At 65.9% G+C, this 57,423-nt stretch carries 52 protein-coding genes (1 of these 52 cut by a window edge); 26 read left to right on the forward strand and 26 right to left on the reverse strand.

Features of this window, described 5'->3' with window-relative positions:
• Nucleotides 1–34 precede the first annotated feature (34 nt).
• The 5 genes from hpf to mtrA all read right to left on the reverse strand — a co-directional run bounded on the left by hpf (nt 35) and on the right by mtrA (nt 5,647).
• A complete protein-coding gene (hpf, locus tag ACNPNP_RS04785; RefSeq protein ID WP_448964922.1) occupies nt 35–691 on the reverse strand; it encodes a ribosome hibernation-promoting factor, HPF/YfiA family in 657 nt (218 codons plus the stop codon).
• Between the two features lie 98 nt (nt 692–789).
• Nucleotides 790–1,455 (reverse strand): ComF family protein, encoded by a 666-nt coding sequence (locus tag ACNPNP_RS04790; RefSeq protein ID WP_448964923.1) that lies wholly within the window; start codon nt 1,453–1,455, stop codon nt 790–792.
• An 89-nt stretch (nt 1,456–1,544) separates the two neighbouring features.
• A complete protein-coding gene (locus ACNPNP_RS04795) occupies nt 1,545–3,257 on the reverse strand; it encodes an LpqB family beta-propeller domain-containing protein (RefSeq protein ID WP_448964924.1) in 1,713 nt (570 codons plus the stop codon).
• Nucleotides 3,254–4,957 (reverse strand): MtrAB system histidine kinase MtrB, encoded by a 1,704-nt coding sequence (gene mtrB, locus ACNPNP_RS04800; RefSeq protein ID WP_448964925.1) that lies wholly within the window; start codon nt 4,955–4,957, stop codon nt 3,254–3,256. Before mtrB ends, ACNPNP_RS04795 begins: the two co-directional genes overlap by 4 nt.
• A gap of 9 nt (nt 4,958–4,966) precedes the next feature.
• Nucleotides 4,967–5,647: an MtrAB system response regulator MtrA gene (gene mtrA, locus ACNPNP_RS04805; protein ID WP_448964926.1), complete on the reverse strand. Its 681-nt coding sequence runs from the start codon at nt 5,645–5,647 to the stop codon at nt 4,967–4,969.
• Between the two features lie 174 nt (nt 5,648–5,821).
• Here mtrA and ACNPNP_RS04810 point away from each other — a divergent pair, with 174 nt between their 5' ends.
• From ACNPNP_RS04810 to aqpZ, 8 genes are all read left to right on the forward strand, one after another.
• Nucleotides 5,822–7,207, forward strand: a complete 1,386-nt coding sequence (locus ACNPNP_RS04810; RefSeq protein WP_448964927.1) for a glycerophosphoryl diester phosphodiesterase membrane domain-containing protein — start codon at nt 5,822–5,824, stop codon at nt 7,205–7,207.
• Nucleotides 7,204–7,854: a DUF4129 domain-containing protein gene (locus ACNPNP_RS04815; RefSeq protein ID WP_448964928.1), complete on the forward strand. Its 651-nt coding sequence runs from the start codon at nt 7,204–7,206 to the stop codon at nt 7,852–7,854. Before ACNPNP_RS04810 ends, ACNPNP_RS04815 begins: the two co-directional genes overlap by 4 nt.
• On the forward strand, nt 7,851–9,056 hold the full coding sequence (locus ACNPNP_RS04820) for a DUF4350 domain-containing protein (RefSeq protein WP_448964929.1): 1,206 nt from the start codon (nt 7,851–7,853) through the stop codon (nt 9,054–9,056). The genes ACNPNP_RS04815 and ACNPNP_RS04820 overlap by 4 nt, the downstream gene beginning before the upstream one ends.
• 59 nt (nt 9,057–9,115) lie before the next feature.
• Entirely contained in the window at nt 9,116–10,039 is a 924-nt protein-coding gene (locus tag ACNPNP_RS04825; RefSeq protein WP_259062196.1) for an AAA family ATPase, read from the forward strand.
• Between the two features lies 1 nt (nt 10,040).
• Nucleotides 10,041–11,348 (forward strand): DUF58 domain-containing protein, encoded by a 1,308-nt coding sequence (locus ACNPNP_RS04830; protein WP_448964930.1) that lies wholly within the window; start codon nt 10,041–10,043, stop codon nt 11,346–11,348.
• A gap of 57 nt (nt 11,349–11,405) precedes the next feature.
• Complete coding sequence (locus tag ACNPNP_RS04835) at nt 11,406–11,846, forward strand: Fur family transcriptional regulator (protein ID WP_448964931.1); 441 nt, start codon at nt 11,406–11,408, stop codon at nt 11,844–11,846.
• The gene (locus tag ACNPNP_RS04840; protein WP_448964932.1) at nt 11,847–13,346 is read left to right on the forward strand and encodes a catalase; all 1,500 of its coding nucleotides are present in this window, start codon (nt 11,847–11,849) and stop codon (nt 13,344–13,346) included.
• Between the two features lie 183 nt (nt 13,347–13,529).
• Nucleotides 13,530–14,294 (forward strand): aquaporin Z, encoded by a 765-nt coding sequence (gene aqpZ, locus ACNPNP_RS04845; RefSeq protein WP_448964933.1) that lies wholly within the window; start codon nt 13,530–13,532, stop codon nt 14,292–14,294.
• 66 nt (nt 14,295–14,360) lie between these two features.
• Here aqpZ and ACNPNP_RS04850 read toward each other — a convergent pair whose 3' ends face one another.
• Nucleotides 14,361–15,353: a stage II sporulation protein M gene (locus ACNPNP_RS04850; RefSeq protein ID WP_448965243.1), complete on the reverse strand. Its 993-nt coding sequence runs from the start codon at nt 15,351–15,353 to the stop codon at nt 14,361–14,363.
• Between the two features lie 16 nt (nt 15,354–15,369).
• On the opposite strand from ACNPNP_RS04850, the gene ACNPNP_RS04855 reads away from it, so the two are divergent.
• Nucleotides 15,370–16,182, forward strand: a complete 813-nt coding sequence (locus ACNPNP_RS04855; RefSeq protein WP_448964934.1) for an RDD family protein — start codon at nt 15,370–15,372, stop codon at nt 16,180–16,182.
• Nucleotides 16,183–16,221: 39 nt separating this feature from the next.
• Here ACNPNP_RS04855 and ACNPNP_RS04860 read toward each other — a convergent pair whose 3' ends face one another.
• On the reverse strand, nt 16,222–16,428 hold the full coding sequence (locus ACNPNP_RS04860) for a DUF3499 family protein (RefSeq protein WP_448964935.1): 207 nt from the start codon (nt 16,426–16,428) through the stop codon (nt 16,222–16,224).
• Nucleotides 16,429–16,495: 67 nt separating this feature from the next.
• Here ACNPNP_RS04860 and ACNPNP_RS04865 point away from each other — a divergent pair, with 67 nt between their 5' ends.
• Nucleotides 16,496–16,927, forward strand: a complete 432-nt coding sequence (locus tag ACNPNP_RS04865; RefSeq protein ID WP_448964936.1) for a hypothetical protein — start codon at nt 16,496–16,498, stop codon at nt 16,925–16,927.
• Here ACNPNP_RS04865 and ACNPNP_RS04870 read toward each other — a convergent pair.
• From ACNPNP_RS04870 to manA, 4 genes are all read right to left on the reverse strand, one after another.
• Nucleotides 16,918–18,309 (reverse strand): DUF5719 family protein, encoded by a 1,392-nt coding sequence (locus ACNPNP_RS04870; RefSeq protein WP_448964937.1) that lies wholly within the window; start codon nt 18,307–18,309, stop codon nt 16,918–16,920. The genes ACNPNP_RS04865 and ACNPNP_RS04870 overlap by 10 nt on opposite strands.
• Entirely contained in the window at nt 18,306–21,449 is a 3,144-nt protein-coding gene (locus ACNPNP_RS04875) for a glycosyltransferase (protein WP_448964938.1), read from the reverse strand. Before ACNPNP_RS04875 ends, ACNPNP_RS04870 begins: the two co-directional genes overlap by 4 nt.
• Nucleotides 21,450–21,523: 74 nt before the next feature.
• Entirely contained in the window at nt 21,524–21,841 is a 318-nt protein-coding gene (locus ACNPNP_RS04880) for a WhiB family transcriptional regulator (protein WP_448964939.1), read from the reverse strand.
• A gap of 239 nt (nt 21,842–22,080) precedes the next feature.
• Nucleotides 22,081–23,202 (reverse strand): mannose-6-phosphate isomerase, class I, encoded by a 1,122-nt coding sequence (manA, locus tag ACNPNP_RS04885; RefSeq protein WP_448964940.1) that lies wholly within the window; start codon nt 23,200–23,202, stop codon nt 22,081–22,083.
• A gap of 67 nt (nt 23,203–23,269) precedes the next feature.
• On the opposite strand from manA, the gene ACNPNP_RS04890 reads away from it, so the two are divergent.
• Both ACNPNP_RS04890 and ACNPNP_RS04895 read left to right on the forward strand, forming a co-directional pair.
• Entirely contained in the window at nt 23,270–24,691 is a 1,422-nt protein-coding gene (locus tag ACNPNP_RS04890; RefSeq protein WP_448964941.1) for an O-antigen ligase family protein, read from the forward strand.
• The gene (locus ACNPNP_RS04895) at nt 24,688–25,989 is read left to right on the forward strand and encodes an O-antigen ligase family protein (RefSeq protein ID WP_448964942.1); all 1,302 of its coding nucleotides are present in this window, start codon (nt 24,688–24,690) and stop codon (nt 25,987–25,989) included. The genes ACNPNP_RS04890 and ACNPNP_RS04895 overlap by 4 nt, the downstream gene beginning before the upstream one ends.
• A 17-nt stretch (nt 25,990–26,006) precedes the next feature.
• Here the strand turns inward: ACNPNP_RS04895 and galE are convergent, their stop codons facing one another.
• Entirely contained in the window at nt 26,007–26,996 is a 990-nt protein-coding gene (gene galE / locus ACNPNP_RS04900; RefSeq protein ID WP_448964943.1) for a UDP-glucose 4-epimerase GalE, read from the reverse strand.
• Between the two features lie 146 nt (nt 26,997–27,142).
• Here galE and ACNPNP_RS04905 point away from each other — a divergent pair, with 146 nt between their 5' ends.
• From ACNPNP_RS04905 to ACNPNP_RS04915, 3 genes are read left to right on the forward strand one after another with little or no spacing between them, the layout of a single operon-like run.
• Nucleotides 27,143–29,053, forward strand: coding sequence for a glycosyltransferase (locus ACNPNP_RS04905; RefSeq protein ID WP_448964944.1), 1,911 nt, complete (start codon nt 27,143–27,145; stop codon nt 29,051–29,053).
• Nucleotides 29,050–30,012 (forward strand): glycosyltransferase family 2 protein, encoded by a 963-nt coding sequence (locus tag ACNPNP_RS04910; RefSeq protein ID WP_448964945.1) that lies wholly within the window; start codon nt 29,050–29,052, stop codon nt 30,010–30,012. Before ACNPNP_RS04905 ends, ACNPNP_RS04910 begins: the two co-directional genes overlap by 4 nt.
• The gene (locus ACNPNP_RS04915; protein WP_448964946.1) at nt 30,012–30,629 is read left to right on the forward strand and encodes a hypothetical protein; all 618 of its coding nucleotides are present in this window, start codon (nt 30,012–30,014) and stop codon (nt 30,627–30,629) included. The genes ACNPNP_RS04910 and ACNPNP_RS04915 overlap by 1 nt, the downstream gene beginning before the upstream one ends.
• A gap of 42 nt (nt 30,630–30,671) precedes the next feature.
• On the opposite strand, the gene ACNPNP_RS04920 is transcribed toward ACNPNP_RS04915, so the two are convergent.
• The 8 genes from ACNPNP_RS04920 to ACNPNP_RS04955 form a co-directional block, all read right to left on the reverse strand.
• Nucleotides 30,672–31,412, reverse strand: coding sequence for an ABC transporter ATP-binding protein (locus tag ACNPNP_RS04920; RefSeq protein ID WP_448964947.1), 741 nt, complete (start codon nt 31,410–31,412; stop codon nt 30,672–30,674).
• Nucleotides 31,412–32,206 carry an ABC transporter permease gene (locus ACNPNP_RS04925; protein ID WP_448964948.1) on the reverse strand — a complete coding sequence of 265 codons (795 nt, stop codon included), beginning with the start codon at nt 32,204–32,206 and terminating at the stop codon, nt 31,412–31,414. The genes ACNPNP_RS04920 and ACNPNP_RS04925 overlap by 1 nt, the downstream gene beginning before the upstream one ends.
• A 10-nt stretch (nt 32,207–32,216) precedes the next feature.
• Entirely contained in the window at nt 32,217–33,353 is a 1,137-nt protein-coding gene (gene glf, locus ACNPNP_RS04930; RefSeq protein ID WP_448964949.1) for a UDP-galactopyranose mutase, read from the reverse strand.
• 65 nt (nt 33,354–33,418) lie between these two features.
• A complete protein-coding gene (locus ACNPNP_RS04935) occupies nt 33,419–34,714 on the reverse strand; it encodes a nucleotide sugar dehydrogenase (RefSeq protein WP_448964950.1) in 1,296 nt (431 codons plus the stop codon).
• 72 nt (nt 34,715–34,786) lie between these two features.
• Nucleotides 34,787–35,866, reverse strand: coding sequence for an acyltransferase family protein (locus tag ACNPNP_RS04940; RefSeq protein WP_448964951.1), 1,080 nt, complete (start codon nt 35,864–35,866; stop codon nt 34,787–34,789).
• Nucleotides 35,867–35,870: 4 nt separating this feature from the next.
• Nucleotides 35,871–36,935, reverse strand: a complete 1,065-nt coding sequence (gene wecB, locus ACNPNP_RS04945) for a non-hydrolyzing UDP-N-acetylglucosamine 2-epimerase (RefSeq protein ID WP_448964952.1) — start codon at nt 36,933–36,935, stop codon at nt 35,871–35,873.
• Nucleotides 36,936–36,969: 34 nt separating this feature from the next.
• Nucleotides 36,970–38,142 (reverse strand): glycosyltransferase family protein, encoded by a 1,173-nt coding sequence (locus tag ACNPNP_RS04950; protein WP_448964953.1) that lies wholly within the window; start codon nt 38,140–38,142, stop codon nt 36,970–36,972.
• On the reverse strand, nt 38,139–38,612 hold the full coding sequence (locus ACNPNP_RS04955; protein ID WP_448964954.1) for an acyltransferase: 474 nt from the start codon (nt 38,610–38,612) through the stop codon (nt 38,139–38,141). The genes ACNPNP_RS04950 and ACNPNP_RS04955 overlap by 4 nt, the downstream gene beginning before the upstream one ends.
• Nucleotides 38,613–38,692: 80 nt before the next feature.
• Here ACNPNP_RS04955 and ACNPNP_RS04960 point away from each other — a divergent pair, with 80 nt between their 5' ends.
• From ACNPNP_RS04960 to ACNPNP_RS05000, 9 genes are all read left to right on the forward strand, one after another.
• A complete protein-coding gene (locus ACNPNP_RS04960; protein ID WP_448964955.1) occupies nt 38,693–39,658 on the forward strand; it encodes a dTDP-glucose 4,6-dehydratase in 966 nt (321 codons plus the stop codon).
• Entirely contained in the window at nt 39,655–40,767 is a 1,113-nt protein-coding gene (locus tag ACNPNP_RS04965; RefSeq protein ID WP_448964956.1) for a DegT/DnrJ/EryC1/StrS family aminotransferase, read from the forward strand. The genes ACNPNP_RS04960 and ACNPNP_RS04965 overlap by 4 nt, the downstream gene beginning before the upstream one ends.
• 16 nt (nt 40,768–40,783) lie before the next feature.
• Entirely contained in the window at nt 40,784–41,953 is a 1,170-nt protein-coding gene (locus tag ACNPNP_RS04970; RefSeq protein WP_448964957.1) for a glycosyltransferase, read from the forward strand.
• A 52-nt stretch (nt 41,954–42,005) separates the two neighbouring features.
• Entirely contained in the window at nt 42,006–43,247 is a 1,242-nt protein-coding gene (locus ACNPNP_RS04975) for a glycosyltransferase family protein (RefSeq protein WP_448964958.1), read from the forward strand.
• On the forward strand, nt 43,231–44,409 hold the full coding sequence (locus ACNPNP_RS04980; protein ID WP_448964959.1) for a glycosyltransferase family protein: 1,179 nt from the start codon (nt 43,231–43,233) through the stop codon (nt 44,407–44,409). Before ACNPNP_RS04975 ends, ACNPNP_RS04980 begins: the two co-directional genes overlap by 17 nt.
• Nucleotides 44,406–45,590, forward strand: a complete 1,185-nt coding sequence (locus ACNPNP_RS04985) for a glycosyltransferase family 4 protein (RefSeq protein WP_448964960.1) — start codon at nt 44,406–44,408, stop codon at nt 45,588–45,590. The genes ACNPNP_RS04980 and ACNPNP_RS04985 overlap by 4 nt, the downstream gene beginning before the upstream one ends.
• A gap of 74 nt (nt 45,591–45,664) precedes the next feature.
• Nucleotides 45,665–46,831 carry a glycosyltransferase gene (locus ACNPNP_RS04990; protein ID WP_448964961.1) on the forward strand — a complete coding sequence of 389 codons (1,167 nt, stop codon included), beginning with the start codon at nt 45,665–45,667 and terminating at the stop codon, nt 46,829–46,831.
• Between the two features lie 65 nt (nt 46,832–46,896).
• Complete coding sequence (locus ACNPNP_RS04995; RefSeq protein ID WP_448964962.1) at nt 46,897–47,958, forward strand: glycosyltransferase; 1,062 nt, start codon at nt 46,897–46,899, stop codon at nt 47,956–47,958.
• Nucleotides 47,959–47,967: 9 nt separating this feature from the next.
• A complete protein-coding gene (locus tag ACNPNP_RS05000) occupies nt 47,968–49,065 on the forward strand; it encodes a glycosyltransferase (RefSeq protein WP_448964963.1) in 1,098 nt (365 codons plus the stop codon).
• An 85-nt stretch (nt 49,066–49,150) separates the two neighbouring features.
• Here ACNPNP_RS05000 and ACNPNP_RS05005 read toward each other — a convergent pair whose 3' ends face one another.
• The 4 genes from ACNPNP_RS05005 to ACNPNP_RS05020 are packed head-to-tail and all read right to left on the reverse strand — an operon-like array spanning nt 49,151 to nt 53,650.
• Entirely contained in the window at nt 49,151–50,947 is a 1,797-nt protein-coding gene (locus ACNPNP_RS05005; protein WP_448964964.1) for an ABC transporter ATP-binding protein, read from the reverse strand.
• Nucleotides 50,944–51,945: a Gfo/Idh/MocA family oxidoreductase gene (locus ACNPNP_RS05010; protein ID WP_448964965.1), complete on the reverse strand. Its 1,002-nt coding sequence runs from the start codon at nt 51,943–51,945 to the stop codon at nt 50,944–50,946. Before ACNPNP_RS05010 ends, ACNPNP_RS05005 begins: the two co-directional genes overlap by 4 nt.
• Nucleotides 51,945–53,042 carry a DegT/DnrJ/EryC1/StrS family aminotransferase gene (locus ACNPNP_RS05015; RefSeq protein ID WP_448964966.1) on the reverse strand — a complete coding sequence of 366 codons (1,098 nt, stop codon included), beginning with the start codon at nt 53,040–53,042 and terminating at the stop codon, nt 51,945–51,947. Before ACNPNP_RS05015 ends, ACNPNP_RS05010 begins: the two co-directional genes overlap by 1 nt.
• On the reverse strand, nt 53,039–53,650 hold the full coding sequence (locus ACNPNP_RS05020) for a DapH/DapD/GlmU-related protein (RefSeq protein WP_448964967.1): 612 nt from the start codon (nt 53,648–53,650) through the stop codon (nt 53,039–53,041). The genes ACNPNP_RS05015 and ACNPNP_RS05020 overlap by 4 nt, the downstream gene beginning before the upstream one ends.
• An 81-nt stretch (nt 53,651–53,731) precedes the next feature.
• Here ACNPNP_RS05020 and ACNPNP_RS05025 point away from each other — a divergent pair, with 81 nt between their 5' ends.
• Both ACNPNP_RS05025 and ACNPNP_RS05030 read left to right on the forward strand, forming a co-directional pair.
• Nucleotides 53,732–54,418: a glycosyltransferase family 2 protein gene (locus ACNPNP_RS05025; RefSeq protein WP_448964968.1), complete on the forward strand. Its 687-nt coding sequence runs from the start codon at nt 53,732–53,734 to the stop codon at nt 54,416–54,418.
• Between the two features lie 5 nt (nt 54,419–54,423).
• Nucleotides 54,424–54,798 carry a DUF2304 domain-containing protein gene (locus tag ACNPNP_RS05030; RefSeq protein WP_448964969.1) on the forward strand — a complete coding sequence of 125 codons (375 nt, stop codon included), beginning with the start codon at nt 54,424–54,426 and terminating at the stop codon, nt 54,796–54,798.
• Here ACNPNP_RS05030 and ACNPNP_RS05035 read toward each other — a convergent pair.
• Complete coding sequence (locus ACNPNP_RS05035; protein WP_448964970.1) at nt 54,795–56,759, reverse strand: DUF6541 family protein; 1,965 nt, start codon at nt 56,757–56,759, stop codon at nt 54,795–54,797. The two genes, ACNPNP_RS05030 and ACNPNP_RS05035, sit on opposite strands and share 4 nt — an antisense overlap.
• Nucleotides 56,756–57,423 carry the 3' portion of an ABC transporter ATP-binding protein gene (locus ACNPNP_RS05040; protein WP_448965244.1) on the reverse strand. The gene runs 70 nt beyond the window's last position, so the window shows 668 of its 738 coding nt (coding positions 71–738); its start codon lies beyond the right edge, outside the window — the gene reads right to left on this strand; the stop codon is at nt 56,756–56,758. Before ACNPNP_RS05040 ends, ACNPNP_RS05035 begins: the two co-directional genes overlap by 4 nt.

Raw genomic sequence — 57,423 nt, forward strand, 5'->3', positions numbered from 1 at the left:
CCGGGCCCCCTTCTCATGCCGCAAGACCTCTGGCTCAGGACGCGAGCGCCTCTGCGGGAGGGGCCTGCGCCGTGAGCGAGATGACACCGTAGTCCCAGCCCTTGCGCCGGTAGACCACACTCGGGTGATCGGTGCGCACGTCGACGAACAGGAAGAAGTCGTGTCCGACGAGCTCCATCCGGTCCACGGCCTCCTCGACCGTCATCCACTCCGCATCGAAGTTCTTCGTGCGGATGACGACGGGAGAGTACGCCTCTTCCTCTTCGTTCTGCACGGGCACCGTTCCGGTCGCGACAGCGTGCAGGATGTCCGCGGATGCGGGTTCGACATCGATCCCCTCCAGCGAGCCACTGCCCTTCTCGAAATGCGCTCCGCGAGGGTGCTGACGCCCATCGACGCGCTTCTCCTTCGCACGGCGCAGCTGCTGCGACATCTTGTCGATGGCGAGATCCAGAGCCACGAACTTGTCGCCGTCGACGGCCTCCGCTCGCACCACGGGGCCCTTCCCGACGAGCGTGAGTTCCACGGTCTCGTCCGGAACACGCCCGCCACGATAGGCGCGATGCGTGACTTTCACGTCCAGGCGCTGCGCCTTGGCGGCGAGCGGCTGCACGCGGGCGATCTTCTCCTCGACAACGGTTCGGAAGCGATCGGTGATTCCCACTCCGACGCCAACGATGCTTGTTTCCATTGCTGTCTCCTTGTCCCGGTCCTCCCGGCCAAGGGCGGACCGTGGTCGCCTTGTGACCCCCTACCGTAGTCTCCGTTCCGATGGATGTCACGGTTCATTCACGATGCGTTTCCCGGGAATCGGCTATGGCGCGGTGTGGCGGCGAGAGCCACGGCGCCATGCACCCGGAATCCCGCGCTTGTGAGGGCGCGGGCCGCTTCGTCGAGAGTGGCTCCGGTGGTCACGACGTCGTCGATCAGCAGCACGTCGCCCGCATCCCGGGCGTGTCGCGCGCGCATGCTCCCCACCACGTTCCTTTCGCGCTCGGCGATCCCGAGTCCGCGCTGATCGGCCGTGACCCGCACGTTCTTCAAGACTCTCGACACCGGAAGCCCCGCACGACGGATCAGCAGTTCCGGCACGCGATAGCCTCGGCGTCGGAATGCTGCCCTCCCCGTCGGCACCGGAACGAAGGACAGATTCGATATGCTCCCCCGCGCGTGATCCACGGCCACCGAGAGTGCCGAGCCGAGCGGCCTTGCCAGAACCGTCTCGCCGTCTTCCTTGAGGCTGCGGATGCATCGTGCCGCGACCCCTTCGTAGGCGAGTGCCGCCACCACGCCGAGCCCGCCCGGCGTCGCCCGACGCGTCGGAGTCGCGAGCAGAGCTCGTTCGCATTCATCGCACAGCAGTGTTCCGAGGACATCGCAGCCCGCACAGCATCCTGACATCACGAAGGCGGCGAGTTCGTCGACGAGCGCGTTCCGCCGTTGTGAGCCAGGCATGATCTCGAGCCTGCACCCGGTCCTCGCCGCCGTGACGCCCCTGGATCACGATCCGTGCAGAACCGGATCAGTCACGGTCTCGTGCAGTGCTACTGCCCCGCGTGCGTGCCGAGCACCAGCACACCGGAGAGCCCCATCTGCCACGTCGTGCCGCGCTGCGCGAAGAGCACGCCTTCTGCGTCGAGTATGCGCACCGCGGACGCCGCGCTGCCACCGGATATCGAGACCGACGCCCCCGGCGCCGCGGAGAACGCCCCCGTGCCGCCGACGTCCTGCGTCAGCACGACCCGGCTTCCGCCCGAGTCCACGAGAACGCTGAGGTCGTCCTCCGCGACCCAGCTCAATCCGAGCGCCGTGCCATCCAATTGGGCCACCGTGTGCACGGGGCCCAACTCGACCGGCACCTGATCGTCGTCCCGGATGATCGCCGCCACGACGAGCCACTGCTGCCCGCCGATCGAGGCGACAGCGGCGACGCGGACGCCATCGGGTCCCACGCGCAGGTGCGAGATCGACGCGGCATCGGGGAAGGCGTTCCCGATCTCGACCGGCGTCACATCGGATCGCCAGGCGGTGAGGGCCTTCGGACTCGCCCCCGGTACCGACCACGTGTAGCCGTAGAGATCCATCGACGGTTCGACGAGTCCTGCCCTGGTATCGAGCTGGTCGACGCGCCCGTTCGCGACCGTGTACACCCCGCCGTCGTCCAGCTTGACCGCCGCGCGCGTGTCGTCGCCCGAGACGTCGACCGACACCACGGAGTCGGCGAGCTCGACCAGATCCTCCGAGATTCCGGGGTACGGCGAGATCTCATCGCCGAGGTAGAGACCGAATTCCGACTCGGTGAGCACGACCGTCCCCGTCTCCGTTCGCGGGGACTCGATCGTCGCGCGTCCGGCGTTCAGGTCGCGCCCGTTGACCATCAGCCGAACCTCGGTCACGCCGGCAGGACGCAGGGTCTGCTCCAGTTGCGTGCGCATGCGGGCCAGCGCGGTGGCATCCAGAGCGAGAGCGCTCGCCGTCAGCTCGACCGTGGCCACCTTGTCCGTGTCGACGGGGACCGAATCTCGGGCGAGCGACACGTCGCTGGGGAAGGCGCTGCGCACGGCAGGGGCGAGCCACGGACTCGGCGCGCCCGACAGCAGCGCCTGGGTCAGCGTCGTCGCGATCTGCCCACGCCGCGGATACCACCGGGTGTCGGGAACCAGATGCGTCCAGCTCTGGTCGTAGTAGTGCAGCGCATAGCTGCGGAACACCTGCGGGAACGCCTCGGCGTCGAGGATGATGCCATCTGCCGCGACCGTGATGCGCCATTCCCCGTCGTCATTCTTGGCGACCTCGAACGATACGACGGACGTGTCTCCCGACAACTCCGAATAGGCGCCGAACTCATTGACGCTGGCGGTCTGGTCGAGCAGGACGCGGACATCGCCCTCCTGCGCCAGGTCGCCGGCGCCGGAGACGTCCGCCGTGAACTCCCTCGCGGCGGCGCCCGAGTCGATCGTGACCCCCGTGCCGGGGCGCCACGTCTCCGCGAGATCCGGGCTCAGGAACTCGCGAGCGGTCTTCCATCCTTCCGCAGGGGTGAGCGCGGCATCGAGGAAGCCCTCGACGATCTCCGCCGGACTCGCCCCCTCCAACGGTCCCGCTGCGATCTGGCTGATGTCCGGCGGCAGATCGACCTCGTCCAGGATGAGGCCGGACTTCACTTCGCCCGACGTCGGCAACGCGGCGCAGGCCGACAGCAGCACGGCGAACACGGTGAGCGCACCGACGAGGAGACCTCGACGTCCACGGGTCATGAGCGGTCCTCCTCTCCGGTCGGGATGGAATCCGTGAAATAGAGTTCGCGCAGCTCAGTGAGCTGAATCGGCTCCGTCGCAGGGCTGACGTCGGGCAGCGCCTCCTCCGGTTCGAGCGAGACCGGCGAGGGCCCGCCGATGTCTCCCGGCTGACGCGGCAGTGTGAGAACGAAGTTGGTCCCGACGGCGAGTTCGGACCACACCGCGAGCGTGCCGCCGTGCAGGCGTGCGTCTCCCAGGGCGATCGAGAGCCCGAGCCCGGTTCCGCCGATGGTGCGCTGGCGAGAGGGGTCGGCACGCCAGAACCTGTCGAACACGCGCTGAGCGTCGTCCGGATCCATACCGAGGCCGAAGTCGCGCACGCCCACGGCGACGGCGTGCTGATTGCTGTCCACCGTGACGACGATCGGTCGGCCCTCGCCATGCTCGATCGCGTTGCCGACGAGATTGCGCAGCACCCTGCGCACACGACGCGGATCCATGTCGACGGGCGTGTAACCACCGGGAGCGACCAGACGCAGCTCGGAGCCGCGGCCTTCGGCGAGCGGTTCCATCTGCTCGATCACATCCTCCGCGAGGGTGGCGAGGCTCGTCGCCTCGAGCTCCAGCTGCACGGACCCTGCGTCGTAGCGGCTGATCTCGAGGAGATCGGCGAGAAGCGTCTCGAAGCGCTGCACCTGCGTGTGCAGCAGTTCGGCCGTGCGATTCGTGGTCGGATCGAACTGATCGCGCTGGTCGTTGAGCATGTCGGCGGCGAGCCTGATCGTCGTGAGCGGCGTGCGCAGCTCGTGCGACACGTCGGAGACGAAGCGCTGCTGCACGAGGGACAGCTCGCCGAGTTCCTTGATCTGCGACTCGATGCTGTCGGCCATCGCGTTGAACGAACGGGCCAAGGTCGCCAGTTCGTCTTCGCCGTGCACCGGCAGTCGCACCTCCAGATCGCCCGAGGCCAGCCTCTCGCTGGTCTCGGCCGCCTCGATGATGGGCTTGGACACGGTGCGCAGCACGACCCACGAGATGCCGGCGATGATGGCGATGAGGATGAGACCGGCCGCCCACAGCGTGCTCTGCACGAACTGCAGGGTCTGCTGCGAGTCGGCGAGGTCATAGGCGATGTACACCTCGAACGCGCCGGCCTCCGGCACGATCAGCTGCTGTCCGACGATGATGCCCGGGGCCGTCGATCCGTCGGCCATGGGGAGAGCGACCGACTGCCATGCCTGGCGGTCCGGCAACGACACGACGCGTTCACGCAGACCGGAACTCAGCAGGTCAGCGCTCAGGCCGCCGATCGTGAAGCCCCGCACACCGGTGCCGACCGGCGGCACGTCGATCGCGTAGACGGCGATCAGCGACGACGAGGACACCCGCGGAATGGACTCCTGCACGTCCTGCCACAGTGCCCGCAGAGCGGAGGGATCATCCGCGACCTCTGCGGAATCCAGCGTCCGCTGCGCAGCGCCCACCGCACTTCGGGCATCGCTGAGGACCTCGTCCCGACGGGATTCGAAGAGGTTGTTCTGAATGACCAGCGCCATGATCAGGCTCGTCACGAAGATCGAGAAGGAGGTCAGCAGGAGCGTGATGGAGATGATGCGGAAGCGCAACGAACGACGCCACAGGGTGCCGATCGTCTCCGGCCATCCCCGCCAGTCGCGCCACAGCGCGACGGTCGTGGGCGTCGCGCTCGTCGCGGCCAACGCAGTCCCCTAGCCGACGCTCCCGGCCCGGTAGCCGACGCCCCGGACCGTCATCACGATCTTCGGCAGATCGGGGTCGAGTTCGACCTTCGCCCTGAGCCGCTGCACGTGCACGTTCACCAGCCGCGTGTCGGCCTTGTAGTGGTAGCCCCAGACCTGTTCGAGCAGCATCTCCCGCGAGAAGACCTGCTGAGGCTTCGATGCGAGGGCCACCAGCAGCTGGAACTCGAGCGGCGTGAGCGGGATCGGGGTCGTTCCGCGGCGCACCTCGTGCGCGTCGACGTCGACGACGAGATCGCCGATGCGCAGCACTTCACTCGTCGTCGAGGTCACCGGCCGCAGGCGGGTGCGGATTCGGGCGACGAGCTCCTTCGGGTTGAAGGGCTTGACCATGTAGTCGTCGGCGCCGACCTCGAGGCCGCGAACGACGTCTGCCGTGTCGCTGCGCGCGGTCAGCATGATGATGGGGATGCCGGATTCGGCACGGATCTGCGTGCAGATCTCGATCCCGTCCATCCCCGGCAGCATGAGGTCGAGCAGCACGAGGTCCGGACGCTGCGTGCGCCACTCCTCCACCGCCTTCGCGCCGTCAGCGCAGAACACCGGCTCGAAGCCTTCGGTGCGCAGCACGATTCCGATCATCTCGGCGAGTGCGGTGTCATCGTCGACCACGAGGATCCGTGAGGTCATCTGATCCCAGCCTCATCTTTCTCAGCATGTGCGCGGCGCCTGCGGGTCGCGGTGGAGCGCAGCACTTCCCAGCGTACTTCATGACAACGTTTCGATCACGGTAGCGCCCCCGTGGCCACTTCGACAGGAGCCCGGGGTGTGACACGATGGTTTCGCACCGTAGGAGGGAGCGCTGTGAGCGCACAGGGTCAGACGTACGCGCAGAACTGGACGCCCGCCCTCAAGCGCGGGCTCATCCCCCTGCATCCGCTCACCTTCGGCGTGCTGCTCGGCAAGCCCTTCGCCACGCTCCGGCACAACCCGAAGGTGCTGTTCGGGTTCGCGATCGTGATCCAGCTCGTCGTGGCGGTCATCACGGCGCTGGTCGTCGGCGCCGTCCTGGTCGCCACCTTCCTGCGGCTGGAGTCCCTCTCCCCCAGTTCGCCCGATTTCCTGCCTGTGATGTGGGGCGCTGTCGCGATCAATGCACTGGTCGTGCTCGCGATGGGCTTCGTGAGTCTCGCGTTCACCGCCATCATGCAGGGCGTCGTCGCCGCAGACGTCGGCCACGCCGCTCTGGGCGAGAAGCCGGCGCTCGGCAGACTCTGGCGATTGATGCGCCCGGCGTTCTGGCCCCTCGTCGGCTGGAGCGTGATGCAGGCGCTGGCCGCGCTCGTGCTGCTCGCCGTGATCGGCGGCATCATCGCCCTCGGCGTCATGGCGGGGGTCGGCGGATCCGCAGAGGGTGTCGGCCTCACCGTGGTGATCGGCATCCTGCTTGTGCTCGGCATGATCCCGCTGTGGGTGTGGCTGAGTACCAAGCTGCTGCTCGTACCGTCGATCCTCGTGCTCGAACGCGCCGGCATCCGCGCGGCGATCGTGCGCTCCTGGCGTCTGACGCGCGGCCGGTTCTGGACGGCGTTCGGGGTCATATTCCTCGTGAACCTGATAATGGGCACCGCGGTGAGCGTGGTGAGCATGCCGCTGTCGCTGCTGGGGTCGCTGTTCGGCACCGTGATCGCGCCGACCGGCCCCAACGACGCATCAGGGATCGCCCTCTACCTGATCACCGCGCTCGCTCCTCAACTGCTGATCTACGTCCTGCAGGCCGTCACCGTGGTCGTGCAGTGCGCCGCCGGCGTCTTCATCTACCTCGACTGCCGGATGCGCTACGAGGGGCTCGATCACAGTCTCATCAGCTATCTGGAGCGCCGAGACCTCGGAGCGGGTGAGGACGAGCTCGGAGACCCGTTCGCCGTCGACCCGGCGCGTGCCGTGTCGAGCGCACCGCCTCCCAAGCCGGTCCCGTCGTACCAGTCGGCGCCGGTCGGGTGGGGTCAGTACCCGCCGCAGCAGTACCCAGCGCAGCCGCAACCGCCGTACCCCGTGCAGCAGCCGTATCCGACGCAGGCGTATCCGCAGCAGCCGGCTTCGCAGCCCTACCCTCCGCAGCAACCTCCGTACGGCACGCAACCGCCGTCGCCTGCACCCCGGTCTCCGCAGAGTCCGCCGCCGGCCGCTCAGCCGATCCCTCCGGCGAGTGAGAGCCCCTGGGCTCCTCCCGGATCTGGAAGTGCATGATCCGGCTGGACATCGATCCTTACGCGCCCGACGGCGACGAGGCGCAGCGGTGGGCGGAGCAGGAGCTCCAGGATCCGCGTTACGCCGACGCCAAGCCGACGTGGTTCGACTACCTCGCCGAGGACGTCGCCGAGTTCATCGGCAGCCTGTTCTCTCAGGACACCGGCGAGCAGGTCGGGAATGTGGCACTGATCATCGTGACCGTGGTCATCGTGGCGGCCCTCATCACCGTGCTGATCCTCTGGGGGCGACCACGCGTGTCGCGACGGGTCAGGCAGCGCGAGAGCGACCTGCTCGGCGCGCGCGATCGACGCACCGCTGCGCAGCTCAGGGCGGATGCCGCGCGCAGCGCACGCGACGGCGACTGGGACACCGCCACCGTGCTGCGCTTCCGCGCGCTGGCGCGGTCGTTGCTCGAACGCGACATCATCGACCCGGCTCCCGGTGCGACCGCGCAGGCGATCGCGCGCGAAGCGGCTGCGGCCTTCCCCGCGCAGCATGAGGCGCTGACCGCGGCCGCCGGCGCTTTCGACGACGTGCGCTATCTGCGCCGTCCGGCGACCGAACGGAGCTACCGCGCGCTCGCCGAGATCGACGACCGCCTGGCATCGCTTCACCCGGCCGTTCTTGAGGCGGCATCCGTATGACGACGACACTCGAGCCTGAAGCCGCAGTCGGCGTCGCCCCGAGCACGGCCGTGCGCGAGAAGGGGCGCCTGCGCTCCGCGCTGGGGTGGGTGCTCATCGCCGTGCTCGTGATCGTTTTCGCCCTCTTCGTGGGCAGCATCACCACCCGCACCCCCGATTCGCGCGGTGCGCTCGACCCCGAGAGCGCCGATGAATCGGGCGCCCTGGCCCTCGCCGAGCTGCTCCGCGATCAAGGCATCGAGATCACGGTTGCACGTACGCGGGCCGAAGCCGCGTCCGCGCTCGGCGACGAGAGCACGCTCGTGATGGCCGATCCTTTCGCGTTGTCCGATCAGGCCGTCGAAGATCTCGTCGGCCCGGCCGAGCGCACCGTCATCCTGTCCAGTGCGAGCAGGCTCCTGCGCATCCTCGATCTGGGTGACAACGCCCCGCCCGCGTCCGATGCCGCGCTGACCGCGGGGTGCGGGCTGCCGGAGCTCGCGAACGTCGGAGCAGTGCATCCCGACCGGTTCTTCATTCCCGCCGCGGACGTCACCGGATGCTACATCGATGACGACGGCGCTGCGGCTCTGCTCGTGGACGACAGCGGAGACGGCCGCGTCGCGCTCATCGAAGGCAGCACGTTGTTCAGCAACGAGCACCTCGCCGAGGACGGGAACGCCGCACTCGGACTCGCCCTGCTCGGTCAGAGCGACCACGTCGTCTGGTACGTCCCCTCGTTCGACGACAGCGACATCGAGGCGCAGAGTCCCGAGACCCTCGCGACGCTGACCCCTCAATGGGCGACTCCGGCCATCCTTCTTCTGCTGCTCGCCGGAATCGTCGCCGGCATCTCCCGCGGACAGCGTTTCGGCCCTCTCGTCGCGGAGACGCTGCCCGTGACGGTGAGAGCATCCGAGACCATGCACGGGCGCGCGCGACTCACCGCGAAGGCCGCCGACGCCGCTCACGCCGCGCAGGCGCTGCGCGACGGATCGCTGCGCCGCCTCGCGTCACGTCTGGGCCTGACAGCGCGTTCGTCGCCGAGCGAGATCGCCGACGCCGCCAGCGACCGGCTCCGCGTTCCGCGCGGCTCCCTGCATCATCTGCTCGCGGGTCCACTGCCTGCGAACGACGCCGAACTGATCGACACCGCACGGCGGCTCGCCGAACTCGAAGCAGCGATCGATACCGCTGTGCACGTGGAAAGGAACACACCGTGACCGACACCTCCCCCGCCTCTTCCGCGGCCACGCCCGATGAGGCGCAGCTGCGTGCGGCGATGCATCGTGTGCGCGCCGAGGTCGACAAGGCCGTCATCGGCCAGGCCGGCACCGTGACGGGACTGCTGGTCTGTCTGCTCTCCCGCGGGCATGTGCTGCTGGAAGGTGTGCCGGGCGTCGCGAAGACGCTCGTGGTGCGCTCGTTCGCACGCGCGCTCGGTCTCGACACGAAGCGCGTGCAGTTCACGCCCGACCTGATGCCGGGAGATGTGACCGGCTCGCTCGTGTACGACGCGCGCACCGGCGAGTTCGAGTTCCGACAGGGCCCCGTCTTCACCAACGTTCTGCTGGCCGATGAGATCAACCGCACTCCGCCCAAGACGCAGGCAGCGCTGCTGGAGGCGATGGAGGAACGTCAGATCTCCGCCGACGGAACCAGTCGCGACCTGCCGGATCCCTTCCTCGTCGCGGCGACGCAGAACCCCATCGAGCACGAGGGCACCTACTCCCTGCCGGAGGCCCAGCTCGACCGCTTCCTCATGAAGCTCGTCGTGGGCATGCCGGAGCGCGACGCCGAGGTCACAGTGCTGCGGCTGCACGCCGGTGGTTTCTCACCTCGCGAGCTCACCGGCGTCGAGGCTGCCGTGACGGCCGACGAGATCCGCGCGGCGCAGGATGCGGCATCCAGAGTCGAGGTCACCGACGAGGTGCTCGGATACGTCGTGGATCTCGCCAGAGCCACCCGCCAGTCGCCCTCGGTGCAGCTCGGCGCCAGCCCTCGTGCCTCGACCGGCCTGCTGGCCGCGGCGAAGGCATGGGCGTGGCTGAACGGATCGACCGCCGTCACACCGGATCACGTGCAGACGATGCTCGTTCCCGTGTGGCGCCACCGCCTGCAGTTGCGACCGGACGCCGAGATGGAGGGCGTATCGGCAGATGCCGTGCTCGCCAGCGTGATCCAGCAGACCAGGGTGCCGATCTAAGGTGTTCGTCTCCGGCCGTCTCGCCGTCGCCATCGGGCTCGGCGTCATCCCCCTCGTCGCGTTCACCGCGGCGGGGGCGCCGGTGTGGGTCGTGCTGTCCGGCTGGCTGCTGCTGTGCGCCGTCCTGCTCGCCGTCGACATCGTCTCTGCGGCCGGCGCGCGCTCCGTGACCGTGACCAGGCGCGTGCCATCGCGTGCCAGGATGGGCGAGCCCCTCGAGACCAGCATCTCCGTGCACAATCACGGATCGCGGACGCTGCACGCGCTGCTGCGCGACGCGTGGCAGCCGACGGCAGGAGCCGATCCTGCCCGATTGCGTGCGAAGATCCCCGCGGGTGAACGACGTCGGATCGAGGTTCCGCTGCTCCCGCGTCGCCGCGGCGAGCTGGTCAGCGATTTCGTGTTCATCCGCTCTCGCGGGCCGCTGGGCCTCGGCGGTCGTCAAGCACGGCATGAAGTGCGGGGAGCGATCCGCGTGCTCCCCGCCTTCGCGTCGCGCAAGCACCTGCCGTCACGGCTCGCCCGCCTGCGGGAGCTCGACGGGAACACGAGCATCCAGGTGCGAGGACAGGGCACCGAGTTCGACTCGTTGCGCGAGTACGTGCGCGGCGACGATGTGCGCTCGATCGACTGGCGGGCGACGGCCAGGGCCGGCACGACCATGCTGCGCACGTGGCGTCCTGAGCGCGACCGTCACGTGGTGATCCTGATCGACACCGGACGCACGGCCGCCGCGCGCGTAGGCGACGGCACGAGACTGGATGCCTCGCTCGAAGCCGCTCTGCTGCTCGCGGCCCTCGCGACGCGGGCAGGCGATCATGTGCATCTGCTGCTCTACGACCGTGTCGTGCGCGCACGCGTGACCGGCATCGACGGCGCAGGACTCCTGCCCGCCATGACGGATGCCATGGCGCCAGTGCACGCGCGGCTCGTCGACACGGACTGGTCCGGTGCGTTCGCGGCGATCCGCACGCTCACGACCCGCCCATCGCTCGTGGTCGTGCTCACCGCGCAGGATGCCGCGGAATCCGCCCGGGGTTTCCTCGGCGCCTTCCCCGATCCCTCGAGGGCGACGACCGTGCTGGTCGGCTCCGTGACCGATGACGCGGTCGGCGAATTGGCGGAGAAGCGGGGTTCCCGCGAGGAGATCTACCTCGCGGCGGCCGCGGAGCGCACCCTGCGCGACGCAGAGAACGTGGCTGATGCCGTGAGGCGCGCAGGCGGAGAGGCGATCACGGCAGATCCTGAGGCGCTGCCGCCGAAGATCGCCGACCGCTATCTCGAGTTGAAGGCCGCCGGCCGGCTCTAGCTCGATTCTGAATGATTTCTTTTTGCGAATGATTCAGGAAACTGCGAGAATAGGGGCATGGACACGACGACAGCGGCACTCGCCGCCCCCGAGCGCCTGAGGGCCGCCGGGTTGCGCGTCACCGTGCAGCGCGTCGCGGTCCTCGCGGCCCTCGCCTCCCACCCGCATGCATCGGCAGAAGCGGTGTACTCCCGCCTGCGTGAAGACCTCAGCGGTGTCGCGCTGCCCACTGTGCACGGCATCCTGAACGACCTCACCGACGCCGGCATCGTCCGCCGGGTGAGCCTCCCCGATGCGGCGAGCGCCCTGTACGAGGTGCAGCACACGTTCGACAACCACCACCACCTGCAGTGCGTGGAGTGCGGCCGTGTCGAAGACGTCGCCTGCGCCGTCGGCGACGCACCGTGCCTGCATCCGTCCCACGATCACGGGATGCGAATCCTCGAAGCCTCTGTGACCTACCGAGCCATCTGCTCCGATTGCGAAAGGAAGAAGTGAATGACTGACAAGACTTTCACCACCACCCAGACCGGCACACCGGTCGCCAGCGACGCCCACTCGCTGACCACCGGCACCGACGGCACCACCGCGCTGCACGACCGCTACCTGGTCGAGAAGCTCGCGTCGTTCAACCGCGAGCGCGTGCCGGAGCGCAACCCGCACGCCAAGGGCGGCGGCGCATTCGGAGAGTTCGTCGTCACCGAGGACGTCTCGCAGTACACCCGCGCCGCGGTCTTCCAGCCGGGCGCGACGAGCGAGACGCTCATCCGGTTCTCCTCCGTCGCCGGCGAGCAGGGCTCGCCCGACACCTGGCGCGACGTGCGCGGCTTCTCGCTGCGCTTCTACACGACCGAGGGCAACCTCGACATCGTCGGCAACAACACCCCGACCTTCTTCCTGCGCGACGGCATGAAGTTCCCCGACTTCATCCACTCGCAGAAGCGCCTCACCGGCTCCGCCCTGCGCGACGCCGACATGCAGTGGGACTTCTGGACGCTCTCCCCCGAATCCGCGCACCAGGTGACCTACGTCATGGGCGACCGCGGGCTTCCCCGCTCGTGGCGCCACATGAACGGCTACGGCTCGCACACCTACCAGTGGGTCAACGCCGCGGGCGAGCGCTTCTGGGTGCAGTACCACTTCCTCAGCACGCAGGGTGTCGAGCCGATGTTCGCCGACGAGGCTGAGCGCATCGCCGGTCAGGACGCCGACTATTACCGTCGCGACCTGTACGAGGCCATCGAGCGCGGCGAGAACCCGTCGTGGGACGTGTACGTGCAGGTCATGCCGTACGAAGAGGCCAAGACCTACCGCTTCAACCCGTTCGACCTGACCAAGACCTGGTCGAAGAAGGACTACCCGCGCATCAAGGTCGGCACGTTCACGCTGAACCGCAACCCGCAGAACTTCTTCGCCGAGATCGAGCAGGCTGCGTTCTCGCCCGGCAACCAGGTTCCCGGCACCGGCATCTCGCCCGACAAGATGCTCATGGCCCGCGTGTTCTCGTACCCCGACGCGCAGCGCTACCGCATCGGCACGAACTACAACCAGCTGCCGGTGAACCAGCCGCACGCCGCCCAGGTGAGCAATTACATGCACGAGGGCAACATGCAGTACCACTTCAACACTGCAGAGCACCGCGTGTACACGCCGAACTCCTACGGCGCAGCCGGTGGCCCAGAGGCCGACCCGCAGCGCGGTGTCGAGGCGAGCTGGGAGAACGACGGCGCACTGGTGCGCAGCGCGGCGACGCTGCACTCGGAGGACGACGACTTCGGCCAGGCCCGCACCCTGATCACGGAGGTCTTCACCGATGAGGAGCGTCAGCGCTTCATCGAGACCCTCGCAGGTCAGTACCAGGCCCTCACGGTCCCCGCCATCCAGGAGCGCTTCTTCTGGTACTGGGGTCAGGTCGACCAGGAGACGGCCGACAAGGTGCGCGCGCTCGCTCTGAGCACCGCAGACGCGTCGGCGGACCCGGTCGGCGTCGGCGAGTAATCACTCTGTGCGGATGGGGGCGGATGCTTCGGCATCCCACCCCATCCATCGTCTCGGCGACGCGATGTCCGCTGGGAGAACGCTGAGTGCACGTCGGCGCGCCTCCCGCACCTGATCCCCTCGAGCGTGGAAGATGTGCCGTGAATTCGGTCGCTCTGACTCGAACTGATGAGAGGGAATCCCATGAGTGAATCACTCGCCGAAGCTGCGCCTCCGATCCCATCGGTCGGCTCCAAACTCACTGCCGAGGCACTCGGCACCTTCCTCCTGGTGTTCGGCGGCGTCGGAACCGCGCTGTTCGCCTCGAACCACTTCACCGATCCCGGTTCCGGCTCCGCCGTGTACGTGGCGGTCTCCCTGGCGTTCGGGCTCACCGTGGTCGTGGGCGTCTACGCGTTCGGGCCGATCTCCGGCGGGCACTTCAACCCGGCTGTCAGCCTCGGCCTCGCGGCGGCCGGCCGCCTGCCGTGGCGGGACGTGCCCGGCTACATCATCGCCCAGATCGTCGGCGGGCTCATCGCCAGCACGCTGCTCGTGCTGATCGGACTGTTCGGTCCCGACGGCTGGCTCACGGGTGCGCAGGATGCCGGCTTTGCCAGCAACGGCTGGGACGAGTTCTCCCCCGGCGGATTCGGGATGTGGGCGGCGATCATCATCGAGGTGATCCTCACCGCGATCTTCCTGTTCGTGATCCTGGGCACGACGCACAAGCTGCGTCCGACCCCGTTCGCGGGACTCGCGATCGGTCTGACGCTGGCACTGATCCACCTCATCAGCATCCCCGTGGACAACACCTCGGTGAACCCGGCGCGTTCGATCGCCGCGGCCGTCTACGGCGGCGTCGGCCCGCTGTCGCAGCTGTGGGTGTTCCTGGTGTTCCCGATCGTGGGCGCACTGATCGCCGGGTTCGCGTACAAGACGCTGCTCGACGGTACGAAGAAGGTCTGACCACCGCCTCCACGACGACGCACGAAGAAGATCCCGCCTCCGGTCATCCGGGGGCGGGATCTTCTGTCATCCCGAGACGAGCTGCGGCGTGCCCGCCTCGTACTCGAGCAGGTCCCCGCGTTCCCCGCGCCGGTAGGCCCGGCCGCCGACGAGCAGCATGTAGACCAGGAACACGGCGAGGGCAGCGGCGCCGATGCCGATCTTGATGGGCCACGGCAGTGACCATCCCGTCACGAAGCCCTCGACGAGCCCCGACAGCAGCAGGGCGAACACCAGACCGATCGCGACGGTGGCGAGCGCGCGGCCTTCCTGCGCGAGCGCCGTCGCACGGGTGCGGCGCCCCGGCGCCACCCAGGCCCAGAACAGGTGCAGTCCGCCCGCTGCCGCGACGAAGATGCTCGTCATCTCCAGCATCCCGTGCGGGAGGATGTAGAGGACCATGACGTCGAGGCGGTCGTGTGCGGCCATCACTGCCGCCGAGACGCCGAGACCGAATGCGTTCTGCGCGATCACGTACACCGGCCAGATGCCGGTGACGCCGAAGAGCACGCACTGCGCTGCGATCCAGGCATTGTTCGTCCACACCATCCCCGCGAACACCGCGGCGGGGTTCTCGGTGTAGTACTCGGTGAAGCTCTCCTCGGCGTACTGCTCGAGGAAGTCGGCGGGGCCCAGCGCGGCGACCAGTGCGGGATCGCTGGAGATCCACGCGGAGACGCCCGCCATGATCGCGATGAAGACCAGCGCGATCACCAGCGTCGTCCAGCGCAGGCGGTACAGCGCGGCCGGCAGCTGATCGGTGAAGAACCGAGCGGTCTGGGAGAGGATGCTGTCAGAGGTGCCGGTCAGGCGCAGCCGCGCCTTTGCGACGATGGACGACACGTACGCGCCCTGGGGCGACTCGCCGACCGATGTCTTCAGCTCCGCGAGATCGGCGGATGCGGCGCGGTAGCGCACGATGAGCTCGTCGACGCCTTCGCCGTCGAGCCGTTGGCGGCTGAGTTCGTCCAGCCGTTCCCATTCGGCGCGGCGGGCATCGCTGAGAGCATCGGCATCCACCTGATTTACTGTACTCATGTCCACGCCGATCGACACCGCAGACGAAGTCCTCTCCGGCGAGGCCGTCGCGATCGACGTGCAGCCGCTCAGCTTCTTCATGCGTGCGCTCGGCGCCCTGATCGACATGCTGGTCAGCTGGGCGCTCTTCCTGCTGTTCCTGTGGTTGCGCATGTGGCTGCTCGGCACCGGGATCATCGACGGCTCGATCGACGGCATCATGAACGTGACGGCCATCGTCGTCTGCTTCGTCGTGGTGCCGATCGTGATCGAACTGGCGCTGCGCGGGCGAAGCCTCGGCCGCCTCGCCGTCGGCGGACGGATCGTGCGGCTCGACGGCGGAGCCGCAGGTTTCCGCCACGCATTCATCCGCGCGCTCATCGGCGTGCTGGAGATCTACATGACCTTCGGCGCCGTCGCGATCCTCGCCGGTGCGTTCACCGCCCGTTCCCAGCGTCTGGGAGACATGGTCGCCGGCACCTACAGCCAGCGGGTGCGCACGCCCCGACTCGTGCCGCTCGCCCCCGTGATGCCTCAGTCATTGACCGGCTGGGCGCAGGTCGCCGATGTGGCACGGATGCCCGATCGCCTGGCCAGACGCGTCTCGCAGTTCCTGCAGCATGCCGAGCGGATGTCGCCGCCCGCACGCGCACGCATCGCCCAGGAGCTCGTCGTCGAGACCAGCCGCTACATCTCGCCGCAGCCGGTCGCCGCGCGCCCGGAGCAGCTGCTGATCGCGATCACCGTGCTGCGCAGGGAACGTGAGCGCCGCGCGCTCGCGATCGCCGACGCACGGGCGGAGAAGCTCACCGGGCGCCACGTCGGCGTCTGAGACCGATCAGTCCGTCCGTGCCCTGTCCGGCGCGGCCTCTCAGACGCGGAGCGCCTCGTGGCGCACGACCATCCAGCCGGTGGGCACGGAGACGCGTTGCGCGTGCTGAGCGCAGAGATCGTGCGCACCGGGGTGGCCCGCCCCGCCCAACGGCCCGAGCGCCGCCATCTGGTCGCCGTAGTCGTAGGTGAGCGTCGCCACGGCCTCACGGGCGCAGGTGACCTTCGAGCAGAGTCGTCCGTCCATCTGTGCCAGCGTAGGACGCACGGCAGTCCAGGGCCGGATGCCGCGCGGAACACCATAGACTTTCGTCATGCCCCGTCGTCGGACCGCACGAAGTGCCGCAGCGCCCCGCCGCGGCGCGCGTCACGGACGTCATGGACGCCTCGGTCGCAGCGAGGTCGTGCGACCGCCCCTCCCGCCGCTGGAGGGCCGGGTGGAACGCTTCGACGTCACGATCGGCACGGCTGTGGAGTTCCTGCGCGGCACGTGGCCCGAACTGCAGGAGGTCCGGTTCGAGATCGGTGCGCTGCCGCTCAATCCCGAGTCGACCGGCATCCCCCGATGGCAGATCGACCGCGAGGGCGGCCGCATCGTGCTGTTCCGCATCCCGATCGAACGATTGCTCCCGCCAGGGCACGACGACGCGATGCACCGCCGCATCGCGATCGAGAGCGCGGTGTTCCGCGCTGCTGCCGAGTACGTCGGCAAGGATCCGTGGGAGTTCGGTCCGGATCAGGGATAGACCGTGACGGCGTCCTCCGCCGCCGCGCCCGGCCAGATGGGCCATCCGGCCATCGCGTCCGTGCCCGCCATGGCGACGGCCGCGTGCACCGGTGCGTCTGTCGCCAGCGAGTACGCCGCATCCTGAGCGACGTCGACGACGAGCGATCCGTGTGCGGGGACGGTGAGTTGCTCGCCTTCGCCGCCCGCAGCGGGTGCGAGCGTCACCGCGGCGTCGACGTCGGCCGAGTTGACGAGGTGAAGACGCGGCCGGGGCCCCTCAGGGACGGCGAAGACGATATCCCCCGAGAGTTCGGGGGCCGGCGTCATCCATGCGAAGTCAGCGCCCGGTCCGATGCCGGTGACCTGTCGGACGGCGCCGACGACGGGGGCTTCGGCCTCGACTTCGACGCTGTACACACCCGGTTCCAGTCCTTCGAGGCTCACCTCGGTGGGGATCCCCGCCTCCAAGGGCACCGCCAGTGTCTGCGGCTCGGCGTCGTCGTCGGAGCGGATCGTGACGGTGGCCTGCGCCGCCTGGTCGGTGGCGACCATCCGCAGCACCGTGACGGCGGAGTCGGCGCTCTCGGTGAGCACCTGGACTCCGGCGAAGGCGAGATCCGTGCGCGGAGCGCCAGCGGTGTCCTGCACGTCGATCCCCGAAGGGTCGAGGGTGCGGATGAGGGAGGACTGCAGCACCGCACGCAGCGGGGCTCCTGCAGCGGTCACACGCACGACGGGCTCCTGCAGTCCCGCCGCCACGGACGACAGCGGCACCGCAAGCTGCGTTCCCGCCGGCACGATCGTCTTCGTCGAGGACTGCTCGATGCCGAACACCGTGATCGTGGCCGTCGCCGTGACGTCACCGGGGTTGGACAGGATGATCAGGTCGCTGGTTCCGGTCTCCACCGTTCCGCCGATCAGCCAGGACTCGGTGCTCGGCTCTCGACATGCACTGGCCGCCAACCCCGAGAGGTCATCCGCATCCAGCGTGATCGACTCGGCCGCACCGACGCGTGCAGCGGAGCCCCGCTCGGCGCTCGCGACGATCTTCAGCGGACCTGCGGCCGGACCGCTGAAGTCGGCGGTGAGGAGATCGGATGCTGTGAGCGTCGATTCCTCGCTCGCCGCGCCGGTCTCGGTGGTGAGTGAAACCTGCCCGGTGGACGACATCTGTCCGGCGCTCTGCGAATTGCGACCGATCGCGCGGAAGTCTCCGGTGCACACCAGAGTCGTGTCGCCGGCCGTCGGGGTCACCGAGACCTGGGCCGGCTGGTTCTCGATTCCGGGCCATGGCAGCGCCACGGCAGCAGTCAGACCCACGACGCAGCCGACGGCGATGACCGCCCCGACCAGCAGTCGGGCGCCGGTCGCGACGACACGGATCGCACGGTTCTGAGTCATCGCTCCTCCTCGGATTCGGTCGGCTTCACACGCTCTGAACCGTCAGGCGCCTTCTCGGAGGGCTCTTCCGCTCCGGTCCCGGAGTCATCCGCGTCCGGCTCCGGGGCGTCGATGTCGGCTTCGTCAGCATCGCGCTGCGATTCCTGCCCGTCGGCCTCGGACTCGCGCACGTCGACCTCAGGCTCCCGTGCGTCGGTCTCGGGCTCCTGTGCGTCGGTCTCGGGCTCCCGGGGTGAATCAGTCGCGTCGCGATCCTCTGCGCGATCGTCGTCCGGTTCATCGTCCGGTTGCGCGTCGTCCGGTCCATCGTCCGCGCGTCGGGGAAGCAGCATCGGCTCCTCCGGCGAGCGTCCGACGATCCGCGACTGCGCGCGGGCCGCTCGCCGGGACGCCCTCGTCGGGATGGAGAGCAGAAGAGCGGCGAACAGTACGATCAGCTGCACGGTGATGACCGCTGCGGCCGTCCCCTCCTGCACGTCGGTGAGCGGGGCCCGCTCGGAGGGCGTTGCCTCGAGCCGCCACAGCACCCCCTTGTCGGTCTCGCCGACCTTCACGAATCCGGCGCGCTGGTCGAGTGCGGTGATCGCCGCGACACGGAACGCCCTGGCAGCATCCGATTCATCGGCGCCGACCTGATCGAGCAGAACGAAATGGATGCCGTGGGAGGCGAGTTCGCCCGGCGCGTCGAAGGTGCGGGTGGAGAGCAGGTCGACCGAGAGCCCGCTGATGTCGGTGCCCCGCGGTTCGGTCGCGGTGTTGAGCAGGGTCGTCGGGGGGCCGAGAGTCTCGCTCGCACCCCACACGACCGCGGCGGCCCGACCGCCGTCGTTCTGCGGGGTGAGAACGAGCGTCGCGATCTCTCGATCGCCCTTCGCCTCGGCGGCGACGAAGGCGGGGAGGGTGCTCTCCGGTCCGTCGGTGAGGACCGTGCGGTCGGTGTGCAGTGCGGTGAGTGCAGGTACGGCGCAGATCGCCAGCGCCAGACCGGCCACCGTCACGGCTGCCACGCGGAGCCGAGGAAGGGTCACGGCCGTATCGAGCGTGACGAGCGCCGCGCCGACGACCCCGACCCAGGCCAGGCTCAGCCCTGTGCCGGGCCAGATCTCCACCGGCACGCCCTGCGCGAAGCTGACGACCACGCCGACGGCGATGAACGAGGTGACGAGGCCGGTCATCGCGATCACGAGCAGCATGATGCCCGCGCCCCATCGTGGCGCTATCGCCGCGGCCAGTGCGAGCAGAGCGATCGGCGCGATGAGCAGCGGCGCCCATGCGGCGATCGCCGGGTCGATCACTTCGGCCCACCCTGCGAGGTCTGACGTGGGGAACCCTGTGGCCAGCAGCATCCGGCCTGCGCTGTCGGCTGCGACCTGCGGGCCCGCCCATACCAGTCCCGGATCGGCGAAGATCGCCCACAGGTTGCCGCTGCGCACCTGCGTGACGACGAGCGGCACGAAGAGCACGGCGGTGGGTGCGAGCATCCAGAGCAGCCGGACCGCACCGTGGAACCATCCGCGCGTCAGCACGATCACCAGCGCGATCGCCCAGAGCAGAGCGAATGCCGGTGCGAGGACCGGTGCGCATGCGAGCGCGGCGGCGAGCACGATGGATGCCGCGCCGGCAGCACCCCAGGAACGATGAGCGACGACGGCGGTGTGGAACAGCCACGGAAGCAGTAGATGCAGCAGCACGGCGGCCGGACGGCCCTCCACGAGTGCGGTGAGGAAGGTCGGTGCCAGCGCCCACGCGACGCCGCCGAAGATGCGCAGTCCGCCGCGATCGGTGATCCGCGTCGCCGCGAACCATCCGCCGAGCACGGCGAGGGGCAGAGCCAGCAGCCAGAGCAGGACGACGGCGAACGAGGGAGCGCCCGCCCACAGCGTGCCGAGCACGGCGATCACGCCGGAGAAGGGATCAGCAGGTCCGACGATTCCCACGCCGATCCCGTGCTGCCCCCACGCGGCGTCCTCCCAGAGCGCGGCGACAGTGTTGCGCAATGGCAGAAGCGCGCCTCCACCGATCGCGGGCCACGCCAGCAGCGTGAAGAACGACGCGACGCCGATGACGAGAGCGCCCAGCACCGCCCACGCGCCACCACCGGAGAAGAAGTTCAGCTCGCTGAGCGCGCCGCCCTCGCTGCCGTGCCCGTCGTCGAGACGACGATGCAGCTGCGCTCGGGTCATGCGCAGCGGCGCGATGCTCGCCCACCCTGCGGTGCGCGATGCCCTGATGCGCTGCCGCGAACGCGCGACCGCGCCGAGGCGCACCATCGCCGTGATCGCCGCCCCCCATTCGGGGAACACCGATGCGGGGCGTTTGCCGATCAGATGCACGATGGTGCGCCACAGCGCCAACGGCAGCAGAGACAGCCAGTGCAGGGGCACAGCGGCGGCCGGCGCGTAGGTGAGGCGACGGTGCAGCTGAGCCAGCCGTGTCACGTAGGCGCGCTGCGATGCGTTTCGCGGAAGCGCAGCGGGTCCGTCGGGATGCACTGACACCCGTGCGTTGGGCGCCAGCACCACCCGCCCACCGGCGAGTCTCGCGCGGACACCGAGATCGAGCCCTTCATCCGCACCGGCGAGAGCCGTGTCCGGCTTCAGCCGCTCACGTGCCTCGCCACGGATCAGGATGCCGCGGATGTCGGCGCCGAGAGCGTCGTCGCCCCTGTCGTGCTGGCCCTGATCGAGTTCGCCGGCGGCGAGTTCGACGGAACGGCCGAGCGAGGTCATGGTGACGCCCAGTGAGACGAGCTCACGCTCATTGTCGGCGTTCACGAGTTTGGGCGCCGCCACCGCGGCGGACGGCGAACGCTCCAGCGCACCCGCGAGCTGAGCGAGAGCCTGGGGATGCGGTGCGGTGTCCTGTGCGAGCAACCAGATGGCTGCGCCGTCGGCGACTCGCGACTGGGCGAGCTCCACAGCCTCCGCGTACGAGGTTCCGCCGCGGGCTTCGATGATGCCCTCGACCGACCTGGCGACGACGTCGCTCGCTCGCACGTCCGATCCGTCCCCGCTCACCACCAGGGTGATCGCGTCGGCACGACGGGTCTGCATCGAGAGGGCGTCGAGCGTTCGCAGCAGTTGCGCACGCGCGGACGAACCGGAGCGCGCGACGATGATGGCGTGAACTGGGGTAGGCATGGCCTGGTCAGCCTATGCGCTGAGCTCGCAGCCCACGGTGATCATGCGCGGCGAGCCTGCCAAGCGGTGATCGATCAGCCGGCTTGACGCTTGAGCTTGCGGCGTTCGCGCTCGCTCAGACCGCCCCAGATGCCGAAGCGCTCGTCGTTGTTCAGTGCGTACTCGAGGCATTCTCCTCGCACGTCGCACGAGGAGCAGATGCGTTTCGCATCGCGGGTCGAGCCGCCCTTCTCGGGGAAGAACGCCTCAGGGTCGGTCTGCGAGCACAGCGCATCCGTCTGCCATGACAGGGTGCTGTCGTCGTCCGGCTCGATGCGCCTGACCCCGGGAACCCCGAGATTGACCGGATCAACAAACCAGTTCTCGGGAACGTCGGAACGGTAACCCGTCATGTCGCTCTCCTTGCCCTTCAGAATGCCCCCCACCGGGCCTTGCTGAACTAATTACACCCGTGTCATTCGCTGTGGTCAAGTCGCGGATACTAAAGCCTCAATCGAGGATTGAAGGTTCACGGCGTGTCGACGGCGTGTCGTGTCAGGTGGAACTCAGTGCAGCGCGCACTCGGGCGTGTCGGCGGAAGAGGATCCGACGCGGGTATGCGGATCGTCGTGGTCGACGCGATCTCCGCGTCTCACCGCCCTGGCTGCGCGATGAACGCCTCGCCTGTGCCGCTCAACGTCAACGACGTCTCGTCTACGGTGGCGAAGACAGCCGATCCGACAGGAACGGCCACAGCCACCCCGTCTGCGCCGGTGACGGCGACGTCTCCCCCGGTCGCGAGCACCATCGACGGCCCGGCGACCTCCAGGGGCTCCGGTGCACCGGTGAGCACGACGCGCCGCAGCGCGAAGTCCGGCACATCGATCGGGTAGGAAGTCACCGCACCGGATGAAGGCTGGAGCACTGGCACCGATTCGGGAGTCGTGTCGAGCACCGAGAGCAGTTCCGGCACGTCGATGTGCTTCGGCGTCAGTCCCCCACGCAGCACGTTGTCGCTGGCCGCCATGATCTCGACGCCCAGACCGGAGACGTACGCGTGCAGGAGACCGGCGCGCAGGAAGATCGCCTCGCCCCGCTTCAGCACGATGTAGTTCATCAGCAGCGCCACGACGACTCCTGGGTCGCCCGGATAGCGTCCCGCGATCGCCCGCACTGCGGCGAGCTCGGCAGCGAACTCGTCGGATGCGGCGTCGGACAGGGCGGCGATGATCTCGTCCACCTCGCGCTGCGCGTCACCGGAGAGCAACCAGCCCACGGCACCCCTCAGCAGGTCCTCATCCCTGCCGCCCTCGAGGCGCTCGCGCAACGCGCGAACGCCGGCGGATCCGTCCAATGCGTCCAGAAGGCGGAGCGTGTCGGCCACGGGCCGGAGCCCGCCGAGCGCCTCGAAGCGGTCGCTGAGTGCGACGATGAGTTCCGGCTTGTGGTTCGCGTCACGGTAGTTGCGGGCGGGATCGTCCGCGGCGAGCGCCTGCTCCCTCCCCCATCCGTCCTGCGCCTGCGCGATGGTCGGATGCACCTGGATCGAAAGCGGAGAGGCTGCGGCGAGCAGCTTCAGCAGATACGGCAGAGTGCCGCCCGTCACCGCGTCGAGAGTCGACCCGTCAGAGGTCTCGGCCGGGTCGCCGGGATGATCCCCGAACCACACCTCGGCTTCCGGAGCGCCGGTGGTTTCCCGGCCCTCGAGATCAGCGAGGAGGGTCGTCGACCCCCAGGCGTAGTCACGGGGCGCATTCGACAGACTCAGCAGCATGAGGCCAGCGTATCGATCCGGCCGTGGCACAGCGATCTGACGGTGCCGGCGCGGTAGCCTGAAGCCGATGGCGCAGTACACGAAACATCCGGTGAAAGCCCCGCCGACCGCACCGGAACGCGAGTCGACGGGGCAGTTGCTGCTGCGCGGCTACGGGATCCTCGTCTTCGTCGTCGCGTTCGCCCACACCGCCCTTTACAACCTCGTCGGCGTCTACGGCGCCGGTGCGGTCATGATCCTGCTCACGCTGGCGGCGCTGGCGATCGGCATCCCGATGATCGCGCGAGCCGAACCGCACCCGTTCCCCTGGCGGCGTCTGCCGTGGTCGGCGCTCGGGTACGTGGCGTTGGCCCTGGTGTCCGTGGCGTGGTCGCAGTGGCGATTGCCCACTGCACTGACCTGGCTGCTGCTCGCCGCCGTCACGGTGAACGCCCTGCTGATCGCGCATGCCTTCAGCTGGCACGAGATCGTACGGGCGCTCGCCTCGGCGTTCAAGTGGATCCTCGGCCTCTCGCTCGCGCTCGAGCTGTGGGTGTCATTGGTGCTGCACGGCCCCCTGCTGCCGAACTTCCTGACTCTTCCGGACGGCGACATCGACCCGCACTGGTACTGGGTGCGCAATAACCTCCTCGACGGCGACCGCATCCAGGGGATCGTCGGCAACTCGAACGTGCTCGCGATCATCAGCCTGTTCGCGATCGTCACCTTCGGTGTGCGCTTCGCATTGCGCGCGCGCTGGCGCACGACACTCGTGATGTGGATGGTGCTGGCGGCGTACATGCTGTTCAGAGCGTCGTCGGCGACCACGTACGTCTGCGCGCTGGCCGCGGCCGTCGTGCTGATGGTGGCGCTGCTGATCAGGCGGGCGCGCACGCCGGCCGCGCGCGCCCGGATCTACGCGATCTGCGGTGGTGCCGTCGCGGTCGTGGTGGCCGCGGTCATCGTCTTCCACAGGCCGCTGTTCGAGCTCCTCGGACGCAGCGCGGACCTCACCGGCCGCACGGACGTCATCTGGACGAAGGTGCTCGAGCGCGCCGGAACGCATCCTGTGTTCGGCAACGGTTTCTCGAGTCCGTGGATCCCCACCGACCCGGCCTTCGACGGATGGATCATCGACCACGGCATCACGGTGTTCCATGCGCACAACATGTGGCTCGATGTTCTGATGCAGCTCGGCGTGGTCGGCGTCGTGCTGATGGCCGCCGCGTATCTCGGGCTGCTCTGGCGTGCATGGTTCTTCGCCGCCGATCGCCCGCGCTGGAATCTCCGCGCCGACCGGCCGTATTCGCCGTTGACGCTGCTGCCGCTGCTGTTCACCGTCATCCTGCTGGTGCAGGGGCTCGCGGAGTCCACCCCGATCATGCTCTGGGGGTGGCTGATGCTGGTGCTCTTCTCCTTCAAGATCAAATCGGTGCCGTTGGTCGGTGTGGGGCTCAGTGAGCAGTCTCGAGTCACCGAGCGAGGCAGCAGGGCTCGGCGCATACCGTGACCCCCGCGCAGGATGGACTCGGCCGACTGCTCGGCTCCGTCGAGATGGCGCGCGCCTACACCCTGGTGGCGCTCACCGCCACGTTCGGCTCATTCGCGATCGAGCGGATGACGTCGGCGACCAGTTACGCGACGATCATCGTGCTGCTGTGCGTGCTCGGGGTCGCGATCCTGTTCGTGCGGCGCGAGGAGCTCTCACTGCTGCGGATCGCCCCCACGTCGTTGTTCGCCTTCCTCGCGCTGGCGCTCGCGAGTGTGATCTGGACGACGGACCGCTCAGACACGCTCGTCGGGTGGCTGTGGACCTTCGGTTTCGCGATCATCGCCATCACGATCGGGCACATCCGCGACACGCTGCAGACGGTTCGCGCGATCGGCGATGCCCTGCGCGCTCTGCTGCTCGTCTCGCTGGGTTTGGAGATCCTCTCCGGCATCCTGCTCGACGTGCCGATCGCGTTCCTCCAGATCGAGGGGAACCTGGCGCTCGGCGGGCCCGTGCAGGGCATCTTCGGCACGCGCAACATGCTCGGCTTCGTCGCGGTGATCGCGCTGATCACCTTCTTCATCGAGTGGCGAACGCAGTCGGTGATCGCTCCTGTCGCGATCCCGTCGATCGCACTCGCCGGGTTCCTCGCGCTCGTGTCGGCGTCTCCGACCGTGCTGGTGCTCGCTGTCGCCGTCGGCGTCGTGACCGCAGCGCTGACGATCGTGCGCCACACGCCGGCAGCGCACCGCAACCTCGTGCAGTGGACATTGGGCGCTCTCGCCGTCACGTCGCTCGCCGTCGCCTTCGCGTTCCGGCATCCGATCATCGCCTGGATGGGCGCAGGGTCTGACTTCTCGATCCGCGCCGACCTGTGGAACAAGATCCTCGACTTCGTGGCGATCAGGCCTCTTCAGGGGTGGGGCTGGTTCGGTCCGTGGCAGCGCGGCGAGTACCCGTTCACCTACATCAACTACCTGCTCGACGACCAGCATCAGACGGCGCTGAACGCGTTCTTCGACGTCCTGCTCCAGCTCGGCATCGCCGGATTCCTACTGTTCCTGATCCTGGGAGGGGTCGCGCTGATCAGGTCGTGGCTGGTGGCCAGCGTGCGCCATTCGGTCGTGTACGCGTGGACGCCGCTCGTGCTCGTCACGCTCGCGGTCGACTCGATGTTCGAGAGCTTCACGCTCGCCGGGGCCGGCTGGTTCATGCTCGTGCTGTGCGCGCTGCGCGCAGGACAATCACGATCCTGGCGCGAGAACATCGACGCGGCGACCACCGGCGCGGTCCCGACGCTTCGTCCGCAGGAGTGACGCGGCGCCGGACCCGCTCAGCCCAGCGAACGGAGCTTCTCGGCCCACGCGAGCGCATCACGCACGCCGTCATCGAGCGATCGCTCCGATCGCCATCCGAGCACAGAAGCGGCACGGTCGACGACCGCGTAGGCTCCTGCCTGGTCTCCGAGCCGCCGATCGACGTCGATGACCGGCAGCGGTTGCCCGGTGACACGTTCGAACGCTGCGACGAGCTCACGAACAGTGACACCGTCGCCAGTGCCGACATTGATGATCTGAATGGGGTCAGATGTCGTGGCGACCTCGTCGAAGCGCTCGACAGCCGCGACGTGAGCGAGGGCGAGGTCCCACACGTGGATGTAGTCACGAAGACCGGATCCGTCACGGGTAGGCCAGTCAGTACCGGTGATTGTGAATGGGACGCCGGCGGCTCGCGCCTGCATGATCTTGCCCAGTGCGTGTGAGGGCGTCGGATTCTGGAGGCCGGTGCGAAGGCGCGGATCTGCGCCGATGGGGTTGAAATAACGCAAGGCGATGGCTCTCATATCCCCGGCCCGAGCGGTATCGGCAAGGATACTCTCGACCATCGCCTTGGTCGTGGCGTAAGGACTCGACGGCGCAAGCGGTGCCGTTTCGTCGACGCCCTCTCCACCGTCACCGAAGTAGACCGCCGCCGACGAGCTGAAGACGACGCGGCTGATCCCGACTGCGCGGAGATTGGCGAGCAGGACGATGGTCTTGCCGACATTCGTGTCGTAGTAGCCAAGCGGATCGGCAACCGACTCCGGCACGACGATCTTCGCGGCACAGTGGACGACGACATCTATGTCGGGGTGGTCGGCAACGATCTGCCTAAGGAGTTCTCCATCGGCGATGTCCCCGACGTAGAGGTTCCGTCCCTCGCCGAATTCTTTGCGACCCGCGGATAAGTCATCGAGGATCACTGTCTCGATACCCGCCTCCAGACAGGCCGTTGCGACCGTCGAACCGATGTAGCCGGCGCCGCCGGTGATCAGAGCTTTCATCGAGCCCATAGTAGACCGACGTCCTGTCACAGGAGGATGGGCGCGCTCTGCGGGGTTCCACATGACCTGAAGGTAGGCTACTCGGTGCCCGCTGAACAGCCGAGCGCCCATCCGGGCGGGGCGAAGCAATCCCGGAGATCTCGCCCGTGACCCACGTCCTGCAGAATGTCGTCTTCCCCCTCGACCGCGACCCCGACCTCCTCCCGCTGTATGCCGATCCCGAGACCTGGTCCGTGATCGATGAGGAGCCCGTCCGGGTCTCGAATCGCGCGCATCTGGGCAACATCCTGAGCCGCCACAGCGCGCGTATCGTCGCCGGACGACGCGTCTCGCTCGGCACGTACTTCAATGCGTTCCCCGCGTCGTACTGGCAGCACTGGACGAGCGTGCGCCAGGTGCGTCTCACCGTGCGGACCAAGGGACCCGCCACGATCCTCGTGTACCGCTCGAACGGTTCCGGGGTGCGCCAGCGAGTGGACACGAGTGAGGTCACCGGCGACGCGACGACATCCTTCGACCTCGCCCTCACGCAGTACAGCGACGGCGGGTGGATCTGGTTCGACATCGTCGCCGACGAGAAGTCCGCGATCCTCGAAGGTGCGGAATGGACGACGGAGCAGGAACCGACACGCATCGGGAAGGCCTCGCTCGGCATCACGACCTACAACAAGCCCGACTACTGCGTCGAGACCCTCCAGGCACTCGCAGCATCACCGGACGCGCTCGAGTTCGTCGACCGGATCTTCCTCATCGATCAAGGCACGCAGCTCGTCGCAGAACAAGAGGGCTACGGCGAGGTCGCACGTGCACTCGGCGACACGCTGCAGGTCATCAGGCAACCGAATCTCGGTGGCTCCGGCGGTTTCGCCCGCGCGATGCACGAGACGCTGAAACGACCGGAGAGCGACTTCGTGCAGCTGCTCGACGACGATGTGCGGCTCGAGCCGGAATCCGTCCGACGTTCGATCGTGTTCGGCCAGTTCGCGACCAATCCGGTTCTCGTCGGCGGGCACATGTTCGATCTGCTCGACCGCCCCAAGCTGCACGGTTGGGCCGAGGTCGTGGACCGCAGCCCGTTCATGTGGCGCAATCTCTACCAGGAGAAGATGCCGCACGATTTCGGCGCATCGAACCTGCGTCAGTCGAAGCTGCTGCACATGCGCATGGACGCGGACTACAACGGGTGGTGGATGTGCCTCATCCCGCTCGACGCGATCCGCAAGGTCGGACTCTCGTTGCCCGCGTTCATCAAGTGGGACGATGCGGAGTTCTGCCTCCGCGCTGGCGAAGCCGGTTTTCCGACGGTCTCGATGCCCGGCGTCGCGCTCTGGCACGTGTCGTGGGTCAACAAGGACGATTCGATCGACTGGCAGGCCTACTTCCACGCTCGCAACCGCATCGTCGCCGGGCTGCTGCACTCCGAGGTCCCGCGTGGTGGCCGCCTGCTGCGGCACAGCCGCCGTGTCGACCTCAAGCATCTGATGATGATGCAGTACTACCCGGTCGCGCTGCGCGCCCAAGCACTGCGCGACGTGCTCTCAGGACCGGCCCACATGCAGGAGAATCTGGCGACGGCGATGCCGCGCGCTCGCGCACTCGCCACCGACTACCCCGAGACGGTGGTGCATCGTGATCCGTCGACTGTGCTGCATTCCAGGCGCGGACGACAGGTGTACAAGCAGCTTTCGAAGAACGATCTCGACAATCCGACCGGCGCGAAGCTCCGGCTGTTCACTCTCACGACTCTGGTCGCTCATTGGGTGCACAAGCCGAGTCCGGCGAACGTCGCTCAGCCCGAGGTCGAGTTCGGCAAGGAGGACGCGCACTGGTGGCGGGTGCCCGCGTTCGACAGCGCGCTGGTGAGCGCTGCTGACGGATCAGGCAAGAACATCTACACGCGCGATCGCAAGAAGTACCGGCAGATGCTGCGCGACACGATCCGTCTGCACGCCGAACTCCAACGGCGCTGGCCAGAGCTGCAGAAGCAATACCGGGAGGCGCTTCCTGAACTCGTCTCCCCCCAGTCTTGGCAGCAGATCTTCGAGGAGAAGGCATGACCGCGGCGCCCGCTGCATTCGCCCCCGCGTCGGCGACGATCGTCATCGTCACCTACAACCGCTCGCATCTGCTCACCCGGCTGCTCGAGAGCATCGCGGTCATGGACCCGAAGCCCGGACATGTCGTGATCATCGACAACGCATCCGCCGACGACACCACTGAAGTCGTCGATTCCTTCCGTGCGCGCATCGGGACTGAGATCGTGTACCGCAAGTTGGAGACCAACACCGGTGGGTCCGGCGGGTTCAGCGAAGGCATGCGCACGGCGTACGAGCTCGGCTCCGAGTGGATCTGGATGATGGACGACGACGTCGAGGTCCTGCCCGACGGCCTGGCACGCATGGGCAAATGGGCTCCTCGTTTCAAGAGCATCCAGGGTCGGCGCTACGACTACGACGGCAGCGAGTTCTACTGGCAGTATCGCATCGCTGAGCGGATGGGCATTCCGATCCCGTTCGCACCGGCAGGGTTCGACGCGTCAGGGTTCAAGGAGATGAACAGCGGATGCTTCGAGGGGATGTTCATCCACCGCTCCATCGTCACGCAGATCGGTTTGCCTGACCCTCGCTTCTTCATCTACTGGGATGACCAGATGTACGGCTGGCTCGCCTCGCGGCTGACGACCGCCGTCATCGTGAACGAGTTCGTGCTGCGCCGCACTCGCGAGATCAAGCAGTGGGACATGGGCGTTCGCCACATGAATGCGTCGAGCAACGCGTACCGCTACTACATCATGCGCAATCGCGCGTTCATCAAGAAGTACTACCGCGTGCACGGCGTCTACAATCCTGTCCTGTTCGGATTGGGAACCACGGCGACGTTCTTCAAGGAACTCATCCGACTGCTCTTCGTCGAGCGCACGGTACGGGGCACGAGCAATCTGTTCCGAGGCATCCGCGACGGAGGCAAGATCGCCCGCGACCGCGGCTGGACGCCGATGCCGGCACTGGAGAAATGATGAGCGACGAGCAGCAGCCCCGCGCCGAGTGGATCTTCCCCGAGCCGAAGAAGAGCAACAAGCGTCGCATCTGGCTGATCGTGGGATTGTCCGTACTGGCTCTGGCCATCGTCGCCACACTGCTGTTCTTCCTGCTGCCCCGTGGCGGCGAACCGGAACCGACGCCCACACCAACGGATTCGGCAAGCCCCAGTCCTACGCCGACCGTGACGCCGACGGCGACGGCGACACCTCCGCCCACCTCACCTCCTCCGACGGTCGCACCGCCGGAGGAGCCTGAGACGACTCCGCCTCCGGTGCCGGATCCTGATGTCCCCACGTTCGCCGCTCAGGTCCAGCCTCGGCTGGACGACGCCGCGACGGGGCTTCGGATCGTCTCGGAGTCGAGCGGCCACGACGCCATCCAGGTGATCGAGACACTGCAGCAGGACGCGGGCCACCTCTCGGGTGCAGCAGCGCCGAGTTCCATCTCGTCGGAGTGGTATTCGGCCGCGGGCGACTACAGCAAGCGACTCGGTGAGCTCCGTGGCGCGTTCGAAAGCGGCTCGGGGACGCAGAGCGCGCTCGATTCGGCCACCACTTCGTTGCAGAGGCTCCGAGCGCTCGTCGGCCTCTGAGCCGGGGCTGCGCACGAAACACATGCGTCCCGCCGTCGGCGCCTATGCCGACGGCATCGAATCCCGGTTGTACCGATCGAGAACCTCGTTGATGCCGGCATCCAGCACGAGAGCACCCTTGTTCAGATAAAGGCCGCGTGTGCAGAACCTACGCAGGTCGCGCTCGTTGTGGCTGACGAAGAACAGCGTTCGGCCGTCGGCGAGCAGTTCGTCGATGCGCTTGTAGCACTTGTCTCGGAATGCCTTGTCCCCCACGGCGAGTACTTCGTCGACCAGCAGTATCGGCTCATCGAGCTGCGAGACGACGGAGAAGGCGAGACGTACCTTCATGCCGTTCGAGAGGTGCTTGTACGGGGTCTCCTGGAATTCCTCGAGCTCGGCGAAGGCGATCATGTCGTCATAACGGCTCGTGATCTCAGACTTCGTCATGCCGTGCAGACCAGCGGTGAGGCGCACATTCTCACGCACTGTCAGATCGCCTACGAACCCGCCCGTGAGCTCGATGAGTGGCGCGACGCCACCGTTGACAGCAACAGAGCCCTCGTCGGGCAGAAGCACGCCGGCAACGAGACGCAACAGCGTCGATTTGCCCTGTCCGTTGCGACCGACGACGCCGATGGACTCGCCGGGCTGCACGTCGAAGGAGACGTCGCGCAGCGCCCAGAACTCCCCTGGACGCGTGCGCCGTGAAGCGCTGGCGAACAGGTCTTTGAAGCTGCGCCGACCGCGCCTGTTGCGGCGGAACTGGACGCCAAGTCCGCGCACCTCTATCGCTGCAGCCATCACAGCTCCTTCAGAACTGGTCGTTCGAGTGTGCGGAACACCCACTGCCCCAACACGAAGATCGCCAGAGTCATCACTGCACCGATGAGGACGGTGTCCAGATGCCACTGATCAGGGAAGAACGCCATCCGATACAGCGTGAAAATGCCGGCGAGCGGGTTGAACGAGCCGATCGTCTCGAAAGGGCCGGGCAGGTTGGACACGCTGTAGATGATCGGGGTCGCATAGAACAGTGCCCGCAGGATCAGGCCGGTCGTGCGCTCCAGATCGGCGTACAGGGCGCACAGCGGGGCGACGAGCATGCCGAGCCCGACCAGCAGGATCACCTGCAGCACCACGGCGACAGGGAACCACAGGATTCCCCAGCCGAACTCCGTTCCAGGCGAGAATATCGCGAAGAGGACGAGTACCGGGAGAGAGAAAAGAAACTCCATCCCCTTACTCAGCACGATCCGGTTCACCCAGATCGATCGCGGGATGTTCGTCGAGCGGACGAGTCGCGAGTCCTTCTTGAACGCCTTGGTGAAGTCTGACACCGACGAGTTGAACCAGACCCAGGGCAGCAGGGCGCTGATGAGGAAGACGATGTACGGGTCTTCGCCGACGTCGCGCTGGAACACCTGCGTGAACACGAACCAGTAGATCGCGCTCATCACGAGGGGATCGAGCACCGACCACAGGTAGCCGAGGAAGCTCGTCGCGTAGCGGACCTTCAGATCGCGCGCCGACAGCAGCCACAAAGAATGCAGATACCGCCGGGGCGTACCCGGCGCCCCGACAGCAGCGTGACTCACGGTTCCGAGTTTAGGCGAGGGTGTTGTTCCACATGGTCAGCGCCGAGCCGATGGCCATGTGCATGTCCAGATACTGGTAGGTGCCGAGGCGCCCGCCGAAGTGGACGTCCTTCTCACCCTTCTGCAGCTCTCGGTACGACAGGAGACCGTCGCGGTCCGAGGGCGTGTTCACCGGGTAGTACGGCTCATCGGCCTTCTCCGCGAAGCGGGAGAACTCGCGCATGATGACCGTCTTGTCGTCCGGATACACGTCCTTGCGCTCCGGGTGGAAGTGCTTGAACTCATGGATGCGTGTGAAGGGCACGTCCATGTCCGGGTAGTTCATGACCGGGGTGCCCTGGAAGTCGCCGATGTTCAGCACCTCGCGCTCGAAGTCGAGCGTGCGCCAGCTGAGCTCGCCCTCGGCGTAGTCGAAGTACCGGTCGACGGGGCCGGTGTAGACGATCGGCACCTGCCCCACGAGAGCCTTGCGGTTCAGCGGCTGCGACTCGTCGAAGAAATCGACGTCGAGCTTGACTTCGATGTTCGGGTGATCCGCCATCCGCTCGAGCCATGCGGTGTACCCGCCTGTCGGCAGGCCCTCCCACGTGTCGCTGAAGTAACGGTTGTCGTAGTTGTAGCGCACGGGGAGGCGGCTGACGATGTCACCGGACAGCTTGTGGGGATCGGTCTGCCACTGCTTCGCCGTGTAGTCGCGGAAGAAGGCTTCGAACAGCGGACGTCCGACGAGAGCGATCCCCTTCTCCTCGAAGTTCTGCGCCGACTTGACGTCGTACTCCCCCGCCTGCTCCTTGATGAGGGCGCGAGCCTCGTCGGGTGAGTAAGCGGCCTGGAAGAACTGATTGATCGTGCCGAGGTTCACCGGCATCGGGTACACGACGCTCTTGTGGTTGGTGTAGACCTTGTGCACGTAGTTCGTGAACGTCGTGAATCGGTTGACGTACTCCCACACGGTCGCGTTCGAGGTGTGGAAGAGGTGCGCTCCGTAGCGGTGCACCTCGATCCCGGTCTCCGGGTCCGCCTCGCTGTAGGCGTTGCCGCCGATGTGCGGGCGGCGTTCGATGACGGTGACCTTGCGGCCGGCATCCGCGGCGCGCTCAGCGATGGTGAGGCCGAAGAAACCCGAGCCTACGACGAGAAGATCCATGACACCCATCGTATCGGCGGCCCGGGCTCAGCCTGAGCGGATGCTGTGTCGCAGGAGGCGACCGTTCAGACGCCCACGCCGACTACCAGACGGGGCGTGCCCACCCAGCGCTCAGAGTCGGTTGCTGCCCGTCCGTCCACGAGTAGCCGAATACCGGGCAGCTGATCCGGCGTGAGCTCGCGGTAAGCCGCGTGATCGGTGTGAAGTACTGCGAGATCGATGCCGTCTCCCAGTGTGTACGGGACGAATCCGATTCTTCTCAGTTCGTCGTCGTCATACAGGGGATCGTGGACCGACACCTTCGCACCATGCGCCTCAAGCGCGGCGACCGTGGGGAACACTCCGGAGAATGCCGTCTCCTTCACACCGCCACGATACGAGGCACCGAGGACTACTGCACGCAGTCCGTCGAGCGAGCCCAGTGTCGCGGCGGCTCGGGCGACGAGGTGTTCCGGCATCGACTCGTTCAGTTCGCGGGCGGTGCGTACGATACTCGCATCGGGGTCCGTCGAGAGATACAGCTTCGGATACACCGGTATGCAGTGGCCCCCGACCGCGATGCCGGGGCGGTGGATGTGACTGAACGGCTGCGAGTTGCAGGCCTCGATCACCTGGTGCACATCGATGCCGTGCTCAGCGGAGAAGAGGGCGAACTGATTGGCGAGTCCGATGTTCACGTCCCGATACGTGGTCTCTGCCAGTTTGGCCATCTCGGCCGCCTCCGCGCTGCCGAGATCCCAGACTCCGTTGGCTCGAGGCAGGTCTGAACGCTCATCGAACTGCAACACGCTCTCGTAGAACTCGATGGCGCGCCTGGCGCCCGGCTCGGAAAGCGCTCCTACGAGTTTCGGATACTTGCGCAGGTCAGCGAAGATACGGCCCGAGTACACCCGCTCCGGCGAGAACACCACGTGGAAGTCGTCGCCTTCGGACAGACCGGAGATCTGCTCGATCATCGGCTTCCAGCGTCCGCGTGTGATTCCGACAGGAAGCGTCGTCTCGTAGGAGACGAGCGTTCCCGGGGTGAGATGCTGAGCCAGCGACTTCGTCGCGTCATCCATCCAGCCGTACTCCGGTTCAGCCGTCTTCTCGTTCACGAACAGCGGCACGACGACCACGACGGCGTCCGCGCCCGGGATCGCCTCGGCGTAGTCGGTAGTCGCATGCAGTCGCCCTTGCGCGAGCGCCGAAGTGAGGCGATCTCCCAGCTCAGCCTCTCCGGGAAACGGCTCCTGACCCGCATTGATGGCGGCCACGATGTCGGAGTTCACGTCAACGCCGACCACATCGTGGCCGGATCCGGCGAACTGGACGGCGAGAGGGAGCCCGATCTTTCCCAGGGCCACGACGGCGATGCGCATGGACTCCAGTTTATGCCTGCATGAGTGCGCCGACGACTTCGCGCGCCGAGGGCCCTACGACGGCATCTGCCATCAGCTTCGTGGGTGATCTGCAGCGCCGGTGGTATCGCGCTGCATCTGCCACGGCGGTTGGAACACCCACGCGAACCTGCTTCGCGTGCAGCGATCGTAGAACCATGTCGTGACGAAGACGAGCAGTGCTGTCACCACAGGGACGAAGACGATGGCGAGGACTGTGATTTCAAAAACCTGATCCGCTTCGAACCTGCGCAGCACCAACACGCCGAGTGCCAGCGCCTCGAGCAGGAATGCGTGACCGACATAGATCGCGAGCGTTCTCGCCGCGAGATACCGGCTGAGTCGCGCAACGACGGGAACTCGAACGGCGACCACGCTCCACGCCACCAGCGCCGCGACCCCGGCGAATGCCAGGACAGGAACCCGCAACTCTCCGGGGATCGCTGTTCCGGTCGTCGCCACCAGGACCACTACCGCCGTGCCGCCGATCGCGAACCACCAGGGCCGAGCTGCCACCCAGAACACTGCCTTCCGGGCAGAACATCCCAGGAGGAACCAGAACAAGAAGATCATCCAGCGGCCGATGTTGTCGGTCAGCGCCTGGGGTAGATCCGGACTCAACCACGCAGACACCGGATACCGAAGCACGAACGCCAGACAGGCTGCGACCACCAGAGTCGATCTCGGCACACGAGATGTGGCCTTACCCACGACAAGGAAGAGCGCGAGCGCCGTCAGGAACCACAAATGTGTTCCCCCGAACGCGATCCCACCCAGGACGTATCCGAAGCCATCGACTCCAGTCGCTTCCAGGCGCACGAACCAGAGCGGCGCGATGAGGACGGACCACACCGCAAAGGGCCACAGAAGATCACTTATACGGGTGCGCAACAGAGTTCTCCATGGACGTTGCACCGCCCGATGCGCGAGTACTCCTGAGATGAGGAAGAACAGCGGGATCCGCACTGGGATGAGCAGGTCACTCAATTGGCGCCACGGATTCGTCCAGCCCGGCACACGACCAGCGAAGACGAGGTCGAACACCCACCCGGAGACGTGATACACGACGACCAAGATGATCGCCAGCGTCTTCGCAGCGTCAACCCAGTCGATTCTCGACGATACGGTCTTCACGTCATCACCTGTTTTCCGCGAGCTGCGAGATCACACGCGTCGCTGCATGACCGTCGCCATACGGTGCAGCGTCCGAGTTCACCGGTCGAGCCCGAGTGACTCCAGCGGCAATCTCATCCGCCGTGTTCGCCAGCACGTTCCACCCGAGGTCGATCGTTTCGACCCATTCCGTCTCAGTCCGCACGGTCGTGCATGGCACGCGGAGCAGGAACGCCTCCTTCTGCAGGCCACCCGAGTCGGTCACGATTCCCGCCGAAGACAACGCCGCCGCGATCAGCTCTGGATATGCCAACGGTGCATGCGCCACCAACGACCCCTGGGTCAACTCGATCCCATGAGAGGCCGCTCTCGCCACCACTCGCGGGTGTGCCAGCAGGATCACGGGCTTATCCAGGCCGGCGAGGCCGGCTGCGACCTCCGCCAGCCGGGTCTGGTCATCAGTGTTGTCCGCCCTATGAATCGTCGCCAAGTAGTACTCCCCCGCTGTCAACCCCAACTCCTGCACCAACGGCGATGGGCCGGTCGCGAGTCGATCACGCACCTCGAAGAGCACGTCCGTCATGACATCCCCCACCAGAATGCTCCGAGCTGCCAACCCCTCGCTTGCCAAATGATCCACAGCGACCTGCGTCGGGGCGAGCAACAGATCCGCGGCATGATCCGTCATCACTCGATTGTGCTCTTCCGGCATCCGCCGGTTGAAGCTGCGCAACCCCGCCTCCAGATGCGCGACCGGGATATGCATCTTCACAGCGCTCAACGTCGCCGCGAGCGTCGAATTCGTGTCCCCGTACACCAGAACCCAGTCCGGACGGTGCTCATCGAACACGGCATCCAGCGCAGCAAGCATCGCACCTGTCTGCACGCCATGCGAACCGCTGCCCACGCCCAGATGCACATCAGGTATGCCGATGCCCAGGTCTTCGAAGAACACATCCGACAACATCGGGTCATAGTGCTGGCCGGTATGCACGATCACATGCTCCACGCCGGCAGCCCTCGCCGCCTTATGAATCGGGGCAAGCTTCACGAACTGAGGACGCGCACCCACCACACTGAGAATCTTCACGAGGACCCACTCTACGGATACCAGGCTCAGCGCGTCAGCGCGCGGCCGCACCGTCTGCTGAGATGATCGCGGCAATCGATTCCGCCCAGGTCTCGACTTGCGACTCCGCCGAGAGCATCGGCGCAGCACGATCGGAGGCATCTTTGTAGCGGTCCACCAGCTCCCGGGTTAATCCATCCAACGCCTCGCGGATCGCGGATTCGTCGAACGTCTCCGTGACCTCGCCCAGTTCATGCTCCCTCACCAGATTCGCCATCTCGATCGATGGACCGACGATGACCCCGAGCCTGGCCTGCACGAAGTCGAAGAACTTGTTCGGAAGGGCCAGCGAATTGTTCTCGCTCGTCGGAGGCAGCACGTGGATCCCGACGTCGTAACCGTTCAGCGTCTCGACGAGCACATCCTGTGTGACCGGTTCGTGGACCGTGATGCGCTCGCCCAGTCGTGCTGCGAGCGCGGAAAGCTGCTCGCGATCTGCTGGAGGGTTATACGTCAAATAGAGATCGAGCGTGATCGCGGTGCTCGAGGCCGCTACAGCGCGCATGATGTCGGCGAGACCGCGTTCGCGGAACGGATTGCCGCTGTGCACCAGCCGGATGGGAGTCGACGTCGGCCGCACGGGGAGATCCCGAAGATTCGTCGCATTCGTGACCACGCCTGTCCGAAGACCGTACTGCGCGTACCTCTGGGCGATAGCGTTGCCGACCGTCGTGGATGAGCGCGCCTGCGAGGCGTGCTTCTCGATCAGCCAGGTCCAGTATCGGCGTTGACGCAGGCCGAGCATGCTGTCCTCGACCGGCAGCCCGGGAAAGAACTCGTGCAGATCGGCGTGCACCCGATCAGCGCCGACACATTCGATCGCGACCCCTACTGTCTCCGCATCGTTCGCGATCACCGCGTCGAAGCGGCGTCCACGTAGAAGCGCCTTGGTCTGCTTCACGAACGGGATCTGGCGATACGTCCAAGTGAACCACTCACGCTCTCGCGCGATGTCGTCGATCAGATTGCCGATGCGCCCCCGCGGGATGACCTCATCCGGGTGCAGTTCCAGGTGTTCGACATCGCGATGCGGCCGCGGCCCAGGTGAGCACGTCGTGACGTCGTAGTCCCGCACGAGGCGATTCACCTGCTTCAGCACTCGGGGATCAATGCTGATGTCGTCGAAGCAGAGGATCAGGACGCGAGCGCGTCCGTCGGTCGACGTCATGAATCCCGCTCTCCCCGGAACCTCTTCGCGGCATCCGGATACACCCGTGCCGGCACTCCACGCAGCACGCTGAAGGGCGGAGCGACGGTGTTCTCCGTGACGACTGCTCCAGCCGCCACCACACAATGATCGCCGATGTCCGCGCCCATGAGGACCACGGCGTTCGCTCCGATGTGGACATGCGAACCGATCTTGGTCGGTGCCCGCTGGATGTCCCGTTCGCGTTCGCTCACGCATCGCTCCACCGTTGAGTGCGTATAGATCTGCGCACCGGCCGAGACGTCGCATCCATCGCCGATCTCGAGCCCACCGCTGCCGTCGATGACGGTGAAAGCACCGATCCACACGCCCTCGCCGATCTGCGGCTCACCGACGACCCACGCGTGCGGGTTGAAGCGGTTCGGCGGGAAGCCATGCCATGCCGGCGGGGTCATCACGCCGTCACTCTCAGTGTCCTCCACGTTGCGCATCCCTTCAGTCTCTATGATTAGTACGAGTCTGACGCATCATTTGAATCGTCTCCCCACACCTTCAGGAAGTGCCACTGCCGATGTCTGTTCGTTCAAAATCGATTCTCGTCACCGGCGGAGCCGGCTTCATCGGTAGCCACCTGGTCGACCGTCTGATCAAGGACGAACCCCGCCGGATCACCGTCGTGGACAATTTCTTCCTCGGCAGTCAGGAGAACCTCTCCGAGGCTCTGCACACACGCCCTGACATCGACGTCATCCGCCTCGACGCCTCCGATCTCGCGGCGATGCAGGACGTCGTCACGAGCCATGAGATCGACACGGTCTTCGACCTCGCAGTCATCCCCCTGCCGACGTCGCTGACATACCCGGCGTGGACGGTTCAGACGAACGTCGGCATCGCCACCACCTTCTGCGAGATCGCGCGACGCGGCCTGATCGAGCGGCTCGTGCACGTTTCCAGCTCTGAGGCATATGGCTCGGCGCGCTACATTCCGATGAACGAAGAGCATCCGCACGATGCGATCACGCCGTACGCTGCCAGCAAGTCGGCCGCCGATCACATCATCGAGTCGTACGTGCAGACCTTCGGCATCGACGCGACCGTGATCCGTCCGTTCAACAACATCGGCCCTCGCCAGAACCCGGGCTCCTATGCGGGCATCGTGCCGATTATCGTCAAGCGCGTTCTCGCTGGGCAGCCGATCGAGATCTTCGGCGACGGCGAGCAGACACGCGACTTCATCTTCGTGAAGGACAGCGCAGATCTCATCGCGCAGGTGCACGACTCGGCCGACTGCCGCGGCAAGGTCCTCAACGTCGCGACCGGAGCAGAGACGTCGATCAACGAGCTCCTCGCACGCATCCTCAAGATCATGGGCCACGAAGACCACACGGTGATCCATCGCGCAGAGCGCCCGGGTGACGTTCGACGCCACCTCGCCGACGTCTCCAAGCTCGAGGCCGCGCTCGGTCACCAGTCGCCGCGTCTCACCGACGAGGCTCTCGCTGAGACGATCGAGTGGTACACATCGGTGCTGTCGTGAGACTCAACATCCCGTCCACGGGAGCGGCAGAAGTCGACGCTGTCCGCGAGGTCATCGAATCGGGATTTCTCACTCAGGGCCCGAAGACGGCCGCTTTCGAAGGGCTGATCCGCGATTACACCGCTGCGCGTCACGCCGCCGGGGTGAGTTCCGCGACGACAGGCCTGCATCTCGCGCTGGTGGCACTGGGCGTGCAGCCCGGCGACGAGGTGGTGGTACCCGCTTTCAGCTTCCCTGCCACAGCGAACGCTGTCATCCAGCAGGGAGCGATTCCTGTGTTCGTCGACATCGAGGATTCGACGTTCAACATGGATCCTGCTCTTCTCGAGGCGGCGATCTCTGAGAAGACCGCGGCGGTCATGCCCGTGCACGCCTTCGGGCTCTGCGCGAATATGGACGCGATCAACGAGATCGCTGCTCGCCGGGCTGTTCCGGTTCTCGAGGATGCCGCGTGTGCGCTCGGCGGCACTTACGGCGGCCGCCATGCCGGTACTCTCGGCACCGCCGGCGTTTACTCGTTCCACCCGCGGAAGATCATCACGACCGGCGAGGGCGGGATGATCACGACGAATGATGACGCCATCGCCGAGCGCGTCGCGGTTCTCCGCGCGCACGGCGCGAAACGCGGAGAGCTGTTCATGGAGTTCGTCGATGCGGGTTACAACTACCGGCTCAGCGACGTCCACGCAGCGATCGGCCTCGCCCAGATGACCAAGATCGACCAGATCGTCACGGGCCGCCGCGCCGCTGCCGCCGCGCTGAGTGAGCATCTCGCAGGAATCGAGGGCGTGCGCCTACCGATGGAACCGGCCGGCACTTCCCACACGTTCCAGTCGTACGTCGTGCTGCTCGACGATGACATCGACCGTGATGAAGTCATCCGTCGGATGCGCACGCGCGACATCGAGACGACGCTGGGGACGTACGGTATGCACCTGCAGCCCTACTTCCGCGAGCGCTTCGGCATCGAAGACGACGCTTTGCCCCGAACGACTCGTGCGCATCACCAGGCGCTGACGCTTCCCCTGTATCCGCAACTCGCATCGACGGACATGGAGGCGATAGCGAACGCCCTGCGTGCGAGCATCGCGGAAAGCCCCAGTACCTGACACACCGGAGGCCATTATGGGCGATCCCACGACGCTTGTGTTCCGCCGACAGAAGGCGATCCTCCGCATCGGCTATTGGCTGTTCAAGCCGTTCGCCTTGTTCACCCGCCGCTTGGATTGGGTCGTCGGGCCGGAGGACATCGCGTTGATGGCGACGAATATCGCTCGCGCGCTGCCTCGCAGCTACACCGCAGTGCACTCACGCCACACCTATTATCGCGTTGATTACGACGCGGTGATCCAGACGCCGTCGAATGCGCTCGGGGGACGCATCGCCGTGTGGCGGGCACTTTACGGTGGACCCGTTCTGCTGGCCTGGCTACTGAATCGGAGCCGCGGGTTCATATATGTCGGCGGCCTTGGTTACTTGCAGAGCCAGCACGATGAAAGAGCCTTTGAATTCGAGTTCGCCTCAAGGCGGGGTCGTCGGATCGTCTGCTACTTCACGGGCAACGACATCCGTTCACCGCAACTGATGATCCAACGCGCCGTTCAGACAGGCAAGCCCAACCTCGGTTCGATCGTCGCGACCATGGATCCGATCTTCGCGAGCCGGGAGTATGACGAGGCGCGACGAATGCGCGCTGAGGTGGCGGAAAGGTACGCCGACACCATCTTCACTGCTCGAGAGGATCAGCTTTCGTATCTGTCCGGTCCGACGCTTCCCTTCCGATACTTTCACCCGGATGACGAGTTCTCGGGCCCCACCGACCGTTTCGATGATCCAGAGGTCCTCGTCGTCACCCACGCGCCGTCCAACCCTCATCTGAAAGGCACTGAAGTCGTCCGCGAAGTGATGAGCCGGATCTGCGCGGAGTACCCGCAGGTCGACTATCGGGAGCTCTCCGGTGTTCCCCACCAGAAGGTCATGTCCGCACTCGATGAGACCCACATCGCCGTGAACCAGTTCTACGCGTCGATGCCTGGCGTCTTCGGCATCGAGGCACTCGCCCACCGTTGTGTCGTCGTCATGAGCGCACGATCGGTGGACGAGCCGGATCTCGGGTCTGATGCCGACGATGCCTGGGTGTATGCAGACGTCGACACGCTGTACGACGTGATGGTACGGCTCATCGAGGACCCTGTCGCGCTGCGAGCACAATCCGAGCGCGGGTGGAAGTGGGCGAAGGACAACGCCTCTGCCTCTGCGTCGAGAGCTGCCATCGCCTCCGTGCTCGCCCAGTGACGCCGGTAGACTACACGGATATGTGTCTCGAGCGGGAGGATGACGCTTCCGAATGATGGATCGCAACAGACTTCCTCGGTGGGCCAACGCGCTCATCGACTCGATCGCAGATTCCCCGATGAGCCCCATCGGCCGGCTCGCCGCGCGTCAGTACGGCGCTCCAGCCCCCGCTGGCTCGGTGCCGATTACTCGATTCGCAGACCGTCCTTCACGCGTGCTCATCGCACCCGTCAACTACTCGGGTCAGGGCCGGGAATGGGCCCGTGCATTGGAGGCGTCGACCCCCGACATCTCCGCGCAGAATCTCGCCATCGATGTGCCGGGGGGGTTCTCATTCACAGCCGACATCGTGGTGCCCGTCTCGACGTATCACAACGACTCCGACTGGCAGCAGCGCGAGTTCGAGGCAGCGTCCGCGGCGACACATGTGCTGATTGAAGCAGAGGAACCTCCGTTCGGGCGCTTGTTCGGGCGTTCGGTCGCCGCGCAGGTGCAGGCTCTCCTCGACCGTGGCGTCGACGTCGCCTACCTCGCGCACGGAACCGATGCCCGCCTGCCGTCACGCCACATCGAAGCCAACCCGTGGTCGTACTACAGACACGAGTCGATCTATCTTCCTCGCGCCGAGGCGCTGGCCGCACGCAACATCGCGCTCCTGCAAGGCAGCGGGCGCCCCCTGTTCGTCTCGACGCCAGACCTCCTCCTAGACCTCCGCACTGCACGCTGGTGCCCTGTGGTAGTCGATCCGAAACGCTGGGCGACGCGCAGGGCTGAGCGCACGAACGATAGCCTGCTCCGGGTCGCACATGCCCCGTCGGTCTCGGCGGTGAAGGGGACAGAGCTCATCCTGCCCGCGCTGGAGCGTCTGGCCGATGAGAAGGTGATCGCGCTTGACCTCGTGACAGGTGTGCCGAGCGCTGACATGCCTGAACGCTTCGCATGCGCTGATGTCGTGATCGACCAGATGCGGGTCGGCTCGTACGGCGTCGCCGCCGTCGAGGCAATGGCCTCGGGATGTGTCGTCGTCGGACACGTTTCTGCCGAGGTACGAGCACTCGTCACCGCGCAGACCGGCGCGGAACTGCCGATCGTCGAAGCGACAGTCGATACCATCGAGCGGGTCTTGCGGGGCCTCGCCGACGACCAGTCGTTCGAGTCCCGACGTGCGCGCGGCCTCGACTTCGTGCATGAGCTGCACGATGGCAGGTATTCCGCGAAGGTCCTACGAGAGCACTGGATCGACCGCAGACGCGCACCCGACCGAAGGGCCCATTCCGATGCATCCACTCGCTGAGCGCGCGTGGCATCTCGTCCCCAAGAGCATTCAGGATGCTGTGGCTTCCGGTGTCGACCGGATCCAGGGCAACGAGATCCCCCCACCGCCCGCGCCCGACATGTCCAGGCCGCACCGGCTCCTCATCGGCCCCGTCAATTATGCGGGTCAGGGCTATCGCTGGGCGCGTGCAGCTGAAGCCAGCGGGACCGTCTCGGCTCGCAATTACGTGCACACCGGCAATAACCCGTTCGGATACGACGCCGATCATCTGGTGAGCTGGCGTACCTCGGAGCACTCTCGCGTATGGCAGAACTCGATGCTCGATATCATCCGCACCCGCTACACGCATGTGTTGATCGAGGCCTGCTTCCCGATTCTCGGCGGCATGTTCCGCGGGGACGTCCGACGACAGGTTTCGCTGCTGAAGCAGGCCGGAGTCAAGGTCGGCGTGGTCGGTCATGGCAACGAAGTGCGCCTGCCGTCGACGCACCTGCACAGTACGCCGTATTCTCATTTCGGAGCTGGAGCTGCGGATTGGGCGCCCGTCGATCAGATCCAGAAGAATGTCGAGGACAACCTCGCACTGATCGCCGATCTGGACGTGCCAGTGTTCGTCTCGACGGCCGGGCTTCTCGTTGATCTGCCGCAGGCAGATCTGCTCGGTGTGGTGATCGAGCCAGATCGTTGGACCAATGATGAACCGACGCTCATGCGCGAGCGCCTGCGCGTCGTGCACGCCCCGACGCAGACGCATGTGAAGGGCACTCATCTCATCGAACCCATCGTCCGCCGACTGCACGAGGAGGGAGTGATCGAGTACGTGGAGCTCGACGGAATCGCTCACGACGACATGCCGAAGGTCTTCGGCGAAGCGGATGTCATCCTCGACCAGTTCCGTGTCGGCGACTATGGAGTCGGCGCGTGCGAGGCGATGGCCTCCGGGCGCATCGTCCTGACTCATGTCACTGATCAGGTACGCACCGAAGTCGAACACCACGCCGGTATGCCGCTGCCTATTCCTGCTGTGACGATCGACACACTCGAAGCAGCACTCCGCGATATCTCGACTCGGCGCGAACACTACAGAGCAGTCGCGGCGTCCGGACCTGAGTACGTGCGCAGACTGCATGATGGAACCTTCTCGCGGAACGTGCTGTTGCACGAGTTCTTGGGGACATGAGAATGCGCGTCACGATCGTCTCCCGCATCTACCGTCCGGAACCTGCTGCCGCCTCCATCTACCTGGGAGCGGTCGCTGATGAGTTGCTCGCACAGGGCGACGAGGTGGATGTGATCACTGCCGCTCCGCCGAAAGGGCTGCCGGAAGACTCCCGCGGCGAGCAGGTGCGCACCTTCCCCGTGCTGCGCGACCGCAATGGCTACGTGCGCGGGTACATCCCGTATCTGACCTTCGACATCCCACTGATCTTCCGCCTCCTGTTCGCACGACGCCCAGATGTCGTGCTGATGGAACCGCCGCCGACCACCGGCGTCGTCGTGCGTTTCGTGTGCACGCTTCGTCGCATCCCGTACGTGTATGACGCCGCTGACATCTGGTCGGACGCCGCACAGCTCGAGCCGGCTCCCCCCTTCGTCATCACCGTGCTGCGTGCCATGGAGCGCTTCTCGCTACGGGGTGCAGCACGGATCGTGACCATCTCCGAAGGCGTCGTCAGCCGTCTGAGAACGCTGGGAGTCAGGACTCCCATCACTGTGACAGGTTTCGGCGCGGACACGAGGGAGTTTCCTCCGACGATCTCGCCACCTCAACCGCTCTTCGTGTACGCCGGGAGCTACTCTCCGCCGCACGGTGCGGAGATCCTCATCGACGCGTTCGCAAGATTCCTGCCCGACCATCCTGACTACGTCCTGCGGTTCATCGGCAACGGAAGCGAGCGCCCAACCGTTGCGGCCAGAGCCTCGGCGCTGGGCGTCGTCGACAAGGTCGAATACCTCGATCCGATGCCTCCCATCGATCTCCTGCCGCACCTCTCCGGCGCCACGGCGACTCTGGCGACCATCAAGCCGAGCACCGTCTACGAATACTCCTACGCGTCGAAGGTCTTCTCTTCGCTCGCCGTCGGCTGCCCTGTACTCTTCGCCGGCCCCGGTCCCACGAACGCGCTCATCGAGAATGCGAACCACCACGTCCGCGCAGGGATCGCGTGCGACTACGACGTCGACGCGATCGCCGCCGCGATGACCGATCTGGCCGAGGCCCGTTCGACGCGCGACCAGCGCGTAGAATTGGCTGCGTGGACTGCTGAAGAGCATTCGATGTCGAGCGTGGCACGACGTGTCGTCGGTGTCCTCCGCATGATCGCGAGCCCTCGGAGACGCGAGGAGACGGAGCCGAGATGAGTCCCTTGGTTTCTTCGATTACGACGTGGATGATGCACCATCGCTCGTCGTTGCCGCACTGGCTGAATCGCGCGATGGAGTCTGTCGCTCGAAACCCCGACGCCCCACTCGGACGACTTGCCTCACGGCTGCTCGGTGGCAACGTGTCAGTCGAACCCACGCAAGTTCCCGACAGTCCGATCCGCCTCTACATCGCACCGACCAACTACTCGGGGCAGGCATACGCATGGGCGCGCGCGGTGGAAGCCGCAGACGAACGCATCGCAGCTCGTAACCTCGCGGTGGAGTTGCCCGGAGGATTCCGCTTTCCCGCCGACACCGTCGTGCCGATCGCCACGGTGAACGCGTCGACGAGCTGGGCGGATGCGGAATGGAATGCCGCGAAGCAGTTCACCCACGTGCTCGTCGAAGCAGAGCGGTCGATGTTCGGTCGGAGGTTCGGCAGGGAGGTCGCTGCGGAGATCACCGCGATGCACGCAGCCGGAGTCTCCGTCGCCTACCTCTGCCATGGCACGGACATCCGTGATCCCGACGCGCACGCCCGACGCACCAGCTGGTCGCCCTACCCGGAGGATCCCCGAACCGAGACGTTGCGTGCTGACGCGGCGAAGAACCTGGCATTGCTGCGCTCGTTGCCATTGCCGACCTTCGTCTCCACACCCGATCTACTCGACGATGTCCCCTGGGCCAAGTGGTGTCCCGTAGTGGTCGACCCGACCCGCTTCGCCGTTGAGCACCAGCCATTTGGCGATGGCACGCCGATCGTCATGCACGCGTCCAGCTCAGCGGTGCAGAAGGGCAGCCATCTCATCGAGGATTCGCTGGCGCCTCTCATAGTGTCGGAGCAGATCGACTATCGCCTCGTGACGGGTGTGGCCGCGACCGACATGCCAGGCATCTACGCGGCGGCAGATATCGTACTCGATCAATTCCGCCTGGGTTCATACGGTGTCGCCGCGTGTGAAGCCATGGCTGCAGGCCGCGTGGTCATCGGACACGTCCTCCCCAGTGTTCGGGATCGCATCCACAAGATCACAGGCATGGAGCTGCCGATCTTGGAAGCCACGCCTGACACTCTGCTCGATGTCATCACCGAGGTGGTTCAGAAGCCGGCATCGGCAACGGCGATCGCGGCGACAGGGCCTGCGTATGTCCGTGCCGTGCACTCTGGAGCGGCGAGCGCACGCACACTGATCGCCGACTGGATCAGTCCCTCAGAGGACCAGTCCTCTGAGGTGTAGAAGGTGAGATGCGATGAACCCGCGCGGCACGTTCGGGCCGGTAGAACAGGCGTAGGATCGTTCCGGTGAGTGAGTACGAAGTCGACGTCGTCATCGCGGTGCATTCGGCCGCGCGTCCGATCGAACGCGCGGTGTCGTCCGTTCTGGAAGGCACCAAGGCGCATGTGCGTGTCACGGTGGTGGCGCACAACATCGATCCCGAAATCATCCGAGGCAACCTCGGCACGCTGGCCGATGATCAGAATGTTCGACTGCTTGCCCTCGCAGATGGGATCCGCTCCCCTGCCGGCCCCATGAACGTGGGCCTCGAAGCAGCCACCAGTCCCTATGTCTCCCTGCTCGGTTCAGACGATGAGTTCGCTCCAGGTGCCATAGATTCCTGGCTTGCGTTCGCCACCGAGACCGGAGCCACATCTGTCATGGCACGCATCGACAGACAGACTGCCGGCCCGGACCCCATGCCACCGACACGGCGCGGCCGCACGCGCGAGCTCGATGCAGTGAAGGATCGCCTCGCATACCGAAGCGCCCCCCTGGGATTGATATCTCGTGAGCGCTTCGGCGATCTGAGGTTCACACCAGGGCTGGGCTCCGGAGAGGACCTCGAGTTCACATCTGCACTGTGGTTCACGGGATCGCACATCGCTTATGATCGGCGCACGCCCGGTTATCTCGTGCATGAGGACGGCGGAGACCGCGTGACCTTCGCTGTTCGCACTGTCGCCGAAGACTTCGCCTTCTTCGACGCGATAACATCCTCTGATTGGTTTCCCAGCCTCAGGCGAGCTCAGCGGGAGGCACTCGGTGTGAAGACGTTGCGGGTGCACTTCTTCGACGCTGTGCTGATTCGTTTGAACAGCGCTGAGGGTCTCGCTGCCCATCGTGAGGCACTCGACCACGTGATCAGAACGATTGAGGGAGTCGCCCCTCGCGCAGTTGCCCTCCTATCGAGGATCGATCGCGCCATCATCGAGGCTCTACGTGCTCCAGAAGTCGACGCCGAGCGTATTCTCGAACTCATCTCAGCGCGGTGGGGTCGGAGTTTTTCCGCCCTGCTCCCCCGCAACCCTCTACTCGCCTTCCACAGGCAGGCCCCTTATCGGACCCTGCGCGCAACGGTCGTGTGAGCGACGCGCATGGTCGAGAGCGCACACCCTCCCATCGTCCCCATCGTCGATCTGACGATCGCCGTCCACTCGGCGACACGGCCGATCGCCCGAGCCGTGGCGTCCGTCGTCGATCACACCCAGACCGACGTGCGCGTGAACGTCGTAGCTCACAACATCGACCCGGGCATCATCCGCGCCAACCTGGGCCGTTATGCCGACGATTCACGAGTACGGCTTCTCACGCTGCGTGACGGGATCGGTTCTCCTGCCGGTCCGATGAATCACGGTTTCGCGCGATCGGATGCTCCGTTTCTTTCAGTGATGGGGTCGGATGATGAGTTGGCGCCAGGCGCGATCGACTCGTGGCTCCGTCTGCAGCGGGCCACGAATGCCGAAGTGGTGCTAGCACGGATCGCCACGCCCGGAGGACGGATCGACCCATATCCACCGGTACGCAACGGCAGGCGGACGCGTGAGCTCGATGGGCGAAAGGATCGCTTGGCCTACAGAAGCGCGCCGGTCGGGCTGATCGATCGGGCACGCTTCGGCCAACTGCGTTTCACGGAAGGTCTGCCCTCCGGCGAAGATCTGGCGTACTCTGCGACGCTCTGGTTCACGGGAAGTCGCCTCGCATACGACCTGCACGGCCCCGGATATGTGCTCAACGACGACGCCGCTGACCGGGTCACGACGACGCCACGACCCGTAGCGGAGAACTTCGCCTTCCTCAATGCGATCGAAGCACTCGACTGGTTCAAAACCTGCTCACCTGCCGTGCGCGAGGCGTTGATCGTCAAGCTCATCAGACTTCATTTCTTCGATGTGCTCCGCGCGCACGCGCGTGCCGAGACAGGCATCGTGCCGAGCCAGGCGGATCTTCGTGGAGTGCTCGAGCGATTGGAAGCGATGTCGCCTCGGGCGGTCCGGCTGCTCTCCCGTGCCGATCGCCACGTGCTCGACATCCTGCGCAGGGGTGTTGATGCGACCGAGTTCTCCGCCGCGCTCGATGCGCGATGGCACTATCGGACACTGAGGGCGCTCGTTCCACGCAATCCGCTGCTCGCCCTGCATCGACAAGCCCCATTGCGAACGCTTGGCGCCGGTTTGCGCGCCTCAGCCTCTTGACCGTGCTCGACTCAGGAGACCTCTGGTCAGTTCGTCACCGCGTCCTCTGAAACGGATCACGGGCGGCCGCTGTGCAGCCGGTCGACTACTTGTCGAGGTCGTGGGCGAGTCCCGCGAGGAACACCTGCTCTGCGAACGCGGGGAGACCTTGCGCTACTTCGCGGAACGTACCCGACGCCGCGATGACGCCGTCGTCCAGATAACAGACTCGGTCGTAGTCCTTGATCGTCGACAGCCGATGCGCCACGGAGATGAGAGTGACCTCACCTTGGAGTGCACGGATCGACTTCGTGACCTCGTCTTCGGTCTTGGTGTCGAGCGAACTCGTCGCCTCATCCAGTACCAGCACCAACGGATCGGTGTAGAGAGCGCGCGCGATGCCCAGTCGCTGTTGCTGTCCGCCGGACAGCGAGACACCGCGCTCGCCGATACGTTCGTTGATGCCGTTCGCACGTGTCTCGATCAGGCTGCCCAATTGCGCACGCTCGAGGGCATTCAGTACTCGTTCTTCATCGACTTCGTCGGACCACGTGAGAGCGACATTCTGCGCGATCGTGCCGTCGAAGAGCGCCACCTTCTGCGGCACGTAGCCGACTCGGCCGCGCCACTGCTTGAGCACCGAGGTGAGCGGAGCTCCGTCGATCGTGATCTCGCCGCTCGATGCCTGGCTGAGGCCGAGGATCAGATCGATCAGTGTTGACTTGCCTGCGCCGGATGGTCCGACGATGCCCAGCGAACTCCCGAGCGGAATCGAGAGCGACATCCCGCGGATGACGTCCACGTCCGTCTTCGGGTACCGGAAACGCACATCGGTGAGACGCAGCTCGTGCGGCCTCTCCGCCAGGACCGCGGTGTCGGCCGGCGACTGCGACGTCTCCATGTCTCGCTCTGCCGCGGTGAGATCACCGATCACATCAGTGGCAGAAGGGATGCTCGCGACGCCTTGTACGATGCCGCCCTGTATCCCGTTGATCGCAGGGATGAGCCGGAAGCCGGTGGCAGCGAACAATGCGACGGAGGACAATGCCGCGGTCATTCCGCCTTGCCAGAATGAGAAGCCGCCGATCAGAATGACGCCACCGATGAGCGCCGCCTCGAACACGAATCCGGGGACGATGCCGAGGAAGGAGCCGTTCGCACGGGCCCGGACAGACCTGCTTCGGTTCGTGGTCACCAGCTCTGCGACGTCAGATAGACGATTACGGAGGCTGAGCTCCTTGAGCGCTTCCATCATCTCGGTCATGAGGATCGCAACGCGATAACTGAAGTTGCGGTTCACCGTAGCGGCTTCAAGCGAGCGCTTGGTTACCACTTGGTGCACGATGAGTGCCACGATCGTCAAGTACACGAACGCGATCACTGACGTCATCGGGTCGGCCACGAAGAGCACGACCAGTATCAGCACGAATGTGAAGATCGAGCTCGGTACGCGCATCAGCGGAAGCAGGAAGCCTGCCATGGTGTTCGCGATTCCCGCGTCAGCGATACGCGTGATCTCCGCGACGGATCTCTTCGAGCGCTCTTCCCAACTGGAGTTGATGTACGCCCGGAACATACGGTCGCCGATCTCCAACTCATACTTGGCGAAGCGGCGAGTGGCGAACCAGTGCAGTGTCACCGACAGCACCGATTTCAGAATGATCAGTATGCACGCCGTCAATGCGAAGATCGGCAGAGTCTCCGCCGCAACCTCACCGATGATCGGCAGGGTGATCGTTCCACCCGTGATCGCCGGTCCGATCACGACTGCGAGCAGCGCCATCGCGATGACGTCCAATGCGGTGATCGCGGTCGTGGCGATCATGTACCCGACGAAATACCGCTGCGCGCCCTTGGGCATCAACGGCAGAAGGTCGCTGAGGACCGGCCATATCCGCTTCATCGCTGTGGCGCCTGGAAAGCCATCGACTGACCGGTGTCAGCAGACGACAGCGCGCCCTCCACGACTGTCAGCGTGCGCAATCCCTGCTCCATCGTGACGACATCGCTGGGCAGCCCGAGGACGGCGTCTCGGAATGCCTCGTGCTCGACTCGCAGGGGCTCGCGCTTAGCGAACGAATAGCGAGTGATATCTCCCTCGGAGACGCCCCGGAACGAGGAGATCGACTCCCATTCCAATGGAATGGTGCCGTTCGCGAAGAAGGTGAGGTCGCCCGTTGCCGTGTCTGCGATGAAAGTGCCTCGGTCGCCGGTGACGACGGTGACGCGTTCCTTCATCGGCGAAAGCCAGTTCACAAGATGGTTCACGATCACGCCGTTCGCAAGGCGTCCGGTCACGGTGATCATATCTTCGTACTGACGCCCGCTCTTGTGCGCGATCTGCGCGAAAACGCTGGTGTATTCGCTCTGGGCGACCCAACTCGTCAGATCGATGTCGTGGGAAGCGAGATCCTTCGCGACCCCGACGTCGGCGATGCGGGCGGGGAAAGTGCTCTGTCGCCGGGTGGCGATCTGGTAGACCTCGCCGAGTTCGCCTGCCTCCAGACGTCGTCGCATCTCCTGCAATGCCGGATTGAAACGTTCGACGTGCCCGACTGCTCCGACCAGGCCGTTCGACGCGAACGCGTCCACCATGCGCTTGCCTGCCTCCAGGCTGTGCGCGATGGGCTTCTCGACCAAAGTGTGCACACCAGCTTCGGCGAGCTTCAACGCAGCATCCTCGTGGAACGCTGTCGGCACGGCGACCACGGCCATGTCGATGCCCGCCTCGATCAGCGACTCGATGTTCGGAAGAATCGGAAGCTTGCCCGCCACATTGTGCGGGTCGCCGCCGGGATCAGCGATCGCGACCAGCTCCACATCCTCCACCTCGCGGATGATGCGGGCGTGGTGTCGCCCCATCATGCCCACGCCGAGCAGCCCCACACGCAGATCAGCCATCAGGCGCCGGATCCTGCGACGGTGTTGACGGCGGTGGCGATGCGTTCGAGGTCGTCCTGCGACAGTGACGGGTGCACCGGCAGCGACGCGACCTCGCGTGCGGCACGCTCAGTCTCTGGAAGATCCAGGCCCGGCGCGTACGGGGCGAGGGACGGGAGGCGGTGGTTCGGGATCGGGTAATACACACCCGCACCCACATTGTGCTCCTCCTTCAACGCGCGCACGAACCCGTCCCGATCCTCCGGAACACGCACCGTGTACTGGTGATACACGTGCACCGCACCCTCGACGACCGGAGGCGTGACCACACCGTGCAGGTTCGCGTCCAGGAACGCCGCATTCGCCTGACGCGTCTTCGTCCACGCGTCGACCTTCGTCAACTGCACACGCCCGATCGCCGCATGGATGTCCGTCATACGGGCGTTGAACCCGACGAGCTCGTTCTCGTACTGCTTCTCCATGCCCTGGTTGCGCAGCAACCGCAACCGGCGCGCGATCTCCTCGCTCGCTGCGGTCACCATCCCGCCCTCACCACTGGTCATGTTCTTCGTGGGATACAGGCTGAACATCGCGAACTCACCGAACGAGCCCACCGGACGCCCATCCAACGCCGCCCCGTGTGCCTGCGCCGCGTCCTCATACAACGCCACACCCCGCGCCGCCGCGAGGACCTCGAGCTCCCGCATCCGTGCCGGGTGCCCATACAGATGCACCGGAAGGATGCCCTTCGTCTTCGGCGTGATCGCCGCGGCGACCGCCTCAGGATCCAGGGAGAACGTGTCCGGCTCGATGTCAACGAACACCGGGGTCGCCCCCGTCAAGGCGACAGAGTTCCCCGTCGCCGCGAACGTGAACGACGGCACAATGACCTCATCCCCCGGGCCGACACCGGCAGCCAGCAAACCCAGATGAAGACCCGCCGTGCCCGAATTCACCGCGACGGATGGGCGACCAGGCACGAAATGCGCTGAGAACTCCTGCTCGAACGCCGCGACCTCCGGCCCCTGAGCGACCATACCGCTACGCAGCACACGATCGACCGCCTCGCGCTCCTCATCACCGATGATCGGCTTCGCCGGGGGAATGAACTCGCTCACACAGACTCCTTCATCAAAACGCCATCACTCTCGACAAAACGCGCGCCCGTCGATGGGCATACCCACGTCTTGTCCTCATCACCGGGTGTCAACGGCACACCGGACTCTCCGACCCACCCGATGCGCCGGGCGGGAACGCCGGCGACCAGCGCATACGCCGGGACGTCCTTCACGACGACGGCGCCAGCAGCCACCGTCGCCCAGGCGCCGATCGTCACTGGGGCGACACACGCCGCCCGCGCGCCGATAGCCGCGCCGCGCTCTATTGTGACGCCGACCGGCTCCCAATCGTGCGCACTCTTCAGCGTGCCGTCCTCGTTGATCGCCCGCGGATAGGTGTCGTTGGTCAACACGACCGCTGGTCCGATGAACACACCGTCCGCGAGTTTCGCCGGCTCGTACACGAGCGCGTAATTCTGCACCTTGCAGTTGTCTCCCATGACGACACCGGTGCCGACGTAGGCGCCCCGCCCCACGATGCAGTTCTCGCCCAGACGGGCTTGCTCGCGCACCTGTGCCAGGTGCCAGATCGAACTTCCTGCCCCGATCGTGGCCTCAGGTGAGACATCGGCCGATTCGACGATACGCACACCATCCGGTGAGGCCATACGGAGATCTCCTCGCAGAGTCAGAAAAGGGGCTACGCCATCCTATCCGCTCCTGTGTCTGTTTCCTGAGAGGATGGAGCGGTGACCAACCCCGCAACCTCCGACTTCCGCACGTGGATAGTCGTTCCGCTGTACAACGAGGCGACGGTGATCGCAGGCGTGATCGCGGGGCTTCTGCCTCATTTCCCGAACGTGGTGTGCATCGACGACGGATCGACCGACGGCTCGGCCGACGTCGCCCGGCAGGCCGGTGCCCACGTCGTCGAGCATCCGATCAATCTCGGCCAGGGTGCTGCATTGCAGACAGGCATCGATTACGCCCTGTCCCGGCTCGAGTGCGAGTACATCGTGACGTTCGACGCCGATGGGCAGCATCGAGTGGAAGACGCCGAAGGCATGGTGGCGGTAGCCCGTGAGAGCGGTGCAGCCATCGTGTTCGGTTCGCGGTTCCTTGATGACCGCACTCGACCAGGATGGATGAAGCACGTCATCCTCAAGACCGCGGTGTGGGTGACCAACCTCACCACCAGTGTCAAGCTCACCGACGCCCACAACGGATTACGCGTCATCCGGCGCGACGCTGCGGCGCACATCCAGTTGAAGCAGGATCGGATGGCGCACGCCACTGAGATCGTGCTCCAACTCGGGGACACCGGGCTCCCTTGGACCGAATATCCGGTCGAGTTGCTCTACACCGACTACTCGAGATCGAAAGGCCAATCGGTGCTGAACGCCGTCAATATCCTCGTCGACCTGGTCATCCGGTGAACGCCATGTGGATCCAGATCGTGCTCATCGCCGCCGTCGTCATCATCGGTGCGGTCTTCATGCGTCGCACAGGTGCCGACAGCCACCTGGCCATCCGACGTCTGCTTTACGGAGCGTTCGTACTGGTGGCCATCCTCTCGATCCTCTTCCCGCAGTGGCTGACCTGGGCAGCGAATCTCGTCGGAGTGGGGCGAGGGACAGACCTGCTTCTCTACGGGCTCGTGCTGATGTTCCTGGTCTTCGTGTACACGCAGTCGCGACGCAATGCGGCTCAGCAACGTCGGCTCACGCTTCTCGCACGTAAGCTCGCGCTGCTGCAGGCCTCGACCGATGACGACGTGCACCCGGCGGAGGACGTCCGACCCCGCGACGAGGATTAGTCGCAGGCAGTGATCTGCCAGAGGCTCGCGTCGCCTTCGGTCTCGATCTCCGTGAAACCGGGCCTGTCCTCGAAATCGGTCATTCCCGGCATCAAGTATTGACCGGGACCGGTGTCTCCTGGGCCGAAGTCGAGCACATATGTCGGCTGGCCATAGGCCGCCAACGCCTCGCACACCGCTGTGTCCTCGCCGGCATCACGAAGATCCGCTGCGATGATGTTCCATGCGGTTGACTGCGGGGGTGACCACGTGCGCGGAACGATGTCCCGCTCACCCAGCACGAAAGCGAAGGCTGCTCCGGTCGACGGATTCGCAATGAGCAGAGCGTCGGCAGGCACCAACTCGGGCAGTCGCCTCAAGAGCTCGTACTCGTCTGTCGAGAGGTAACTGCGATCGTTCAGCGTGTAGCGCGATTGCTCGTCCGTCTCGGCGGCGACCCGGAGCAGGATGACGGGGTTCACTGCCACGCTCACAGACCCGACGATGGCGATGACTGCCATCGATGCAAGAGTCAGCGGCAGTCGACGCCGTGTCTCGACCTCTGCCGAGGCGCTGAGCCTCGCGACTGTGCGGATGATGGCCGCCAGTCCGACGGCTGCAAGCGGTACGACGATGATCGGCACGATCGCCGCAAGACGAAAAGAATCGCCGTACCACGGTCCGGTCAGCAGTCGCTTGATCACTCGAAGGTCGGTGCTGACGCTGATGATGTACAGCAGCGACACTCCCGCCCAGGCGAAGGCGAGCCAACGCACACGCGTCGCACGAATGGCCGACACCAGACCCACGAGTAGAAGCACACTCATGCCGATGGCCGGTGGTAGCAGGGAGTGACTGTTGAGCAGAACGTCAGCTGCCGCGGCCAACGGGCTGCGGTACGCCCTCCAGAGCACAGCTCCTGCCAAGTAAACCAGCACCACCCAGACGAGAGCGACCGCCAGCCATCCGATGATCATGGTCGCCACGATCCAGGCACGCCCACGAGGCGTCGCTCGACGGAGGGCGGCGAACAGCATTCCAGTGACCCATAGCATCACAAGCACTGCCCAGACGAGGACGGATGACGGCTGAGACAGCGTGATCGCCACCACGACGAACATCGCGGCCGCTCCTGTGCCTACGCTCGCTCGGACACGCTCTGCGCTGCGATTCCCAGCCCACGACCGGACCGTGATGATCGTGAGGGCGACTGCAGTCGGGACCAGCGCGACCGAGAGCGCGTACGGGTATAGCACGCCCCACTCGAACATGAGCTGAGGGAACGCCATCAGCCCGGCCGAGAGCGCAGCGGCCAACGCGGTGACGATCACATCGCCCCGGCTGATCACACGCACCAGGAATGCGATGCCGAGCGGCCAGATGACCGCGGCGATCACGAGTGCCACAACATTGGCCGCAACCGGAATCAGTTCTGTGTCCAGCGCCACGAGGGAGGCGACCGCGTGCCAGGCCGCGGGGTAGAACGTGGTGCCGCCGATCACTCCCGTGAGCTCCAACGATGATGCAGAACCGGTGTCGGCAACCCATCGCAGCGCATTGAGGTGGAAGACGGCGTCGTTCGTCTGCGAGATCGCCGTCGGGAGTCCGACGTACGCGAGCAGGCGCGCCGCATTGAGTCCCGCACCGACGATGAGGCCAGCGAGCAGAAGTACTGTGGGGGCCGGTCGCTGACGCTGCCGCAGCGTCCTCCAACGACTGCGACCGATGAGCAACGACGCACACCACACGATGGCGGCGACGATGAGAACGGCGATCCCGACACTGAGATGCCCCCACTGCACGCCAATGTAGGGGAATACGATCGCGAGAGTCGAGAGCACCCCCACTGACACCCCGGGAGCTGCGGCCCAGAGAGCCAAGCCCCGCAGACGCAGTCCGGTCCCGATCATAAGTCCAGGTCCGAAGAAGACGAGCAGTGCCAGTGCGATCAGCCCGGACTGTGCGATCCAATGCGTGATCATTCGTCGACCAAGGCGATGGCGCCTTCGATATCACCGTCGTAGATGACCTCGCCCTTGTTGATCACCACGCCTCGGGTGCACAGCTCTCGCACCATCTCCATGTCATGGCTGACCACTACGAGGGTCTTCTGATTCTCGATGAGTTCAGCGAACTTCAAGCGGCACTTCTCCCGGAACGGAGCATCCCCGACCGAGAGGATCTCATCTACCAGCAACACGTCCAGTTCGACGTGGATCGCGACGGAGAACGCCAACCTCATGAACATGCCGGAGGAATAGTGCTTGACCTCCTGATCGATGAACTTCTCGATCTCGCTGAAAGCGACGATCTCGTCGTAGCGCTCCTCGATCTCCTTGCGCTGCATGCCGAGGATCGCGGCATTCAGGAAAACGTTCTCACGACCGGAAAGCTCAGGATGAAAACCCGCGCCGACTTCGATCAGGCCCGCCACACGTCCTCGCGTCAGCACCTGACCGCCATCGGGTTCCATGACGCCGGAGACGAGTTTGAGCAACGTCGACTTCCCGGAACCGTTCAAACCGAGGATGGCGACAGATTCTCCCTCGTTGATCACCAAGTCGATCCCTTTCAGCGCCTCGAAGGTGCTGCTCGTCTTCTGACGTCGGATCCAGGACACCATCGTGTCTTTGAAAGAGAACGCGT

This window comes from Microbacterium xerophyticum (genome assembly GCF_053543555.1).

Coding starts and splice junctions, on each gene's coding strand:
- hpf (WP_448964922.1), bottom strand. CDS start 691: ATGGAAACAAGCATCGTTGGCGTCGGAGTGGGAATCACCGATCGCTTC.
- ACNPNP_RS04790 (WP_448964923.1), bottom strand. CDS start 1,455: ATGCCTGGCTCACAACGGCGGAACGCGCTCGTCGACGAACTCGCCGCC.
- ACNPNP_RS04795 (WP_448964924.1), bottom strand. CDS start 3,257: ATGACCCGTGGACGTCGAGGTCTCCTCGTCGGTGCGCTCACCGTGTTC.
- mtrA (WP_448964926.1), bottom strand. CDS start 5,647: ATGACCTCACGGATCCTCGTGGTCGACGATGACACCGCACTCGCCGAG.
- ACNPNP_RS04815 (WP_448964928.1), top strand. CDS start 7,204: ATGATCCGGCTGGACATCGATCCTTACGCGCCCGACGGCGACGAGGCG.
- ACNPNP_RS04820 (WP_448964929.1), top strand. CDS start 7,851: ATGACGACGACACTCGAGCCTGAAGCCGCAGTCGGCGTCGCCCCGAGC.
- ACNPNP_RS04825 (WP_259062196.1), top strand. CDS start 9,116: ATGCATCGTGTGCGCGCCGAGGTCGACAAGGCCGTCATCGGCCAGGCC.
- ACNPNP_RS04835 (WP_448964931.1), top strand. CDS start 11,406: ATGGACACGACGACAGCGGCACTCGCCGCCCCCGAGCGCCTGAGGGCC.
- ACNPNP_RS04840 (WP_448964932.1), top strand. CDS start 11,847: ATGACTGACAAGACTTTCACCACCACCCAGACCGGCACACCGGTCGCC.
- aqpZ (WP_448964933.1), top strand. CDS start 13,530: ATGAGTGAATCACTCGCCGAAGCTGCGCCTCCGATCCCATCGGTCGGC.
- ACNPNP_RS04855 (WP_448964934.1), top strand. CDS start 15,370: ATGTCCACGCCGATCGACACCGCAGACGAAGTCCTCTCCGGCGAGGCC.
- ACNPNP_RS04860 (WP_448964935.1), bottom strand. CDS start 16,428: ATGGACGGACGACTCTGCTCGAAGGTCACCTGCGCCCGTGAGGCCGTG.
- ACNPNP_RS04865 (WP_448964936.1), top strand. CDS start 16,496: ATGCCCCGTCGTCGGACCGCACGAAGTGCCGCAGCGCCCCGCCGCGGC.
- ACNPNP_RS04870 (WP_448964937.1), bottom strand. CDS start 18,309: ATGACTCAGAACCGTGCGATCCGTGTCGTCGCGACCGGCGCCCGACTG.
- ACNPNP_RS04875 (WP_448964938.1), bottom strand. CDS start 21,449: ATGCCTACCCCAGTTCACGCCATCATCGTCGCGCGCTCCGGTTCGTCC.
- ACNPNP_RS04880 (WP_448964939.1), bottom strand. CDS start 21,841: ATGACGGGTTACCGTTCCGACGTTCCCGAGAACTGGTTTGTTGATCCG.
- manA (WP_448964940.1), bottom strand. CDS start 23,202: ATGCTGCTGAGTCTGTCGAATGCGCCCCGTGACTACGCCTGGGGGTCG.
- ACNPNP_RS04890 (WP_448964941.1), top strand. CDS start 23,270: ATGGCGCAGTACACGAAACATCCGGTGAAAGCCCCGCCGACCGCACCG.
- galE (WP_448964943.1), bottom strand. CDS start 26,996: ATGAAAGCTCTGATCACCGGCGGCGCCGGCTACATCGGTTCGACGGTC.
- ACNPNP_RS04910 (WP_448964945.1), top strand. CDS start 29,050: ATGACCGCGGCGCCCGCTGCATTCGCCCCCGCGTCGGCGACGATCGTC.
- ACNPNP_RS04915 (WP_448964946.1), top strand. CDS start 30,012: ATGAGCGACGAGCAGCAGCCCCGCGCCGAGTGGATCTTCCCCGAGCCG.
- ACNPNP_RS04920 (WP_448964947.1), bottom strand. CDS start 31,412: ATGGCTGCAGCGATAGAGGTGCGCGGACTTGGCGTCCAGTTCCGCCGC.
- glf (WP_448964949.1), bottom strand. CDS start 33,353: ATGGATCTTCTCGTCGTAGGCTCGGGTTTCTTCGGCCTCACCATCGCT.
- ACNPNP_RS04935 (WP_448964950.1), bottom strand. CDS start 34,714: ATGCGCATCGCCGTCGTGGCCCTGGGAAAGATCGGGCTCCCTCTCGCC.
- ACNPNP_RS04950 (WP_448964953.1), bottom strand. CDS start 38,142: ATGACGTCGACCGACGGACGCGCTCGCGTCCTGATCCTCTGCTTCGAC.
- ACNPNP_RS04955 (WP_448964954.1), bottom strand. CDS start 38,612: ATGCGCAACGTGGAGGACACTGAGAGTGACGGCGTGATGACCCCGCCG.
- ACNPNP_RS04960 (WP_448964955.1), top strand. CDS start 38,693: ATGTCTGTTCGTTCAAAATCGATTCTCGTCACCGGCGGAGCCGGCTTC.
- ACNPNP_RS04970 (WP_448964957.1), top strand. CDS start 40,784: ATGGGCGATCCCACGACGCTTGTGTTCCGCCGACAGAAGGCGATCCTC.
- ACNPNP_RS04975 (WP_448964958.1), top strand. CDS start 42,006: ATGATGGATCGCAACAGACTTCCTCGGTGGGCCAACGCGCTCATCGAC.
- ACNPNP_RS04980 (WP_448964959.1), top strand. CDS start 43,231: ATGCATCCACTCGCTGAGCGCGCGTGGCATCTCGTCCCCAAGAGCATT.
- ACNPNP_RS04985 (WP_448964960.1), top strand. CDS start 44,406: ATGAGAATGCGCGTCACGATCGTCTCCCGCATCTACCGTCCGGAACCT.
- ACNPNP_RS04990 (WP_448964961.1), top strand. CDS start 45,665: ATGGAGTCTGTCGCTCGAAACCCCGACGCCCCACTCGGACGACTTGCC.
- ACNPNP_RS05000 (WP_448964963.1), top strand. CDS start 47,968: ATGGTCGAGAGCGCACACCCTCCCATCGTCCCCATCGTCGATCTGACG.
- ACNPNP_RS05005 (WP_448964964.1), bottom strand. CDS start 50,947: ATGAAGCGGATATGGCCGGTCCTCAGCGACCTTCTGCCGTTGATGCCC.
- ACNPNP_RS05010 (WP_448964965.1), bottom strand. CDS start 51,945: ATGGCTGATCTGCGTGTGGGGCTGCTCGGCGTGGGCATGATGGGGCGA.
- ACNPNP_RS05020 (WP_448964967.1), bottom strand. CDS start 53,650: ATGGCCTCACCGGATGGTGTGCGTATCGTCGAATCGGCCGATGTCTCA.
- ACNPNP_RS05030 (WP_448964969.1), top strand. CDS start 54,424: ATGTGGATCCAGATCGTGCTCATCGCCGCCGTCGTCATCATCGGTGCG.
- ACNPNP_RS05035 (WP_448964970.1), bottom strand. CDS start 56,759: ATGATCACGCATTGGATCGCACAGTCCGGGCTGATCGCACTGGCACTG.